This is a genomic window from Agriterribacter sp., from assembly GCF_035445465.1.
Taxonomy (GTDB): Bacteria; Bacteroidota; Bacteroidia; order Chitinophagales; family Chitinophagaceae; genus Agriterribacter.
On the sequence record NZ_DAOMQT010000020.1, the window covers coordinates 1 to 57,671 of the forward strand.

The window sequence follows — 57,671 nt, forward strand, 5'->3', positions numbered from 1 at the left end:
GTTCAACAACGCTTTCATTTTTCGTCCTTCGGACGCAACGAAAGCTTAGTTATTACCAGCAGTTATCTATGCAAGACCTTCTTCTTTTAATTTTTCTTCGATTTGATCCAGCGTAGTCCCTAAAAGAATTTGGCTTATAATTAATCCACGACGAACTCTATTCAATCTATCATTAGTTGCCTGTAAAGCCGCCTTATAATAAACATTTTGTGCAAATTTCAAATCTCCTGCTTGCGAATTAATTCCATCGAAAAAACCTTCTAAATTAGCAAGAACGTCTCCTGGCTGTAATTTGATGGCTTGTATATTCAAAGCTGAATCTAGTTCTATAAAAACTGAATATAAATCAGCTTTTCTCCAGATTCTTGATTTTGAATCAAAACCACATTCTTCAATAAAATCCATTACTCTCTGCAATCTTGCACTAATTTCATCTTTTAATGGAAAATCATCATTATATCTATCCAGCAATTCTTCAAATACTTCATCTCTATTAAAGTAACCTACCAAATAGGTTGCAATTATTGTTAAGCAATACCGTAAATCTCCCATGCGTTTGTAGTCTGCGGCATTAAATACATTATGCTTTTCAAAAAAATAATTTGAAGCAAAAGTTTCACTGGCTTTTTTTAATTCTCCGGCATAAACTGCGTTACTAATTTCTATGTCAAGTAATGAATATTTTGTCGCATTAAGTCTCTTAAAAACTTCTATTATTTGCTCTTTAGACACTGTGCCTAAATCTCTGACTGCAACATCATATTGCAAGAATTGCTGTTTTTCGTCTTTTCCCAATTCTTCATAACTAGGTACATTAAGCAACTTAAGCTCCTTATCGCCAGTGAAGTATTGAAACATCGTATTAACTCTTTGTAAACCATCGACAAGAAGCTGAGTTCCTTCACCTGTTTCTAAATTGATGTCTCCATCAGCCAAATAAATCTCAGGGAAAGGAAAACCTCTCAATATTGTGTCAATAAAATGATTTTTATCCTCTCTTGACCAAACTAGTCTTCTTTGAAATTCAGGACGTGGTATAACTTTCCCTTCTTTTACTAAAGTGATTATTTCCCGAATCTTTTTATTATTTGATGCCGTTTTCATTATTTTAGTTTTTCAATATTTATACATTCTAAAAGTGCTTTGCTTTGATAAGTTTTCAATTGCTCTAAGTTGTAAAATAGCCCACCTCTAATTCTTCGTCGACCTAATACCTGGCGAGAAGACAAATATCTGAAAGTATCCCACCAATCGTCGCATTTTCTTAGCCTAACTCTTTGAGGAAAAAAGTCAGGTCTGATCCAACCACAAACCAAATAATTCCCAAACTTATTCGACTGCCATGGATAATATGGTACGCTAAAGGAGTACTTCGACAACTCATTCCAAAGTATTTCGAAAATTGGAGTACAAATAATAGCCAAATCAATATCAGATTGAGGACTGAATTGTCTATATCTCGGAAGAACTGAATTGTCTATTTTATTCTTTTTTTCCGAAATCGAAAATCCAAGTTTCGCCGATCCAACAATAATCAAATTTATTGAATCGATAGGAACGTTGAATTTCTCTGAAAGACTTTTCCTAATTAGGTTTTGTTGATCTATTGTTACATGCTTAGCTTCATCGCTTAATAAAATGTCCGTCAAGATTGTGTCTAAGCTGTCGGTTATGATACGTTGTTTAAATTCTTCAGGCGTCATTCCGTATGGGACTTTAATTATTAGGGTGTTACTTAATTGCTGGTAACTCATCGCTTTACGCAACTTAGTTTATTTATAAATACTTATAAACGCTTGTAAGCACTTATAGTCGCTTTTAAGCGTTTACAAACGCCTAACAGGGATATCCCTTTATTATCCCGCTGAGTCAAAAATTATACAAATGGAATAAAACGGGTTGATTGCCGGGCGTTATAGCGGTGCGGATTGAAACCATTTCAAACCTATTCATTTTTTATCAAAAACTGCTATTTTTTTAGTATATGGTATAGATTGCCTCGCAGATGGCGGTTTTAGTGTGTTCCTGCGCATTACAGACCCCATGGGAGATGCCTGTACTACTTCGAATTCATTGAAGTACAGAACACGGCGGCCGGGACCCCGGAACTTATAACATCCCTATCTGCCGCGAAAGTCTTAAATTGCAGGGCAACTGTAAGAGGTAAAACACAAATTGTACTGCTTCAACGATTGATCACGCCATGCAACCTGCTTCCTGCTTCCGGTTTTACCTCATGCAATGCGCCTGTTAAAAAAAGAAGGAGTTGATATGTTAGGGTTTCATTTTTCACTATACGATCCGCGGCAAAACGGCAAAAGCCGGTTTGAACAATTGCTCGACCTGTTCATGCAATTGCTTACCTATACCAGCGGCGATGCGGGCGAAGCGCTGAACTGGCTTACGCAATTAGACAAACAATACCAGTTAACCGATGACGAATACGGTATGGGCGACTTTATTGACGAATTAAGAGATAAAGGGTATATTGACGAAAACAGGGAGAGCGGATCTATCAGCATTACACCCAAAACCGAAAAAGGGATACGCAAAAGGAGCTTAGAAGAAATTTTTGGTAAGCTTAAAAAAACCAAAAAAGGCAATCATCAGACTTTTAAACCGGGCCAGGGCGATGAGATCAATCCCGAAACCCGGCCTTTCCAGTTTGGTGATACGCTGGAGCAGATAGATTTTGTGAGCTCTATCCGCAACGCACAGATCAACCACGGCATAGACCAGTTGCAAATGGGGGAAGACGACCTGGAGATCAGGGAAACGGATTTTAAATCGCAAACTTCCACGGTGCTGATGATAGATATTTCGCATTCGATGATCCTGTATGGCGAAGACCGGATTACACCTGCCAAAAAAGTGGCGATGGCGCTCAGCGAGCTCATCACTACCAAATACCCGAAAGATACATTGGATATTGTAGTGTTTGGCAATGATGCATGGCCCATTGAAATTAAAGATATTCCTTACCTGCAGGTGGGTCCGTATCATACCAATACGGTAGCAGGACTGGAACTGGCGATGGATATTTTAAGGCGGCGCAAAAATCCCAATAAGCAGATATTCATGATCACCGACGGAAAACCAACCTGTCTTAAATTGGGCAAACGATACTATAAAAACAGCTTCGGGTTAGACCGTAAGATCATTAACCGCTGTATTAACCTTGCGGCCCAGTGCAAAAAAATAAAGATCCCCATCACTACTTTTATGATCGCCACGGATCCCTACCTGCAGCGCTTTGTAACGGAATTTACAGAAACCAATAATGGCAAAGCATTTTTTGCAGCATTGGATAACCTGGGTGCATTTGTATTCAGGGATTTTGAAAACGGGAAACAAAAAACGGTATATTAAAAAAGGAATGAACAAATGAGCAAAAACATATTACCCGCAACATTAGGCGAATTAAAAAAATCGGGATATAAAAGTAAGGGCATTAAAGATGAAGTAAGAAATAACCTCATCCGGAAGCTCCGGGAAGGTGATCCTACTTTTCCGGGTATTATAGGATACGATGAAAGCGTTATTCCCGATACGGAAAGAGCGCTCTTGTCGCGGCACAATATTTTATTCCTCGGCTTGCGCGGGCAGGCAAAAACGCGTATGGCCCGCCAGATGACGGAACTGCTGGACGAATATATACCGGTTGTTGCCGGCAGTGAAACCAACGACGATCCCCTCCAACCTCTTTCACGCTATGCGCAGGAGCTGATAGCCGAAAAAGGAGACGCGGCGCCGGTAGCCTGGCTGCACCGCAGCGAACGCTACGGGGAGAAATTAGCAACACCCGATGTAAGCGTTGCCGATCTTATAGGAGATGTGGATCCCATAAAGGCTGCCAACCTTAAGCTCACTTTTGCCGATGAAAGAGTTATTCATTATGGCATCATCCCCCGAAGCAACAGGGGTATTTTTGTAATCAATGAGCTGCCCGACCTGCAGGCGAGGATACAGGTAGCTTTGTTTAATATTTTACAGGAAGGCGATATACAGATCCGCGGGTTTAAGCTGCGGCTTCCCCTTGATATATTATTTGTATTTACAGCTAACCCCGAAGACTACACGAACCGGGGATCTATTGTAACGCCACTGAAAGACCGTATAGAAAGCCAGATATTAACGCATTACCCTAAAAATATTGAAGACTCCCTTACCATTACCGAACAGGAAGCGGATATACCGGAAGCCCAAACGGAAAAAGTAAAGATCAGCGACCTGGTAAAACGCCTCATTGAACAGGTGGCTTTTGAAGCCAGGGCAAGTGAAATGGTAGACCAGAAAAGCGGTGTTTCGGCCCGTTTACCCATTGCGGCATACGAAAACGCGGTAAGCGCCGCCGAAAGAAGAGCGATCATCAACAAAGAAAAGGAAACGCAGGTATGGATATCCGACCTTAGCGGCATCATTCCCTCGGTTACGGGCAAAGTAGAGCTGGTGTATGAAGGGGAGCAGGAAGGCCCTTACCAGGTAGCGTTTAATTTGCTGGGCAAAGCCATCCGCACGCAGTTTGTGCAGTATTTTCCCAACCCCGATACCCTGAAGAAAAGAAAGACACAGCAAAAAGAACCTGATAACCTTTACCGGCCTGTTATTAACTGGTTCGACAAGGGAAATACGTTAGACATCTTATTTAATGTAACCGATAAGGAAAAGATCCAGCTATTGTATAAGGTAGACGGCTTGTACAGCATTGTGAAAAAAACGTTTCCTCATGCCAATGAAAAAGAAGCTGCCCTGCTGATGGAGCTGATCCTGCACGGCCTGTCGTCGTACTCGCTGATCAGCAAAAAAGTATTAGACGGTAAAATTGAATTCAAAGACCTGATGGGCTCCATGCTCAATATGGGTAAGGAAGCTTCATCTTTTGAAGATGAAGACGGGTTTGAGCAGGAAGGATATTAAGACCGCTCACTTATGCAGTTTCACTTCCTCAATGGTATGATTCAGCCTGCTTCTTTCGGCGGCAAAGGCCATCAGGTGGCTTACAACCGAAACATCAATGGTTGAAGAAAGTATTTGTGCATCCTGGTGTCCCACGGCCTGCACCCAGTCCTGCACCAGCCGGTGATCGCCGCCGCCATGAAAATCCGTTTTTAAGCTCCAGGTGGTTTTTTGTCCTGTCCGGAAATCTGTGATGGTATAGGCTTCCATATCGCCAACAATATCGCCTTTTGTACCCATTATGCGGGTAGCCCTCCCTTCATAGGAAGTGAGCCCTTCCATAGAAAAGGCCGCGGTAATATTTTTACCAAAACGCATATTAACGGTGAGATGATCAGGCTGGTCGTTATCCATACGGTATACGCAGCGGCCATAATCGGTGGTCTTTAATTTTTTTAAGATAATATAATCCCAGTTACGGCGCTGTTCGGGCAAATCAAAAACATATAATCTTTTCCTGTCGCGGTAATAGATCTGCAGGGCAGAAAAAGGACAGGTTTCTTCCACTGGGCAATGATCTGTACACCTTTCTGTGCTTCCTGCCGGCGCGTTCTCTTCCTTAAATAAACGTAAACCTCCAAAGCATTGCACATCTTCCACAGGCTCATTAATTAGCCACCGTAAAATATCGGTATCATGACAGGACTTTGCCAGTATAATGGGTGAAGACTTGGTGCTGTTATGCCAGTTACCGCGCACATAAGAATGCGCCATATGATCGAACCCTATCGGTTCCATATGCTGCACGCTTACAATGTCGCCGATGGTGCCGGAAGTAATGATCTCTTTGAGTTGTTTGAAATATGGAGAATACCGTAATACATGACATACGCCAACGATGCGGCCTGTAGCTTTAGCCTTTTCGTGGATGAGCCTGCATTCGCTTTCCGTAAGCGCTATAGGCTTTTCCAGCAACACATCGTAACCCGCATCCAAGGCGCGCAGGCAGGGAGCCGTATGCAAAGCATCGGGTGTGGCGATAATTACGGCATCGGCAAATTTATCCCTTGCAAAAACATCTTCCCAATTATAAAAACGGTTCATGGCAGGAATATGGTGCTTTCGTGCAAACCTCCCGTTACGCACAGCATTCTGATCGGCAACACCAACCATTTTTAATTCATCGGGATGGATAAGCGCGTAATCGGCATAAATATTGCCCCGGTTACCTGCCCCGATTAATATAGCGCTTACGGGTTTGCCGAGCGGGCGGTGCAGCGGGTTTTTATAAATATCCTGCTTTAAGCCTAAGATCGCTGCAATTTCTTTCCAGGTAAAAATAATGGATTCTGTTGCCTGATTAAATGTTTCTACTGCAATGTTCCTGAATGAAAAATTTCTTAAAGGCATGGATATAGTTTTATATTCATCAACGGTGCTAACCCTCCTGTAAATGTAAAGATCATAAGGCAAACGGCAAACCCTGCCGCTGCATCTTCTGCATTGCACGGAAAAAACGGATACGGTAAGCAGCAATGCATTTTCACGATACGGGTGATAAGCAAAAATTGCTTACCTTAAATTTCAATTTATAAAAGTATACCGTATGTCGTCAAGAAGAAAATTCATCCAAACCTCTGCTATTGCTTTATCAGCCTCTTCCCTGTTGCCGTTTTCGGGCGCCGCAAATGTTGTTCGAAACAAAACAATGATAAAACAAGCGTTTTTACAAACAGGAATGGCAGGTTATTCTTTTGTTAATTACACTATAGATCAAACCATTGCCATCATGAACCGCGTGGGCATAAGTAACCTCTCTGTTAAAGACTTTCATCTCCCATTAAACAGCTCACAACAAACCATTGATGAAGTGCTGGCCCAATTTAAAGCCGGGGGCATACAGGTATATACCGTGGGCGTTATATATATGAAAACGGAAGCGGAGGTTGACCGCGCTTTTGATTATGCAAAACGGGTAGGTGTGAACCTGATCATTGGCGTTCCGGGTTACGACCTGCTGGCGTATACAGAAAAAAAAGTAAAAGAATATAATATCAGGATGGCCATTCATAATCACGGGCCGGAAGATAAATTGTACCCGGCTCCTAAGGACGTGTATGACCGCATCAGCAAAATGGACAAACGCATGGGGCTCTGTTTGGATATAGGACATGCTTTCCGTGCGGGGGCAAAGCCGGAAAATGCGGTTACAGATTATGCTTCAAGGATCTTTGATCTGCATATTAAAGATGTTACCGCTGCAAAAGCAGAAGGTAAAGCGATAGAGGCAGGACGTGGAGCCATTGATTTCCCCGCCCTGATAGCGGCATTACGCAACATAAAATATAGCGGGGTATGCAGTATAGAATTTGAAAAAGATATGAAAGACGCCCTGCCGGGAATTGCTGAATCGGCAGGGTATTTAAGGGGAGTGATGAGCTGACAAAAACAGGGAATCAGTTTTCTTTTAGCTTGTTTACAAGACTGATATATTCCTGCATAGCCGCATCTTTTGTTTTTCCTTTTATGCCCAGCCAGGCCTCGTATTTGGCCTTAGCAACAAAATCGAAAGGGTTAGACGGCGGTTCGGTATTATTATCGCCTTCTGTTGATTGCTTATACAACGAATACAATTGAAGCAGGGTTTCATTACTTGGCTTTTCAGACAGCGATTTGCTTTCTCCTGCAGCCTGTTCAAACAGCTTTTGTAATTCCATATATCCGTAATTTTGTGTGAAAATAACAAGTCTGTACCTAACAAAAGCATTTGGCCTGAATATTTATTAACCCTGCGCTTTTTTACATATGAATTTTTTTGAAACACTATACCATGAAGTGATTGGATTTTTGGGCATGGGTGAGCTCGTAAACATGTTCAGATCGGGCGATTACAGCCGGTTACTTACCCTGCAGGGTATCCTGGGCGCTATTTCGCCCTTTATCCCGCTGTTGCTGATTATTGAAATTATACGAAGCGCCGCTTATAAAAAATTTAAAGTTGAAGACTACAAAGTACCGTTCCTGATTTATGTTTTCAACCGTTTTGTATCGCGGTTCATATCTATAGCCGCCGTTGCGTTTTGTATAGGCCTGTTTGAAAAATATGCCCCTATCAAAACTTCGTTTACCTGGTACTGGCTGATTTACGGGTATATCATCTGGGAATTTTCACATTTCATTTATCATTTCCTGGCGCATAAGGTAAGAATATTATGGTGCCTGCATTCCACCCATCACGCACCGCAAACCATGAACCTGTCGGTTACATACACCCATTTTTTCTTAGAAGCTCCTTATGCCGATGTAATACGAACTTCGATCTGCATTCTGGCAGGCGTAAATCCGCCGCTGCTTTTCTTTATCATGTTTATTGATGGCACCTGGGGCGCTTTTATTCATGTGGGAGAAAATATTATGAAAGACGGCCGTATGGGATTTTTAAACAGGATCATTCTCACCCCGTCGCATCACCGGGTGCATCATGCCAGGAACCCGTTGTACATGGATACCAATTTCTGCAACCTGCTGAATATATGGGATAAAGCTTTTGGAACTTTTGAAAATGAACACAAGGAAATGCCTGTTGAATATGGCATTACCCGGCCCATGAATGCCAATAGTTTCATAGATGTAAATTTTGGAGAATTTGGCGCATTATGGCATGATATCCGCAAAGCGCCCGGCTTCAAAAATAAATTACTGTACCTTATCATGCCGCCGGGATGGAGCCACACCGGTGATCATAAAACAGCAAAGGTGGTGCGGCAGCAATACCTGCAAACGCATAACAAACCGCTCTAAACGGGCGTATTTCAATTTTTCGCTCCATGTACAACTTTCCGGTCGGTGAGACACCGACCGGTAGCGGGTTCGCCGCCCCGGTTGGTGTCCGCACCATAGCCGTCAACTTAAATAAAAAGAAGCCCTGGTGGTGGTACGTGAGACACGTACCACGGCGATTGCCCCGGCACGTGTCTCCACGTGCCGGAAGGTGAGATGCAGTTTCCTCCTCTAAAAAAACTTAAGTTGACGGACATAATGTCCGCACCAACTGGCGACAATTTGAAATGCGCCCCTCTAAACTCCCGCTTTAAATTGATAGTCAAAACACTTACCTTTGCCCGTTCAAAAAAATAAAAGGAGTTCCGCTTTAAAGGAACAGCGTACATGAAGCATATCCGGAATTTTTGTATAATAGCCCATATTGACCACGGTAAAAGCACGCTGGCCGACCGCTTATTACAGGTTACCAATACCATCAGTGACCGTGATATGATGGACCAGGTATTAGACGATATGGATCTTGAAAGAGAAAAAGGCATTACGATTAAAAGTCATGCCATTCAAATTGATTACACGCATTCCGATGGCGAAAAATATACGCTGAACCTGATTGATACACCCGGACATGTGGATTTCAGCTATGAAGTAAGCCGTGCGCTGGCCGCCTGCGAAGGCGCTTTACTACTGGTAGATGCCACACAGGGCATACAGGCGCAAACGATCAGCAACCTCTATCTGGCTATTGACAACGACCTGGAGATCATTCCGGTGATCAATAAAATAGATATGGATGGCGCCATGATCGAAGAAGTGAAGGATCAGATCATTGAGCTGATTGGCTGCAAGCCGGAAGAAATCCTGTTGGCCAGCGGCCGCACAGGTATAGGCATAGATGGCATCCTTGATGCCATTGTAAACAGGATACCTCCTCCCAAAGGAAATCCTACTGCCCCTTTACAGGCGCTGATCTTCGATAGTGTATTCAACAGCTTCAGGGGTATTATCGTGTATTACCGTATATTAAACGGTTCTATTAAAAAAGGTGATAAGGTAAAGTTCGTTTCCACCAACCAGGAGTACGAAGCAGATGAGATAGGCATCCTGAAGCTGAAGATGACCGAAAAGCAGGAAGTGAAATGCGGCGATGTGGGCTATATTATTACAGGTATCAAAAACGCGAAAGAAGTAAAAGTGGGTGATACGATCACCACCACGGTTAATCCCACGCAGGAAATCATTAAAGGATTCCAGGAAGTAAAGCCCATGGTATTTGCCGGTATTTTTCCGGTAAACACGGATGAGTTTGAGGAGCTGCGCGACTGTATGGATAAGCTGCAGTTGAATGACGCGTCTCTTACGTTTGAGCTGGAAACCTCGCAGGCCTTAGGGTTTGGTTTCCGCTGCGGCTTTTTAGGACTCCTGCATATGGAGATCATACAGGAACGCTTAGAAAGAGAATTTAACCAAACGGTTATTACCACGGTACCCAACGTAAGCTTTATAGCCTATACCACCAAAGGGGAAAAAGTGATTGTAAATAATCCTACCGAGTTTCCCGACCCGGTAAAAACGGAAAGGATTGAAGAACCTTATATTAAAGCGCAGATCATTACCAAACCGGAATATATCGGCAATATAATGACGTTATGCCTTGGTAAAAGAGGTATGCTCATTAACCAGAGCTACCTTACCACTACCCGTGTGGAGCTGGTATTTGAAATGCCGCTTACCGAAATTGTATTCGACTTTTACGATAAATTAAAAAGCCAGACGCGTGGCTATGCCTCATTTGATTATCATCCTATAGGTTACCGCGAAGCCGATATTGTGAAGATGGATATTTTATTAAATGGTGACAAAGTAGACGCGTTAAGCGCATTGATCCATCGCAGCAAAGGGCAGGATTTTGGCAGAAAGCTTTGCGAAAAATTAAAAGAGCTGGTGCCCCGCCAGCAATTTCAAATAGCCATACAGGCGGCTATTGGCGCAAAAATACTGGCCCGGGAAACGATCTCGGCTATGCGTAAAGATGTTACGGCAAAATGTTATGGCGGCGATATCAGCCGTAAACGCAAGCTATTGGAAAAGCAAAAAGAAGGAAAGAAACGCATGCGCCAGATCGGCAACGTAGAAATTCCGCAGGAAGCTTTCCTTGCCGTGCTGAAGCTGGAAGACTGACGGATTTGATGGAAATACAAAGCACCAAAATACAAATCACAAGAACCAAATAATATACAGATGCTTCGTTCCTTAGTATGACAGGCAATATTCAAATCCGAAGCAGAAAGTTTGAAATCCGAAGCGAAATGCAACCGTAAACGACAAACGACAAACTGTAAATTAAAAAATCCGAAGCCGTGAAATCCGAAATTCGATGGAAATACAAAGCACCAAAACACAAATCACAAGAACCAAATAATATACAGATGCTTCGTTCCTTAGCATGACAGGCAATATTCAAATCCGAAGCAGAAAGTTTGAAATCCGAAGCCAAATGCAACCGTAAACTATAAACAATAAACTGTAAATTAAAAAATCCGAAGCCGGAACTTCGAAATTCGAAGCAAAATGCAACCGTAAACTATAAACAATAAACTGTAAATTAAAAAAAACCGAAGCAGAAGAACCCAGCCTGTCATTAGCAGTAACTCCCCTGAAACCTGCAACCTGCAACCTGCAACCCGAATCCATTTCAAATCTTAAATATCAAATTTAAAATCTCATAGCGCCGACACCGCCGCAATGCCCGGCAATGTTTTTCCTTCAAAATATTCGAGCATGGCGCCGCCGCCCGTAGACACATAGCTCACCTTATCTGTAAATCCAAACTGGTTAACGGCTGCTACTGAATCTCCGCCGCCTACTAAAGAGTAAGCGCCATCTTCGGTAGCTTCAGCTACTGCTTCCGCAATGGCTTTGGTTCCTAACTGAAACTTTTCCATTTCAAAAACGCCCATCGGGCCGTTCCACAAAATGGTTTTTGATCTTTTGATCACGTTGGCAAATTCACTTCTCGCCAGCTCGCCGATATCCAATCCTAACCAGCCGTTGGGAATAGCATTACTGGGAGCAGAAGAAACATTTGCGCTGGCGTTAAACTGGTCTGCAATAATAGAATCGGAAGGCAAATGAATATTAACTCCCATGCCGGCTGCTTTCTTTAATAATTCATCGGCCATGTCTAAGCGGTCTTCTTCACATAGGGACTTGCCTATTTTACCACCCTGCGCCTTAATAAAGGTATAGGCCATTCCACCGCCGATAATGATATCGTTGGCTTTCTTTAATAAATTTTCTATGATCAGTATTTTATCGGATACTTTGGCGCCACCGATAATAGCAGTAAAGGGTTTTTCAGACTGGTGCAATACTTTTTCAGCACTCTTCACCTCTCCTTCCATCAGCAAACCGAACATCCTTTTTTCTACGGGAAAGAATTTAGCAATCACCGCGGTTGAAGCATGTGCCCGGTGGGCGGTACCAAAAGCGTCATTTACATAGATATCAGCAAGCCCCGCCAGCTTTTTCGCAAATGCTTCATCACCCTGTTCTTCCTCTTTATAAAAACGAAGATTTTCAAGAAGCAATACCTCTCCCGGCTTCATCATGCCAGCCGTTGTGTAAGCCTGCTCTCCTATACAGTCATTGGCAAATAAAACCGTTATGCCGTCCAAAAGACCGCTTAAATGTTTGATAAGCGGTTTTAAAGAGTATTTTTCTTCGGGACCGCCTTTTGGCCGGCCCAGGTGACTCATTAATATAACCATGCCGCCATCATCCAGTATTTTTTTTATGGTAGGCACTGCGGCACGCATACGGGTATCGTCTGTAATTTCAAGCTTGTCATTGAGCGGAACATTAAAATCAACCCGAACCAATGCTTTCTGATTTTTGAAATTACAGGAAGAGAATTTAGACATATTACAAACAATTTAAAGATACCAACCGGAAAGAGACGTTACCTGCTGCATATACCCGAACCTGACAGCATGATATCCGTATGCAGTTTATATAGCAGCATACGGATATAACAGGAGTCTATACTATTTCCATGGTATATAGTTTAAGGGTGCATTACAGAGATCCCGCCCTAAGAACGGGGTGCAATAAAACCGCTATTGATACCGGTAGCGGTAAATGAAATACTATTTGATCAGTTTGGCAAAATAATGAACGGTACGCACCAACTGGCTCACATAGCTCATTTCATTATCGTACCAGCTTACTGTTTTTACTAATTGGGTATCGCCAACCGATAATACTTTGGTTTGCGTAGCATCGAAAAGAGAACCATACGTTATTCCGATGATGTCACTGCTTACAATTTCATCTTCATTATAGCCATACGATTCGTTGGAAGCTGCTTTCATGGCGGCATTTACTTCCTCTGCCGTTACTTTTTTAGCAAGTATGCTGGTTAATTCGGTTAGTGAGCCGGTAAGAACGGGAACACGCTGCGCGGTGCCATCTAATTTCCCTTTCAGTTGAGGCAAAACCAAACCGATTGCTTTTGCAGCTCCGGTACTGTTGGGAACAATATTTTGTGCAGCGGCTCTTGCACGGCGAAGATCGCCTTTGGGATGAGGTGCATCCTGCGTGTTCTGATCGTTCGTGTAGGCGTGAATGGTAGTCATTAAGGCAGAAACGATGCCGAATTTTTTGTCTAAGGTATCGGCCATAGGCGCCAGGCAGTTGGTGGTGCAGGAAGCGCAGCTGATCACCGTTTCGCTGCCATCTAATATATTATGGTTAACATTAAATACCACGGTTTTAATATCGCCGGTAGCCGGTGCGGATATCACCACTTTTTTAGCACCTGCGGTAAGGTGTGCCGAAGCCTTGTCTTTATCGGCGAAGAAGCCGGTACATTCCAGCACCACATCTACCTGGTGCGTTCCCCAGGGAATCTGCGCCGGGTCTTTCTGAGCATATATTTTAATTTCATCGCCATTAACTGTGATCGAATTGTCGGTTGCCTTAACATCGGCGTTAAAGCGGCCCTGTGCGGTATCGTATTTTAATAAATGCGCCAGCACTGTAGGGCTGGTTAAATCATTGACAGCTACTACGTCAATGCCTTCCATATTATATATCTGGCGGTATACTAACCGTCCTATTCTTCCGAAACCATTAATTGCAACTTTTACTGTGCTCATTGTACAATTGTTTAGCTTTTTAAAATGAGATGCAAATTTACGACATCCAATCTATAAACAGGGAAGAAATGATTGAACAACCTTATATTATGCATGTAAAAAAGCCGTTTAGCCATGCCGGAAGCGGAATTGAAACTATTTATGAAAAAGTTTTGGAGGGATATGGCGGTAACTATATCTTTGCACTCCCAAAATTGATAATGGCCCGTTGGTCAAGGGGTTAAGACGCATCCCTTTCACGGATGAATCACGAGTTCGATTCTCGTACGGGCTACATTCCGGAGATTTTCAATAAAAAATTGAGAATCTCCGTTTTCATTTAAACCAGGCTATTGCGTATAGCGTGCCCGGCGAATCTTTCAGCGCCGGAGTGCCCCCCAACACACACTTCACTTAACAATAGTTTCCCTTATACATTTTACCTGCTTAATATTGTACAAAAAACTGCATGCCTGCTAAAATAAATATACCCGGATATATAACAGGGCTGAATGCAGCCCAGGTGGAAGCGGCACGAAAACAGTATGGCGCCAATCACCAGGTAATGCCCAACGCCAGGGCGTGGTGGCGGATATTATTAGAAATGCTGAAAGAGCCCATGCTTTTGCTGTTAATAGCGGTAACCATCATTTATCTTATCCTCGGAGAGTATGGCGAGGCCTATTTTATGCTGGCCGCCATTATCATTGTTTCAGGCATTTCATTTTACCAGGACAACCGCAGCCGCCGGGCGCTGGAAGCATTGGAAAAGATCAATCAGCCCCGGAGCAAAGTGATCAGGGACAGCCGAATGATCAGCATTCCCACCCGCGATATCGTAATGGGTGATATGCTGCTGGTGGCAGAAGGCGATACCATTAATGCAGATGGAAAAATTGTACACAGCAACGACTTTTCCGTTAATGAATCTATGCTCACGGGCGAGGCTTACTCCGTATTTAAATCTGCCGGCGCAAAAGATGACATGGTATACAGCGGCACATTGGTGGTATCAGGACTTGCCATATGCGAGGTACTGCACACAGGCAAGCAAACTAAAATCGGGCAAATCGGGGAATCTATATCGGGTATTCGTGAAGAAGCCACACCCCTGCAACGGCAAATTGAAAAATTTGTAAAGGGCATGGCAATAGCCGGCATCCTTGTTTTTTTATTGGTATGGCTTGTAAACTATTGGGAAAGCCGCAGCTTAACCGACAGCCTCCTAAAAGGGCTTACCCTTGCCATGAGCGTTTTACCCGAAGAGATACCTGTTGCTTTTACCACTTTTATGGCTTTGGGCTCCTGGCGGCTGATGCAGTTGGGCATCATCGTAAAAAAAATACGGATAGTGGAAACCCTGGGCAGCGCTACGGTTATATGTCTCGATAAAACGGGCACCATCACCCAAAACCAAATGAGCCTCCGGGCAGTATACGCCTGTGCCAGCCACAGCTTGTATGAAAACGATAAAGGATACGACAAAACCGCGGGGTTAGTTATACAATATGCCATGTGGGCAAGCGAACCCGTGCCTTTTGACCCGATGGAAAAAGCGTTGCACAAAGCCTACGAAAATAATACAGGCCATGATGAGCGCAGTGAATATACCATGCTACACGAATACCCGCTGGAGGGTACACCCCCCATGATGACACACCTGTTTGAAAACCGGGCAGGCAAACGTATAGTGGCGGCCAAGGGAGCGCCCGAAGCCATTATAGCTGTGAGCAAACTCACCGAAGCGGAAAGCACAGCCATGCTGCAGCAGGTAAACGCACTGGCGGAAAAGGGATACCGTGTGCTCGGTGTGGCATCTTCTTCTTTTGAGGATAACAACTTCCCGGCAAGGCAGCAGCAACTACCCTTTCAATTGCTGGGATTTGTGGCCTTTTACGATCCGCCAAAGCCCAATATCAGATCCGTATTTGAACAATTTTACCAGGCAGGTATCGCCGTTAAAATTATTACAGGCGATAATGAAGTTACCACAAGGGCCATAGCACAGCAGGCGGGCTTAAAAAATGCCGGATCATCCATGAACGGAGCGCAATTACTACAACTCACCGAAGCCGGAATGCAGGAAAAGCTGATGAACATCAACATATTTACCCGCATGTTTCCCGAAGCCAAGCTGGCTGCCGTAAATGCTTTAAAAAACAACCGGCAAATTGTAGCCATGACAGGCGATGGCGTAAATGACGCGCCCGCTTTAAAAGCCGCTCATATAGGTATCGCCATGGGTAATAAAGGAACGGAAATAGCCAAACAGGCGGCCGCGCTTATCCTTTCCAATGACGATTTGCTGGGAATGGTGGATGCCATAGCCATCGGCCGCAGAATTTATACCAATATTAAAAAGGCCGTGCAATACATCATATCTATTCACATACCTATTATACTCACGGTATCATTACCCCTTTTCCTGGGATGGGTATACCCGGCCATATTTACACCCGTTCATGTTATTTTCCTGGAGCTGATTATGGGACCTACCTGTTCGGTGGTATATGAAAATGAGCCCATGGAGCAAAACGCGATGCATGTTCCTCCCCGCCCGTTTACCGCTACTTTTTTATCGCTGAACGAAATGGCCATCAGCATTATCCAGGGGCTGGTTATTACAGCCGGCGTACTATTCATGTACCGGCATGGCGTACAAAACGGCTATGATGAATCCGGTGTAAGAAGCCTGGTTTTCACTACGCTGGTACTTGCCAATATTTTTCTTACCCTGTGCAACCGCTCTTTTTACTATTCGCTGCTATCTGAAATGCGTAACCACAATCCACTCATGGTATATATCATTTCAGCCACTATCCTGTTGCTAATGGTTATGCTCTACCTTCCTCCGGTAGCCACCTTCTTTACACTTATACCGCTTTCTCCGGTAGAATTACTGATTTGCAGCGCTGCCGCCGCCGTTTCTGTATTATGGTTTGAAATATGGAAATGGGCGAAGCGAAAAGGCATGATCGGCCGGAAATAGAACAGTATAGGCCATCTTTACCAACTGGTGAAACGTGAAATGAACTTGAAATAATTCCAGCAACTCTTGACTGGAAGCGGTTTCTAACAAAAAATTTCTTCCGCCTACTCCTGCATTATTTATCAATAAATTAATCGGAGTTTTATCAATAACATTTTGAATAATATTGATGCAGTAGTAGCACTAAGATGAGGATTTATTCGTCGCCCCCTGCTGACGCAAAACTGAATGTTGTACGAATACTCTTCTTCTCTGTCGTGTTGTGTCAACTTAATGGGGTATGTCCATTTAAACAAACACACTTTTAAATATGCGATTAAAAAAGGTAGTTAAGTAGGGGCGTATTTTGGTTTGGAGAGTAGTCAAAAATTATGATGTTTTGTGAACAAACGGCATAGGGGGAAATGATACAACGTAAAATTCTTTATACACAAAAAAGCCCCGACACATGCAGGGCCTTTATTTGATAAGTAAAATTTTATTGCTTTGCCGTTTCCGGACTAATCATTGTTACTACTTCACTAACCTTGTTGGCAGGAAACCCCGCTTTCTTAGCATGATCGAGGATTAGTTTTTCATTCTCTGCCTTGTAAACACAATAAATCTTGTTGCCGGTAACATAACTATGCATCCACTGGATTTTTGGCCCTATTTCAGTCAGAACCGTGCAGGAAGTCTGTGAAGCTCCTTTTAATTGTTCCGGCGTTAGCATTCCCGCTCCCGGCATTTCTCTTTCGATTACGTAGGTTTTCATTGTTTTAGATTCTGATTTTGTATTTTCGGTTTGAGCCTTGACAGCAGTAGAAGTCATAAATAGTATTGCAAATACCAGTGCGGTTATTTTGATTGTTGTTTTCATAAAAAAAAATTTAATGATTATTTGTTGTATAAAGATACTCCCACCGGGAAGTGCAAGCCTATAACAATTCGTTCAAAAAATAGTAATTCTAATGCGCCGGTAAATGAGCATAGGGCTTAATGAACTAAATCAATATATGCTTTTGGCAGGAGACCAAATTTCCTTTTAAAGCATTTGGTAAAATAAGATGGGCTTGTGAATCCGGAATCAAACGTAATTTGTGAAATGGAGTAACATTGTTTTTTCATCCGTTCTTTGGCTTGCTGAAGCCGGTATTCCATTAAGAATGTATTAAACGATAAGCCGGTTAACTTAATGATTTTTCTGTAAACCTGAGATTGACTCATAGCAAAAAAATGGCAATAATCTTTTATACCAAATTCCGATAGCTGCGATTGCTTCTCCAAAATTGAAAAAAGCGATTTAAGAAATTTTTCCTCAGGAGGAGCTAAATTCATCAGATTGTGCCTGTTCTTTTGATAGTGCTCATAGGATACTAATAGTTCTTTCACATTAGAAGATAATGCTATGTGGTGGTGATCAGTAATGGCACAGAGATGACTGGCAAATTGAATGGAGTCTCCAAAAAGTTTACTGTTGCTTTCAACAGGCTCCCCTCCACTAATGCTTATTCTGAACTCAAGTGCGTCTGTTTCCTGTGCTTGCACATCTTTTTGCATAGTTAAAGCACAATTAAGTGCCTGATAGGCTGAAGTAAACGATGCAATTAATCCATACCCACTATGTTCTGCTTCGCTACCTCCATGGACAGCTATATTTTTTCTCACTATTGCATTGTGAAGGCTAATCAGTTCATTAGTTTTTTCAACTCCTAATTGATGCTGTAAAAGAATTGGATCATTGATTTGTGTAATCATTAAGACACGAAAAGACGGATCAGAAAAAACCTTCAATCCGTTACTAAAAACGGCTGCATCATCAGGATCATGTATTCTGCCTAAAAAAGATTCTACTGCAGAACTGCTTACTTCAATAATTTTATTAGGTATAAGTCCATGCGATTTTTCATGTAACTTCGTTACCGCATCCATATCCGGCGCTTCAATTAAACAGAATGCAGAATTTCTACTTGGATCAAACCAGTAAGTCAGGCACTTGCAATCAAACTCAGGCTGATGCAGAAGATCGCTTTGATGTGCTTCGGCCACATCTTTTGCAGTTACGCTGGGAAGTGAGTGAGCATCCAGGTAAATCGGCATATACTAAATTTACTGACTGAAAGTTAATAATATTTTCCAGTTGGTTACTTTTTGCCTGTCGTAATCTGATATTTCTTCAGGTTTCGGATTTGTCGGCTTTAATAAGATACCGGTCGGTGATTTCGCATTGAAAGTCTTTTTCAAAAGGAACGAAAATTCGTTTTAGGGTTTCGTACAAAGCTTTGCTTTACGCAACAAAATTCATTTTCAAGTATTTATAAACGCTTAAAACGCTTCTAAGCGTTTACAAACGGCTTTGCTTCAACGGCACAGTCTTCATAGCAATATAAATGGATATTACGGTTCAGTTCTTATCCGTTAAATCATATACATGGAATTGGATGAGTTGGATATTGGTATTACATAGGGTGAAAACTGCAATGGTTATCAAACCTATTCATTTATTTCTTAAAAATTAAAAAAAATCCTGGGTCTGTAATGCAACTTCACTGCCATCTTCTTCCTAACGGGGGGCTTCACAGGCCGGCAATCGTGCAGAGGGTGACCCCGGCGCGAATTTAAATTTACCGTCTGCTTTCACCAGCAGGAATCCTGCACCTGGGTTTGTTTGCCAACCCAAATGGAGGAAATTTTCCTTGGTAAGACATACAAGGCGCATACATCGTTTTCAGGAAAGATATCCGGAAGTACATATAAGTCTGTTCCCAACGGGGTCTTCAAAGCCTGGCTATTGTGTGGGGCGCGAGACTCCGGCGAATGATTGCGCCAGGGTCTCATGGCCAGCACGCAGTGGCTTTTCATGAAGACCCCGGCGCGAACATACAGATATCATTTGATCGGCTTAACACCATGTTGCCTGTCAAAACTTTTGTTCGCAAGGGGGGCTTCACAGTCAGGCTAACGTGCATGCATACCCGGTGCCACATAAATACCTCTATGGATTTGCTACCGAACTATCCTTATCAACTCACTCTTTTATCGTTCAGCAGCTTATCTATCGCCTCATTAAAGGACCCCGCACGGGTCACTTCGCCTGCATTTACAAAAAATATTTCATCGGCATTGCGAATGGTGTTTAAACGATGCGCAATGATAATGCGGGTAGTATGGGGTGGCAGCTTGTTTAATATTTCCTCCAGCATTTGTTCCGTAACGGTATCAATATTGGCGGTGGCCTCGTCTAAAATAAGGATATCCGGGTTACGCAGCACGGCACGCATAAAAGCAATCAGTTGCTTCTGCCCGAGGCTGATGCTGTCGCCACCGGAAGATACAGTGGTGAGCAGCCCGTTCTCAAAGATGGTAAGCAAACTTTGCAGCCCGGCTTCTTTGATCACGTGTTCCAGTTGTTCATTATTGTAATGATGATATTGTTCATTGCCATATAAAATATTCTCCCTTACCGTTCCTGTAAATAAAAAAGGCTCCTGCAGTATAAATCCAACCTTTTTAGAAAGCGCTTCCGGCTGGTATGCACGCAGGTCCTTACCATTCAGCAGCACCGTACCCGAAACAGGATCGTATAATCTTGCGATCAATGATGCAGTAGTGGTTTTGCCTCCGCCTGTGGGACCCACAAAAGCATAGGTTTTACCTTTTTGGAGCTGCAGGCTGATATTGTGCAGTATTTCTTTCCCTTCCGCATAACCGAAATGTACGTTCCTGAATTCCACAACTGCTGCGGAGCCCGTTTCCGCGGGTATATCCTCAACTACTGCAAGGTTGGTATCTAAGGAAAGTATTTGCGCTATCCTGTCCCACCCGGCCATGGCTACCTGGAAGCTGGCCCATAACGTAGCAAGTTGTCGCAGCGGATTATAAAACTGCGTGGCATAGGCTAAATAGCTCACCAGCAGCCCGATGGAAAAACTACCGGCGGCAATCAGGTATATGCCATACAGCAATACAATCAGTTGCGCCAGTCCCGACAATAAACTATAAACCGGTAATAAAGTGTTACTGGCAAGCCCTGCGCCTATAGCGGTTGTATAGTTATGCCGGTTGGCTTCATCAAAGCGTTTCCGGAAATAATCGCGACGGTTAAAAGCAACGATCACCTTAAAATTATTAAGGCTTTCCTGTACCTGCGCGCTCATGCCCCCAACGGCCGACATATTAACGGCATTCTTTTTTTTGATCCACGGCGATACCAGCTTTGTAAATATTAAAATAAGCAATGCCGGTATAAGCGTGGCTGCGCCGAGCTGCACATTAATGACCAGTAAAAAAATACCTGCGCCCGTCATAATCACAATGCTCCCGATAAACTGCACTAATGATTGTGAGAAAAAGGTATTCAATTTATCTGTGTCATTATTAACGCGCGAAATCAGGTCGCCCGCTTTATTGGCCTGGAAAAAAGCAACGGGCAAAACCTGCAGCTTATTAAATATGGCATTGCGCAAAGTGAACAGCAGGCGTTGCCCTATGCTTCCCATCAGTTGCGTTTGAAAATAGCTGGTAAACAACGCCAGCAAATAAATGACCAGCAATATGCCTGAAAAGACGAGCAGACCATGATATTGCTTTTGCGCTATATAATGATCAATGGCATATCCTATCAAAAAAGGGCCCAGCAGGTTGAGACCGGAATTAAGCACTATAGCTATGAAGGCAAGTACCATGTTGCGCTTTTCATGCGCGATGAGCCTTAGCAAACCTTTAAGGGCAGCATAGGCAGATGTTTTTTGCTGCTGTTCCGAAAGCGCATTAAGATTGTAGTTCATAATTACTGGTGCTTTGTTGAGCATTCAATAGCTGCACATATTCGGGACTGGTACGCACCAGTTCTTCATGCCTGCCACTGGCGATAAGCTCGCCCTGCATGAGCAGTATGATCTGGTCATATGCTTCCACGGTGGCAATTTTTTGTGTAACGGAGATAAGCGTAAGTCCGGGATAATTTCGCTGCAGGTTTTCCAATATCCGCTTCTCGGTGTTATTATCAACCCGCGCGGTAAAGTCATCTAACAATAATATCTTAGGTTCAATAGCCAGCGCGCGGGCCAGCATAATACGTTGTTTTTGTCCGCCCGAAAGACTGGAACCGCGTTCAGCAACAACGGTACCCAACTGATCAGGCAAGAGGTCAATGAACTCCTTTAGCTCTGCTGTTTCCACGGCTTTGGCAAGCGATGCGTCTGTTACGGTATCACTGAAAGCTATATTTTCGCGGATGCTCATATTAAAAATAATGCTGTCCTGGAAAACAAATCCAACCTGGCTGTAAAAAGACGTGCTGTTATAGCGCTCCATATTTTCACCATCGAATGTTACGGAGCCGGAGTCGGGCTTTACCAGTCCTGTAAGTAAATAGAGCAATTGTGTTTTACCGGCGGCGGTAGGCCCAATGATCGCCGTTCTTGAACCCCGGCTTATGGTAAATGATATATCTTTTAAAACAGGGGTTTGCCCATATGCCAGGCTCACATCCTTCAGTTCAATCTCACCCTGCAACGTGGCCGTAACGGTTCCTGCTTCAGCCGGGGCGGGCGTTTCAAGCACCATTCTTATGCGATCATAGGAAGCCGTGGCCTGCGCAATCACATTGCTCATGAAGCCAATGATGAGTATAGGAAAGATGAGCATGGATAAATAGCTGTTGAAAGCCGCGAAATCACCGAGGCTCATGCTACCGCTAATTACAAAATGACCACCCAGCGCCAGGATGGTTAATGCCGCCATATTAGCCGTAAAAGTAATTACAGGAATAAGCCCCGCAAAAAGCCGCAGGATAGCCAGCCCGAAATCTTTAGCTTTAGTGTTGGCATCAAAAAATTTATTGTACTCTATTTGCTGTGCATTTACTACGCGTATGAGCGCCGCGCCCAGGATGCTTTCATTAATGATCTTGTTCAACCGGTCAATCACCGCCCTGCTTTGAATAAACAACGCTCTTACCTTACGCAGCACCCAAAAAAAAGTGATGCCAATGATGGGTATGATGGCTATAATGCATAAAGCCAGCTTCCAGTTGATGCTGATGAGTAAAATACTGGCGCCGGTGATAATAAACACAGAAGATATAACCGACACAATAGCCTGCGAAATGAACATCTTAATAGAATCAACATCGGCGGTAAGATTGGTAAGCAATTTGGAAGGATTGGCCTTTTCAATAAAAGCCGCTGTTTGCACAGAGAGTTTATGGGATAGCTTTGTCCTGAGATCCCTTGCCACCCTTTCCGAGGCATAGGTTTGTATGATGTTCTGCAGGTAAGTAAACAGGAATATGCACAATATGGCCACCGAAAACTTAACGAGCACGGGATACAATACAAAACTGCCTGCCGTAAATGCATCTATACCGTTTGCTATGATTTTGGGAAGCCACAGGTTGATGCCATTGCTCAGCAGGGTAAACAACAATAACAGCAGTACCAGCCCGCTGTATGGCTTCAGTAAACCAAGTACTCCCGGTTTGCGCTTCATTGACCTTTTTTAATGAATAGTATACCCGCTTTATCCTATCCTGCAAATTAAAAGATGCAAATGTAAGCAGATTAATAAGGATCATTTATTTGTTAACATCCGGTTAAGAGAAGAGAGGGGGTGTAGGGTGTAGATACAACTATAAACCACAAACTATAAACTGTAAACTAAAAAAAATCGAAGCCATAAAAGGCCCGTCTTTGCGAGGCGTCAAAAAAATGCCGGATATCAGAAGAACTATGCACGCCGAAGCAATCCCATTGAAGCGAAGCGGAGCAATAAACTCATTTATAGAATATAACCCGTATCCCAATTGGGAGATTGCTTCTACCCTTTAAAAATATTACACATCATTAAGATCAGTTTAGGGTTTCGCAATGACGGGTAAATCCGAAGCAAAAAGTTCAAAATCCGAAGCGAAATCCTGCAACGGTAAACCACAAACTGTAAATTAAAAACCCCATCTCCCCCTTGGGAGTTTACTTCAACTCTTAAAAATGAATATGTACCCGTTTATTTTTCCAACGGATGTTCCGCAAGCAATTGATCGGGTGAATAAAAATCTTTTTTGCTTTCTATGGCTGCCCTTACCTTTTTAACATTATCGGGTTGTACAGCAGGCGCCTGGTTGCCAAATGAATTCCTTACATAGGTTAATACTGCCGCTACCTCCTCATCATTAAGCAAACCTTCAAAAGGCGTCATAGGCACCTGGCCGGGATATTGCTTCCCGTTCACCTCTATGGGGCCTAACAACCCTTTTAAAACTGATTTGATCAAACGTTCTTCATTTCCGGTTACCCATTTGGTATTGGCCAACGGCGGAAATCCTGAAGCGGAAAGCCCTTTACCATCGGGCTGATGACAGGTATTACAATATCCGTCCCGGGCATATATTTCCTTCCCCTTTTTGAAAAGCGCAAGGTCATCGCCCTTTAATGATGAAATGATCTGCTCTTCTTTATGCTCTTTTACCAGCTTCCCGTTAAGGTGCGCCACGGCTGCCTCATGCGCATGCACCATCCACTCGTCTAATGGCATTTTTGCGGCTTCTTCCAGTATCGGCATTCCTTTTTCCTTTCCGATCCACGATGCCGCAACAATGGCTTCCAGTCGCACTCTTCCATGCTCATCACGAGCAGCCTGCATCAGCAGGTCAGCCTGGTTGGCCACCTGGTGGCCGGTATAACGTACTACATTAACCGCAGCGGCCCTTGCACGGTAATCTTTTGCCTGGAGCATTTCCTTTAGCAGATCCTGGTCAACCTTATCGAGTCCCCAGCTTACCCACAATGCTTCCAGCTTATGGTGCTCGTAGCGCGGATCATTTTTATCGAGCGCACTAACCCATTTTTTCAGCTTGGGCAGCACTTCACTGGCATCCCTGCCTCTCAGCTCACGGCGTGTTCTGTAGCGTGTACGGTATTCCGGTAGTTTGAGATTATCGAGCAGCACTTCAACAGAAGCGCCGTCTATTTTAGCAGGCGTTACCAAAGGCCTGGAAGGATACGTGATCCGGTAAACCCTTCCGTGCATATGATCGCGCAGCGGGTCCCTCGCGTTGTGCTGCATATGCCCGATCAGTATATTATGCCAGTCAATCAGGTAAAGCGATCCATCAGGAGCGAACTCCATATCTACCGGGCGGAAGTTGCGGTCTTCACTAACAACCAAGTCTACCCGGTGATGACTTTTATAGCCGGTACCACTGTCTTCTATCACATGCTCCTTTGTTCCCAAAAAGCCAATGGTATTATTGATCAGCATGTCGCCCTGCACTTCATCGGGAAAATGGCGGCTGGAAATAAACTCCAGCCCGGAAGTTGGCCGCACTTTATGCGCGTCCTCTATTATGTTGAAAGATTTGTGTGTAGCTTCTCCGTATCTTGGCAAAACAGTACCGGGCATCATCCACCTTACATCGGGGCCGGAAGTTTCCGCAAAGAAGGGCTGTCCCCATTCATCGAAGGCTATGCCCCACGGATTAGGAATGGAAAGCTGGGCCGTACGCTCCAGCTTACGAAGCTGCGGCGCGTAGCGGTAGAACCCGCCATTGGTGGCGCGTACAGGGCCGTAAGACGTTTCCACATTGGTATGCAGGAAAACCCCTTCCCCGCTATAAATAGCGCCCGACGGGTCTACTGTAAAAGCATGGCTATTGTGGTGGGTATCATGATCATCAAATCCACTCAGCAAAATCTCCACCTTATCGGCTTTGTCATCTCCATCGGTATCTGTAAATAATTTAAGGTTGGTACCCTGTGAAACATACACACCTTCGGGAGCAATTTCAAAACCAACAGGCAGGTGCAATTTATCTGCAAATACCGTGAGCTTATCCGCTTTTCCATCTGCATTGGTATCTTCCAGGATGATGATCTTATCATCCGGTTTGGGATCACCCGGTTTATAATGCGGGTAACTGGGCATGGTAGCTACCCACAAACGTCCTTTATTGTCGAACGACATTTGCATGGGTTTTGCCAGCTCAGGAAATTCTTCCTCAGAAGCAAAAAGCTCAATCTTATATCCATCGGGCACTTTAAGCTTGCTCACCGCTTCCTCACCATACAAATATTTCAGGCTGCCATTTTGCTGGGGATTATAATTGGTTTTAACCGGCGGCAACTGCCTGGTGTTTTTATCAGCGGCGGCAATGTCCATTTGCTCTCCTTTACTTGCTGCCAGCCATACGGCGGTATCGCGGATAGCTGTCATTTGCCGGATCTTTTCTATTTCGGCAGGATAATTATCGGGGCCGAAAGGATTATAACGGCGACCATATACGTGCACGCCATTGGGGATCTTATAATCATCATGCCACATCCAGTTCTTTTCTTTTACTGCGGCCAGTACCAGTTCCCTGTTGGCTTCTGCCTTAGGTGAAACCTTGCCAAAAATTTCATCTGCCAGTAAAACAGATAATTTCTTATACCCTTCGTCATTCAACTGCGATCCGTCAATCGTTAAAGCTTCTTTAGCAGAACCAAACCATTTTTTGGAAGGCGCAAAAGCATCTATAAAAAGCACTTTGTTCGAATCAGCAACCGCTTTCATGCCCCGGGTATACAGCGAAAGGTTCTCATTTTCTTTTTTCCCATTGGGAAGATCATACTTAGCAGACAGGTCTTCAAAAGCAATAGGCGACACAATCGCCACCTGCGGAGCGGAACCGCCGTTGTAATGCTGACTTAAGGTATGTTTGATAAAGGCATCCAGTTCTGCTTTATAATTGTCTAATCCTTCCTTTCCCTGGAAAGATTCATTATACCCGAAAAAAGCGATGATCACATCTGCCTTATGACGGGTAAGCCACTCATCGGGAGATTCAAAATGCCCTTCACTTCCCGAATTAGTGGCAAGCTCTGTTTGAAATTTTTCGGCTCCCGGAAACGCCCACGGATCGTTCCTCGCCGCGTGGGGCCTAAAGCCGGGTGTATTGCCACCATCACAAAAATTACGGATATAGAGCATACTATCGGGATAGCGTACCTGCATTTCTGTTTCAAAATAGCCGTAGTTCATCATTCTCGATCCCAGGTTATTGCCCACAAGCGCAATGCTGGTATGCTTTTCAATTTTGAGCGGTTCATGCTGGTCAGAGCGGCAGGCAGTAAATGCAGCGATCATTAATACGAATAATAATACAAGGGTTCCGGTACTTTTTGTGCAAGGGTTTGTCATTTCAATTTTGCTGTTTTGAATCCTAAAAATAGGCGTTCATAACCTAAATGCCCAATATTTTTAAGATTAACGCAATGCAATGAGGCTGTCTCAAAAGGGCCGGTATAGAAATATGCCACTAAGACACGAGGGCACAAAGTCCTGATCTTCCCGTTTTATTTTCTTCGTGTTTTCGTGACTGCCGGATTACAAAGCCATAACGGTATGCAATAACCGCTCTGCTCAAATAAAATTTATGATAATGAAAACACCGGGGAGGAAAAGCAGCGCTTCCTGCTATTCCATTTTTTACCGCTGTGCATTCCGTTGCAGCCTCCTACTATTTGTTATAATTCTTATACTATTTTTCAAAAAAGTGGAAGAATACACTATAATTCAATATATTAGGGGGATGCTTTTTTAACTTTAAACGAAGTGAACGATGAAATCTATTGAACTGCGGCTACCGAAGGATTTTGACAAATCATTTACTGTATTTAAAGAAGTGGGGAAATCATTTCCCTGCCCCTGGCACTACCATCCCGAATATGAAATTGTATTGGTTCTAAAAAGTAACGGACGCCGCATGGTGGGTGATCATATCGGAAAATTCGATGAAGGCGACCTGGTATGTATGGGCCCCTTCCTGCCCCATGTGTGGGTAAATGATCCAAAATTCATTAACGGCCAGATGGATTACCCGGCAGAAGCGATAGTGATCCATTTTAAAGATGATTTCCTGGGCGAAAATTTTCTTAATATCCCGGAGATGGAAGCCTTTAAACGTTTTTTGGAATCGTCTAACCGGGGCATGGTAATTAACGGCAAAGCCAAAGCTGAAATTACTGCACTAATGGAAAAGATGCCCGATATGAATGGGCTTCAGCGCCTGTCTTCCCTCCTGCTCATCTTTGATACATTATCCCGTACGGCTGAATATGAATTACTGGCAAGTCCTGGTTTTGCAAAAACAGTGAATGTAAAAAGCTCCGACCGGCTGAACAAAATAACCGAATACCTGATTCAAAACTTCGATCAGGACATTACCTTATCGAAAGTGGCCTCTATCGCTAATATGGCGGTTACCACCTTCAGTAATTTTTTTAAAGAAAACTACAGGGTAACTTTTGTAGAATATTTAAATACATTGAGAATCGGCTATGCCTGCAAAAAACTTTCGGAAAAAGATCAGAATATTGTTGATGTGGCATATGAATGCGGCTACAACAGCTTAGCCAATTTTAACAGGCAGTTTAAAAAATACAAGCAAATGACCCCCACCGAATACAGGAGGATTATTTACGCGTAGCGGGGGGGATTTGAGATTTGAGATTTTGAATTTGAGATTGCATTTCGCTTCGGATTTAACCGTCATTGCGACACCTTAAACTGATCTTAATGATGTGTAATATTTTTAAAGGATCGAAGCCTGCCTACCTGCCGGTAGGCAATCCCACAATTGGGATACGGATTATATTCTATAAATGGGTTTATTGCTCCGCTTCGCTTCAATGAGCTTGCTTCGGCTTGCATAGTTTCTCAAAGTTGCTGCATCTGCTTACGCCTTATAATGACGGGCCTTTTATCGCTTCGGATTTTGTATTTGCATTTTTATTTGGTTCTTGTTTTTTGTGATTTGGTTCTTTCACCTTTCACCTTTCACTATTCACTACCCCTGAATGCTGACAGCCTCTGATACGAATAATTCGTCATGCAAAAAAAGTATCTGCTTTAGAAAAAAAACGAGTTGTTCCTTTTTCGGGTGGCTTATACATTTACTTCCTGTATTAATTAGCTTTACGTCATCTTTATACAGTTCATTTTTTTGAGCTGTGAAGAAAGGATATCTTGTTTTTCTAAAATGCTATATAATGAAGTGTATTAAATTGGTGCTGATCTGCCTGGTATTTGTTTTTTCTGCGGGTCATGCCCAGCAGGGATCATTTATCAGTTCCGAAAACCTTTCCTTCCTGGAAGGGATGACTAAAGATGTTCTGGAGGCTTCACGCATTTATCCGGGGCAATTTATTTCGAAGGATTTTGGTTCCAATAATACCGGGGGAATGCTGATCAGACCCGGTGGAAGAGATGCCTATCCTTCTTTCTGGATCCGCGATTATGCTATGTCTCTTGAAACAGGATTCATTTCAAAGAAAGAACAGTTGCACATGCTGTTATTAACAGCTTCTACCCAGTGCGATCAAACCTGGATAACAAAAGGCGGCAGCCTGATTCCTTCAGGTTCTATTGCGGATCATATAAGAATTGACGATAGCAAGCCCATTTACTTTCCGGGTACATACAGTTATGAAAACCAGGGAACGCCGGAGTGGGGAACGCTGCCACCCTATTGTGACCAGTTTTATTTTATTCACATGGCTTATTATTATGTGAAGCAAACCGGCGATCATAAAATACTATTGAAGGAGGTGAATGGTACAAGACTAATTGATCGTTTAAGGGCAGCTTTTCATGCTCCTCCGGCCAATGTAAACAATCATATTGTGTATGCTACCGATGCGATCAGGGGCGTTGATTTTGGTTTCAGAGATGCCCAGGTTATTACAGGAAATCTTTGCTTTCCTTCTATTTTGAAATACCGTGCCGCCAGTGAACTGGCAGAATTACTGCAATTGATCAAAAGTAAGGATTCAAAAACATACCTTGAAATAGCCGGTACTATCAGGCAATCTTTACCCGGTATGTTTATGGACGAAAGAGGTATGCTGCTCGCTTCCACGGGAAAAAGCAAACAGGCTGATGTTTGGTCAACCGCCCTGTCCGTTTATTATGGCATACTTGAAGGTGAAGATCTGCAAAAAGCATCCCGTATGCTTGCAAAGGCCTATAAAGATGGCACTTTAAGTTATAAGGGCAACATCAGGCATATCCTTACCACCGATGACTATAATGAAACAACTGCCTGGGAGATTTCCCTGTCTGGTAAAAATCTTTATCAGAATGGCGCCTATTGGGGAACGCCCACCGGATGGGTTTGCTATGCGATAAACCAGGTTGACCCACAGTTGGCAAAAGCATTGGCGAATGAATTTATTGAAGACCTGAAAGCGAATGATTACCGGAAGGGTGGCGATTTTGGAGCGCCGTACGAATGTTTTAACAAATCTACTTACAAACAAAATCCAATATACCTTACTACGGTTGCATGTCCTTTAACTGCGTTCCGGAAGATCAACTGAAACAATACTTTCCATTCCCCGTTAATACCATTTTTCGCAGTATAATATATAGTCTTAAGTTAAGCGTAAATTATCAAAAATATAGCCACGAATACACAAATAAACATTCGTGGATCCTGCTTCGGCAGACAGGTTCGTGGCAGGAAATGCACCTGCACTAATGCCGAAGGAGTATTATTGCACGGTATACCCGCCATCAATTACAACCGCCTGTCCTGTTATTCCCTTTGCGTTATCACCCGCCAGGAAATATACATAATGCGCTACCTCCTCTGCGCTAAGTAACCGTTTTTGAGGAACAAGGGGATAAATTACTTCTTCCAACACTTTTTCAAACGGGATGTTTCGCATTTGAGCTATATCATTTAGCTGGTTTCTGACCAGCGCGGTGTCAACATAGCCGGGGCACACTGCATTAACGGTAATGCCATAGCCGGCGCTTTCCAATGCGGCAACTTTTGTTAACCCGATCAAGCCGTGCTTCGCGCTATTATAGGCCGCTTTTCCCGCAAAGCCAACCAGCCCGTTAATGGAAGCCATGTTAATGATCCTTCCAAAACCACTTTTTTTCATATACGGCAGCACATGCCTGATGGCAATAAAAGGAGCGATGAGCATTACATTAATCATGCAGCGAAATTTCTCTGTTGGAAATGCTTCGATGGGCGCCACGTGTTGCAACCCGGCATTGTTTACCAGCACATCAATGCTTCCATACTGATCATAAACAGCGCCTACTATTTTTTGTATATTTTCTTCATGGGTAACGTCACAGGCATAACCGGTAACCCGGCTGCCGCCTAATGCTGCTATAGCAGCGTCAACACCATCCTGTTCAAGATCCAAAATAACTACTGTGTAACCGGCAGACAAAAAGGTCTTTGCTATAGCCAGGCCTATACCGCCCGCCGCCCCTGTTATTATTACTACGCCGGAATGCATGAAAAAAACTGGTTTAATTTATGTAAATACTATCAAATATTATTGTTCACAGTCGCCGGAGGCGACAATAATTATGCATGAGGCGATGACGCCTCATACAGCAGCCTTTCATACAGCAGCCTTTCCCACAACAGATTTATACCGCAGATTTCACATATCAGCCTCTGCAACCATCGCTATTCTAAAGTTTCGCTGATGGCTCGCTAAAAGCTGAAAGCTGACCGCTCACAGCACACAACTCACCAGCTTGTCCATCCGCCATCAACACGTAAATTATGGCCTGTGATATAAGAAGCAGAAGCAGACAATAAAAAAGCCACTGAACCTGCAATTTCTTCCGGCTTTCCTATACGTCCCATGGGTGATCGCTTCGCCAGTCTTTCCACGAAGGCCGGGTTGTCATTTTGTACAGACGGGCTTGGGAATGGTCCGGGTGAAATGCAATTGCATCGTACATTCCTTTTCCCCCAGTGAACCGCCAGGTAGCGGGTCATTTGAATAATACCGGCTTTACCAACGCCATATTCAATGGGGTTTTTGTTCATAGGCGCCTCATATACTTCCGGGTAGGGCGACACCGATCCATACATGCTGGAGAATAACACGATGCTTCCGCTGCCACGCCCAGCCATTTGCATACCTGCTTCCCTTGCTAATAAAAATGTAGCCGTTAAACCCGTATGATTTACTTCATCAAACTCTTTTTCACTCAGCTCTTCCAGTTTTTTTGAAGTAGAGCCAAAGGTAAGGTTTACCAGCCCGTCGGGCACGCCGTGCTGCTTAACCTGCTCCGCCACAAACTGCTGTATGGCGGCTCCATCCCTGACATCTAAAGTGGCAGGAATAACTTCCGGCCCTAATGCAGCAGATTGCACAAACGCGGCGGCACGATCCTCCAGGTCAATACAAATTACTTTAGCACCAGCATGCTTTAGTACAACCACAGTTACCTGTCCAAGATAGCCCGCACCTCCAACCACCCAGATTAATTTATTATGCAGATGAAAAAAAGGAATGATTGCTTTACTCATGAATTACATTTTTATACTGTATTGAGATAATCATTATTTCCACGCAGTTAGGCAAAGGAGACGATCTGTCTTAGCACATCGCCCTTGGCCAACCGTTCAAATCCCTCATTTATTTGTTCCAGGGCGATTGCATGAGACAGGAGCTTATTTACGGGTAAACGTCCTGTTTGATATAACGAAATAAAAGCCGGGATATCGCGGGAGGGAATGCAACTCCCAAGATAGGACCCTTTCAAAGTGCGTTCCTCTGCTACCAATACAGCAGGTGACAAAGAAAATGTTTTGGAAGGATGCGGCAAACCTGCCGTTACAGTTAAACCTCCACGTTTTGTAGCGGCATAAGCAAACTCAAGTGCTTTAATCACTCCTGCAAATTCAAGGGCAATATCCACGCCACCACCGGTAAGGTTTTTTACTTGTTGTACAGCATTTGAATCTGCAGGATCTATTACATGATGCGCACCCAACTGCAAGGCCATTGCTCTTTTTTGCGGATTGATATCTGCAGCAATAACCGTTGCGGCTCCACCGGATAAAGCGCCTAACACCGCGGCCAGCCCTACCCCTCCCAGCCCGGTAATTAAAACAGTTTGTCCTGCGGTAAGCCTTGCCGTATTTATTACAGCGCCCACACCGGTTAAAACAGCACAACCAAACAGCGCTGATATTTCATAAGGAAGTGCAGCATCAACTTTTACCAGGGAGCGCCTTGATGCAATAACATATTCGGCAAAAGCGGAAACGCCCAAATGATGATGGAGATGATGAAGATTTTTATTTGTTAAACGAGTTCCTCCACTTAATAAAGCACCCTTTATATTGGCTGCAGCGCCAGGTTCACACAATGCAGGACGACCAGTTATGCAGGGCATACAGTGCCCACATGTGGGAACAAAGGAAAAAACAACATGATCTCCCTGTTTTAGATCGCTTACTCCCGCGCCGCATTCCATAACTTCCCCGGATGCTTCATGTCCCAATACCATGGGCAATGGTCTTGCACGGCTGCCGTCAATCACAGACAAATCGGAATGACACAAACCTGCCGCATGAATTTTTACCAGCACTTCGTTGTACCCGGGAGCACTTAAATCAACCGCTTCTATTTGCAGGGGATGGCTTTCATCATACGGACGTGGTTTTCCCGTCTCATATAATACCGCAGCTTTTATTTTCATATACTCTGCTTTGAACATAAGTTGCCAGACAAAAAGGTGATCAGCTTTCAGCTATGAGCTATCGGCTAAAGTTGTCTTGACGACGAACTTATTCCTTCTCTCCTTTCACATCTCACGTCTCACTTATGCATTCAATCCGCCGTCAATTAAAATGTTCTCACCATTGATATATGCCCCGGCTTCTGATGACAATAATACAATCAATCCTTTTATATCATCATTATTGGCCATCCTGCCCACCGGCACCTTTTTGCAATAATTCTCAACAAATTTTCCGGGTTGATTATTGAACAATCCACCCGGGCTGATACAATTAAAGCGAATGTTTTTGCCCGCATGTGTTTTGGCCATAAAACGCGTAAGCATAATCAGTCCCGCATTGTGAAAACAATAATCCGGTGCAATATCACCCATGCCAGGAATGCCATCATAATTTGAATACATGGGCGCATACATCCCCATCATGGAACTGATATTGATTACACTACCGCCACCAGAGTTTATAATAAGGTTGGTCATCTCCCTTAATATAAACATCATGCCTGTTGCATTCACCCGCATCGATTCATCAAACTGTTCGATGGGTGCATTATAACCCTTCATCGGGCGGCTCACCGCATTATTGATAAATACATCCAGCTTTCCGAACTTGTTTAGTATGGAGGTTTTTAATGCCAGCACCGATGCCGTATCGGCCTGGTCTACCTGCATACCCTGCACATCAAGTCCACCTGATCTGAAACCGGCGGCTACTTTTTCAATCGCTTCAAGGTTTCGCGAGGCAATAATTACAGTGGCACCCGCCTCTCCCAAACCTTCCGTTATAGAACGTCCGTAATTACCGGCACCACCCGTTACCAATACAATTTTATTCTTAAGATTAAATAAATCCAATACGTTCATGATTCAGTTATTTTAGATAGATGATCTCTCCACCGGCTTCACGGCTTTTTTCCGCGGCGATAATTACGTTGATAATATTTACGGTTTTGGCAAAATCCAATCGTGATCTCCCATCTTTCACACCCCGGATAAATTCAATGATATTATCCCTGAACATCGAATACGAGTTTTTGATATCTGCCATCCGCCAGGCCTGCTGCCCAAAGAATGTAAGCTGGAATGTGCCGGAGATGTCCATAAACAAATGAATGGTTGCGGGCAACCCGTTTTCAAAAACGATATGCACTACATCTTTACCCTTTTCACCTGTATGCTGCACTGTCGCCACTTTCGGATCATCTAATGTGGCAAACATCGCTTCAATCATGTGAACTCCGTATTTCAGCCAGTCTTTTTTCCCAACGGCAGTTACGAGCTCCAGCTTTCCCAATGATGTCAGTTCCTGTTTCACTACCCGGCATTCGTTGGCATAGCGCATGGAGGAACAGGACATGATAAATTTTCCGGCCGCTTCCTGCTGCGCAAACCAATCGAGATCCGGCTGCGACACAGCCAAAGGCTTATCAATAAATATGGGCACTCCGGCTTCGATAAACGGACGTGCCATTTCCACATGAAACTCCGCATCATCACGGGCAAGGATAACCGCATCAACATTGCCGATGATGTCTTCCATTTTTTCCACTACATGTTCAATACCTGATGACGCGGCTATACTTTTTGAAATGCCGGCGTCCTGCGTCCATACATGCGTTACCCGCGCATCCGGCAAACCCAGGGTGTCCTGGTTAGCATTAAGATAGGCTGCAACCGCGGGGTATCCCAGCCTGCTTATTGCTTCGCCATCATATTTTCCATTTATGATAGAAGACCAGGAATAAGGGTGCGCATTACCGGCACTCATTCCTATTATTCCGATTTTAATCATTTGAGATTTGATATTTGAGCCACCAAGGCACGAAGGTGCACAGGGTGGTTTATAGTTTATTATTTGTAGTTTATAGTTTTGAGTTTTGCCTTGTTTCACATTTTCACATTCCTTACCTCAGCCACCCCATCTTATCCCAGTGAGGCAGATTCAGAAATGCAGGGTCAGGATACGACAATGCCTGTGCATGCGCCAATTGATCTTTGCTGAGATAACGGCCATCTGCCGCTGTAAGCGATTGCTTTAAATAGTCGAGTTTATCCATACCAACTAATACCGATGATACCTGCGGAAAAGACAACGCAAATTTTACCGCCAGCTCAGGCAGGCTGGTCAAATTGCCATTTAACAGGCCCTGGTACTGTTGAATATGCTTTTCCACCGGCGCCAGCATGGGATGCAAACCCGTGCCCCTGTTGCTCAGCAAGCCTTTCAATAAAACCGACCGTACTACTATACCCACCCCTTTCTCTTCTGCAAGGCCAAACAGGGATTGCTGCCGCTGATCCATGAGGTTAAAAGGCAACTGCACTACGTTCCATACACCATGTGTTATTACCCTTTTTGATTCATCGGCTGAATAGGTAGATACGCCAATAGACCGTACTATACCTTTTGCTTTCAGCTTTTCCATTTCCCCGGCAATCACGTCCCGGTCTAATATCTCCATATCACCCTGGTGCAGCATGTACAGATCAATATAATCCGTCTGCAGTGCTTTCAAACTTTCTTTCAGAGATTGACGGATGATCTTTCTTAGCTCCCCGTCGCCCGGCAGATTTCCTTCCTTATCTCTGAAATGCCGGCACTTGGTACACAGTACAATTTCATCCCTCCGCCCTGCAAATGCCCTTCCCATAATATTTTCGCTCACACCATACAACCTTGCGGTATCAAAAAAATTAAGTCCGCTATCCAAAGCCGTTAGTAAGAGCTGCACCGCATCTTTTTCCGGCAGCATATCTTCTTCCCATTTCACGCCAATGCCATAAGGCAACCCAATTTCTACCCCGCCAAAAGCAATCTCAGAAACTGCTATGCCGGTATTTCCTAAAAATCTCCGCTGCATCGTTTATTGTTTTTCTAAATAGGAACTACTGCTTGTTTGGTTTGACCCGTTAAAAGCCCCGATCAACGAGCTGTAATAATTTTTTAACCCTACCACATCTGCTCCAATACTTACAAACTGGTATCCCATTTCATGCAACTCCGTTAAATTACCCGGGCCGCCTACGGTTCCCGCAAACTTCCCATATTTTTTTGCAAGGACTGCAATCCGGTTTCTCGTTTCAACTAACCTGGGGTGATCCCATACACCGGGTGCTCCAATGCCCTGGCTGAAATCGCCCGGGCCAAAAAATAACATGTCGTATCCCGGCAATGCGGCAATAGCTTCCAACGCTTCCAATGGTTCGGGATCTTCAATTTGCAGAATGGTAAACCTTTGCTCGTTGGCTTCTTTTAAATAAAAATTAAAATCAACTCCTGTATAACCGCCATCAGCATTACCACCATCAATGGCCCTTCTGCCAACCGGATGAAAACGGGTGTGATGCACAATTTCTTTAGCATCCGCCAGGCTCATAACGTGCGGCACCATAATACCCGTAGCATCTAACTCAAGCGGTTTGATATAGTTGTTATATGCCCCGCGCGGCACACGAACAAGGATATCTGTATCATGTGCTTTGGTAGCCCAAATTGAAGCCGCCAGCACCGACCAGTCCTGCCCAATATGTTCCTGGTCTACCCACACGCAATCAAAACCTGCTATAGCAGCCATCTCACATACTTTAGGATCGGTAAGATTGATTTTAATACAACTCACGTTTTCGCCGTTTCTTAATTTTTGCAACACTTTGCTTTTTCGCATCTGCATATAGTAAAAATAAATTGTGTTCAGTTAATGAGATAAAATTAACCTATAACTCAGTCTCCTGACAGATGACCTTCCATTTTTACCTGTTTTTTTACAGAACGGTTTAACAGATACAAAGTCAACGCCCCAATTGCCAGCAGAAATGCGGCCACCTTAAAAAGCAATTCCAGGTTGATATTCATGTCTCTCAGGTATCCGCCTGCATATAATCCAATACCACCAATAACAGTAGCAAAAAGATTTAATACGCCATACGCTGTTGCCCTGTATTTGCTGTCTACAATCATGCAAAGAATCGGCATCATGTTACCATCTGAAAAAATCCTGGTAAATGCATACAACATAAAACCAACCACTGCAATAGCCAGTACAGATGTAGAACCTGCAATGAAAATAGCAGGGGCTGCAATACATAATCCGATCATAGGCAGCAGTATCCTGGCATTCCTATTCTTACGGCTCCATCTGTCTGCTAAAAAGCCGCCAACCAGTACACCAACTATAGCCGCCGTATGGAAATAGCCCGTAGCATAAATTCCGGCGCTGGTTTGCGATAGATTAAAATTTTCTTTGTAAAACGTAGGTAACCAGCCGCCAATAACCCAACCTACAATACCAATCAAACTCCAAAGAACCAGTGTTTTCAGATAATTTTTATTCCGCAGCAAATATTTCAACACACTTACAAAATCCGCCTTATCTACCTGAGTATTTACAACGGATACCTCCCCGGGCGCTTTATTATCCTTTAACCCAAATATCAGCACAACGGCATATGCTATACCTATTCCACCTAATATATTAAAAGCAAAGTTCCATGAATGATCTTCAGCCAACCAACCTCCTATAAAACCTAGGCTTTGCCCTACCATTATACCCATCATGTGTACGCTATTGGCAAAAGACCTGGTGCTACCCCTATGATAATCCATTATCAATGCTAAAGCAGCGGGTATATAAAAAGCTTCACTGATGCCCATCAATGCTCTTGTTACCAACAGATACTCAAAGCTGGTAGCATATGCGGTAAGGTAAGTTACCAATGACCATACCAGCAAGCTGATAATTATAATTCTGCTTTTATTGAATTTATCTGCCAAAAAACCGGCAACAGGACTTAAAAAACCATATACCCACAAAAAAACTGAGGTCAACAAACCAAACTGCGCGTCGGTCATGGGTATTTCTTCGATAATGGAACTTCGCATGGTAGTAATCATCATCCGGTCGAGATAATTTAATAATCCTACAATGCACAGTTGCGCTACTATGAACCAGGGATAAAAGGAGGAACTTTTGGATGGCAAACCAGAGCGGCTTTGAAGCATGTTATTACTTTAATGTGATATCTCTTACGCTGAAAAAATATTCCAATTGTTCAAATTTAACTGCATAGCACCAAAAGGATTGTTACTTTAATGCCGAATACTAATACTATTTTTTAGTCTTTTTTAGAGAGAAATTCGTACAAATTCAATATTGGTCCTGTCTGCATGTATACCTGCATAGTAATACGCCAATATTTCATTATTCCCAAGATATAAAAGATTCGGATGCCCCACGGAAAATTTTACCATCTCATCCCAGGCGTCATTCATGTTGATTTCCCGGCTGTCCTGTTTGCCCAGTGACGCTTCATACACTACTAACGATTCATTATACCCGCTCTTCCCGATGTCATTATTTACTCTAACAGTAATAATTGGCTTTACAGATCTGTCGATATCAATGGTTACCAACCTTCCATCCTCCAATGTTACAGGCTGACCGGGCTGGCCATACACACCTGTATCCCAAAGCGCTCCCCATGTTCTCCCTCCGTCTTCACTCAACCGGGCATGAATATTCTTATACTGATCTATCCTGCCATCCAGGGTCCAGAAAAAATCTATTACCGAAATTCCGTCTGCCAGCACTTGTGGGCGCTGATCCCAGTAGTACATATTTTTCTCTTCTGTTACCATTACCGGATTTTTCCATGTATTTCCCCCGTCGTAAGAAAACACCAACGCAGAGCGATGCACCCATTCACCCATATCACCTATCGCTTTATTTATTTCAAATTGACAAACAATTGTGCCATCCTTTAACATGAATGGCGGCCCGGTGAGTGGTACAGGCGCTTCAATACCCTCAATCGTCATTAATTGCGGGGCAGACCAGGAGGCTCCGTTATTACTCGAAAAACAATAGAATATTCTGGTATCTTTTAGTGTTTCCTCCTGTGGATTGTAGTATGGATTCGTAAGATCTGAACTATCTACCCAATTCAGGACCATCAATACCTGAGCATTGCTTATGGGCAAAAAATAAGCAATGCGGCTTTGTCCTGAAACCCCGTTTATATCCGGAAGCTTAACCGGTTCGAAAGGAATAGTCCAGGAAACACCTTCGTCATCCGACCAGCAAATAACAGCATGCATAAAGTTGCAATCCCCTTTTTTTTCGGAAGCTTTAAACGCAGCCAGCCACCTGCCCGATGGCAACTTCTGTATGCAAGGAAATGTGGCGCTGTTAAAACGACTATACCCAGGAGTGGGGATTATTCCCGTATTCTTAATTTTCATGTAACAGGTTTAATTCTTTGCTTTGACACAAACTGCAGGTAACTCAATATAACCGCGCTTCCGATTCCGCTTACCAGCGCTGTTGGCATAATCCACAATACGGTAATGCCGAAAACACCCCAAAAAGCAATGGCAACCGCTACAGCAACTGCAATAATCCCGCCCCAAAAAGTACCCCGCTCTGTGGCAAAAGGAACAAATAAAGCCATAAAAAATAAAACAAATAGTGGGGCTACAAACAGGTTTACCACTTTCATAATTACATCAAGCAAATTACCAGGTACCCTGGCTATAATGAAACTCAGCAACAGGATAATAAATCCCATTACAAAAGAAAGTCGCTTGATCTGTTGCAAATCATTTTTGCCGGAGTTGCTTTTACGGAAACGATTAATCAGATCTTCTGATACTACAGAAGAAACGCTGTTCAATCCGGAAGAAAGACTTGACATTGCTGCCGCTAACAACCCTGCAATCACCAACCCGGATATTCCAGCCGGCAATCCAATTAAAATAAACCGGGGAAACAAGGTATCTGCCTGTTCCACTATTGGTTTTCCGTTAAGCAATGAAGAATTGCCGGTAAAATATGCCAACATAGATAATCCAACCAAAGCAAGCAGCGTGGAAGCAAGAATATCCGACATCAAAGCAACCTTGAAGGAGCGTCTGGCAGTTTTTACATCGGGTGTTGCCAGGTATCGTTGCACGGCAATCTGATCAGAACCATTTGTACAAACATACCAAACCAACACCGACAGCATTGCATTAGCCAATGTTGCTCTTTCTAACGGATCAAATCCAATCTTAAATGTATTCCAGTGTGCGGGCCATTCCTTTGGAAAGATAGCGCTGATAGAACCAAAATGCCAGCAGACAACCAGCACACTCAAAAGCGCGCCGCCTAAAAAAATGCCGGACTGGATAATATCAGTAACCACTACCGCTTTGAGCCCTCCCATGGTTGTGTAAACAATTGTAACAACGGTAAGAAGCGCGGCTATCAGGGGCACATAGGCTTTATTGAACTGCACTACAGCATATAACGCCACATCCACCGTTACATAGATAATAGTAGCCATCCATAGTAACCGCAACAACAAAAACATCATTGTTCCCAACAATCGCACTGACAAACCGAGTTTCCGTTCCAGTATTTCATATGCACTTGTTACCCCAGTCTTCATAATGGCAGGTATCACCCACCATCCAACAATACCATACACCAGCGGAAAAGCGAGCGCTCCTGCAAATATGATTGGTCCGTGTTGAATCATTTCCCCGGGATAAGTTAAATAACTCAATGTGCTCAACAATGTAGCAAACAATGAAATGCCGATAGAAGTAGATTTCATTTTTCTGCCACCCAACAAATACTCTTCTTTTGTTTTGTTCCTGCGTTGGTAATACCAGCCAATCCCCAGCATACCTAATCCATATATGCACAAAATGGTCCAATCTAAAAAAGACAGTCTGAAAGAAGATAATTGAAGAAGTGAAAACATCGTTATAATTAGTATTTGTATTTCTCATGCTAAGGATTTATGCCAAACGGGTAAACCCGTGCTGAAAGCCTGTTGCGGCGCTCTCTTTTATACTTCCATTTTCTATTGACCTTTCGATATACTGAAGCACTTCTTCAAAACAAGCTGTAAACAACGAAAGATGCTGTTGTTGATGGGCCTGCATTAAGTAAAATATTCCTGATACAAGAAATCCCCGCTCCAGCATTTTGGCAATAAAGAGTTGCTTTGCCGCAGTAGCATAAGTGGACGTAAATGTAAATGTGGGTGATGCGGGCATTCCCCCCACAACCAGTGCACATAAAGGATATTGCTCTGATATACCACGTAACGTATTTTGCAGTGTTTCGCCTTTTTTCCAAACGGATTCAAATACCTTCCCTGTCTCCATTTCAGACAATACAGCCAGTGCTGCTGCAGTACCAATACCATCTGTCCAATAGCTGGAAGAAATAAAACTATCATCCGCTGCGGTCATTACTTCATCTTTACCTACTACAGCAGCGAAGGGAATACCATTACCCATAGCTTTTGCATATACTGCAATGTCAGGTATAATGCCGTAACGGGATAGTGCACCCGGATAACCATAGCGTAAGCCACTGGTAATTTCATCCACTACCAGCACCGCATTTCTTTGATCGCAAATACTTCTTATTTTCTGCAGAAAATTATCTGCCGGAAATTGTGAACGCATGGGCTCCATCACCACTACCCCAAAATTATCCGCGAGTTTCTCTATAGCATGTTCAAAAGATTGCCAATCGTTATACCTGAAAGGCACTGCAGTACCCGCCAGCTCTTTGGGTACACCTTTGGGTTGTAACCCTGGCAACAGGTGCCCATCCAGGGCGTTATGCTCCCCAAGATTAGCGGCCAGATACCAATCATGCCACCCATGATAACCACAAAAAGCAACTCCACTCCTGCCTGAAGCAGCCCTGGCTATCCGAACCGCAACGGCCATGGCCTCACCGCCCGTTCTTGCATAACGTACCTTACCTGCCCAGGGATGCAAGTGCAACAATTTTTCCGCCAGTTCCATTTCCTGCGGATTCACCAGGGACGAATAGGTCCCCAATGTTAATCTTCGGGTAACCGATGTTGTTACTTCTTTATCAGCATAACCCAATAGCACGGCACCAATACCTCCGGCACAGTCTATATATTTTTTTCCACTTAAATCCCACACTTCGCAACCAGCGCTTTTTGAGAAAAAGGTAGGCCACTCATTATTGAACTGTTCCGCCCGTTTCGACAATAACCCTGTTCCGCCCGATATTACCTGTTTGGCAGACAGCCATAATTTTTGATTCTCCACCACAGGTACGGCACTTCCTTTTGGCAAATGCGGTTGAAGCAACCGCAATGCATTGTTCAGAAAAATATCTTCTATATCAGAACGATTCAGTCCTACATCTTCACAACTTTCCTTTAGTGTCATCAAGGATTCAATACCTACCAGGGTCATCCCATTTTCGGTAGGAGGCTGATACCTTTGATCTATCAATTCGGGATGCAACCAAAAGAAACGGTTACCGGTAGTTATACAACGTCCACGCATTTCGCTCACCCCGAAATCAGATCCCCAAAGCACTCTGCGTGGTCCCAGGATTTGCAATGCGGCTTTAAAAGATTCCGTTTCGGCAATTGCGGATGTATCCACCACTACATTCTCCAGGTCGGCAACACTATATAATCCACTGCGTGCATTTCGATAGTTGAAGCTACGGGCTACATGTGCCAGTATCAGCTTCACATTGGGATATGCCTTGCATAATCTTCGTATTTGCCGTTGATTTTCCTTGTCTTCAATCGCATCATTTTTTACTATGTGCAACATCATCACACCATTCATTTCATTCAGCAACTCCCACATCCAGTCCGGTGCGTATTCTGTCAAACCGGCATTCATCGTATCTTTTCTGCCTGCATAGCAATGATACACTTTAATACCACAACAATTTTCCGACTTCAGTTGCACTGCAATTTGCTGTGGATTATCCTGGGGAGATACCACCAGCAAGTAACGACTCAGATCAGTACCATTATGCGTTACTTCTTCTCCTACCCATTGATTCATTGCCGGTCTGTCTGCCGACAAACGAGGCATTCCAAAATACAAGCCATGCATTTTTTTAACAGGCATATATGCCTGCAAATGGTGGTGATGATCATTGCATCCCAGTTGATCAATGCCATTTAAAAATGCCCATTCACCTTTCGGAAAATGAGCAGCATTATAGGGATGCACATGAGTATCGAAAATCTCAGCGGGAACAAAGTCTTTCAAGGTTCCCGCAAGTTCTATATCGGTATTGTTAAGTGACTGCTGAAAAATCATATAAAATTTTCATTAGTTAGTAGTAGCTAATCGCTCTGATATTTTTAAAATGGCGTATGCTGCTGAAGCCTGTACATCTGCATCATCAGAAGCGATGCCTGTGGGTGTTTGATTTCTCATCCATTCCACCAACATCGCTATATCCTTCCCGGTGCCTTTTACTGACAGGGCATTAGCCAATTCAATTCTTACTCCCTTGTTTTTTTCTGTTCGGTATTCCAGGAGTGCATTATAAACGGATTGATATAGATCTGTCTTTTCAGATGCTTCGTCAGCCAGCATTACAACAGTTGTTAAAAAACCGATGCGACCTTCGGCCTCATTGGGCATAGACATTACATAGGAAGCACATTCATTCCATTGTGCCGGAGAAACGCCCTGTATATATCTCAAAACATAAGCAGCAATTCTTCGGAGCGTTATATCTGCAGCAGGGTTCATCAATTGTTTATAAAAATATTTCTGCGCATCAGGCATTGCATTATGGTCGGTGTAAGCCATTGCCCAGTTGCTGTATCCACAGAGGGCTGCGTTGTCACTTTCCAATGCAGCTTTTGTAACGTCAGGCGCTGCATGATAGGGAGATAACTTTAATTTTCCAAGCGTCTCAACTGCATGTACCCTGTCTTTTCCACTTGTATCTAAAAAAGCATGGAGTACTTTTTGCTCATAGTCCTTTCGTTCTATGCCATCTGACAATTGTGCCAATACCCGCCAAATTCCTATACGGTATGGAGATTTGTCGTTAAATTTTTGCAGTTCCTCCTCATAAATCTCCTTTACTCCCCCGGGGTTGCCTGACCATATTAAAAACTCTGCAGCGTGTACTTTTACCCATTCCTGCTGCGTTTGCATCACTTTACGCAACGCTTGCACCGACTCGTTTTTAAGGGAATCGGAAACCGGGTTAGCAGCAGAAGATATGTAAAAAGTAGACATAAAACAATATAATGCTGATACAAGAAACAATTGATGATTTTAATGTTGTTCATCAGTTTTATCAAAATGCCTTACGATAAATCTCCTTAATTTCCAATGCACTTAACACCTTTCGTTTCAGGAGTATGTCATCTACGCAGCCCGACAAATTAGCGCTGGCTGCAGCGACAGGTTTACTCTTATAGTTGAAAAAATCACCAGTTATATCTCCACCCACCAGCAAGTTATTCCCCAAATGCACTCCTACTTCCGTCATTGCGTCTGGCAATTCAAAATGCCGAATAACACTACCATTACTTGCGAGACGAGCCGAGCCCGACTGAATTTTTCCACGTCCAACTTCTATACCATCAAGATAAAGAGTTACTTTTCCAGCATCATAGGTTACAGCAAAATGATGATATTGACCGTCGTCCAATTTTAACGGACCTGATTGAATAGACTGCCCATTTACGTTAAAGCGCACACCTGGTATTTCTTTTCCTGACGGGTCGAAATCAAAGACTAATTCACCGGTAACAAATGCTCCGCTGCCCCTGTAATTACTAAAAATCCTCGTTAGCTTATTGCTATCCGTTTTTACTGCTGCAGCCAAAGTAAACTGAGGACCAAGGTGAGTGGTACCCAAAAGTTCGATGCTGCTGGAAGGCAGCAATTTTGCAACACGGGAAATTTTATCATTCGTAATTGAATCCTTAACCATTGATGCACTTCCATGAAAGCGATAAATAGCAGAATCAACCGTATTTTTTGCATAATCAGCATTATTCTTTTTAAAATTAATGTAAAGCTGCGGGGAAACAGCAGGCGCTGCAAGTTCAACCTGCTCACCAGCTTCAAAGGAATACAGGGATGCGTTCTTAAGAATGAACCTGACATAAACGTTGCCTGTTGAAGCGGGAATCACTTTGTGTTTCTTCCATGTGACTTGTATATCCGTACCATCAACTTTAACTGGGTTACAATCGTTGCGACTGAACCCCGGCAACAACTTTCCATTTGCTCCCAGGAGTTCCACCTTTAACCATCCGTTTCCCGCATTGGCATTTACCCGAAATGAACCATGAACGTTTTTTATTTTTTTTGTGGTTACGGTTCCTTCTGCTGCTCCTGCATCAAGAGAGGCAAAGCCGTCTTTACGTAATGTTGCCATACCAATGCCCGACCGGGAAGAGTCTTCCCGTGCACTGTGGGTTGCCGTAGACCCTCCGTACCACATCTTAATTTTATTGCCTTCCACCAGCGGATGATTCGTGGTAAAAACCATTCCCTCATCCCAACTACCCTTCGACCCTGTAGGCAGTATTGGAAGACGCTTGCCATTTGATGTTTCCTGTCGAATCCATTTAATGCCGTCCCGGCTACTCACTAACTCGCAAAATATTGGCCCATCATTTTTCCCATCTGTGATGTGGAATATCCAGAGAAAGCCGATATACCCCGACTGATAGGGAAATGCGCTTAAACCGTAAAACTCGGTTCGTTGGTTGCCACCTGATGGCCAGTAATCATCGGCTTCATCCGGCACGAGAATAAGTTGGGCGGAAGGCCAGTTCTCAAAGTCAGTTGTGGCGGTGATTCCCACACATCTTCTGTTAAAACCACGTACTGGTGCAAACACTTTCGGATAACCGATGTATCGTTTAGCATGACTATCCCATACAAAATTGCCTACATCACCTGCGTCTTTTAATACCGGATTCTTTTTTACATCCCTCCAATGAATACCGTCCGCGGAATATGCCCCCCAAAAACCACTCACTAAATTATCGGGTTTTGAGCGCCCATAATCATAGTTAATTAATTTATATCGTTGGCTGGCATCTTTCTCCCATGGGGTATAAATTACCTGTGGTATATGATCCTCTTTGGTACGTCGAAAAAACATATTGTTGGATGTAGATCCCTCAAATTCCACTGTTCCCAATGCTGGCTTTTGCCAGGTTAATCCATCACTACTGGTTGCAAATAAATTGGTGTACTCTACGCCCGTCCAGGCATGATACCACATATTGTAGCCCGCTCCGTCTTCCTTTGGTAAAACTGTGCCATACACATAACTTGTTCGTCCTTCCCACGGCTTATCTGCCACAAGTAAAGGATTTCCGGAGTGTTTTGTAAATGGGTGGTATGTCCTTTCTATATTTATTTTTGTATCCAACAGGTAGTCATCTACGAGCAATTGCCAGGAACCCGTGAGATCAACAGATTGCTTTTTTCTGGCAGTGTCGGATATTACTGACGTTTGGGTATGCTGTGTTACACAATCATTGGTTGCAAATAATATACCTGCACTACCTGAAAAAATCAACAATAGTAAATGCCTCATTTTACTCATTGGGATTAATTAAATGTCTGATCACAGGCCTATAAACGAAAACCCGACCGATAATTCAGACAATCGAGATAGTACCACCCCAAGCATATTATATCCAGACAGCAATCTGTATTATTCTCACACTGCTTGTAGTATTGTTTATACAGTTCCTTTCTCGCGTTCCTTAGTCAACTGCTGCACATATTTTTCTTTCGCTTCCTTATCTTCCTTTGCCGATTCTCCCCAATAAATTAACCCCATTGCCTTTCTTGTTCGGTCGGTAGTTGTGTTGGCGCCCGCCCTGTGAATGGTAAGGGAATGATGCACCAGCAGATCACCCGGGTTAGCAGGAAATGCTATTTCATTTTTTATGTCTTCTTCCGTTCCAAAATCAACAATGCCCTGCGAGAAACCAAGTGTCGTGGTACGACCGTGTGGACGAATTCCTTTCCTATGTGAACCCTTTATATATTTCACACAGCCGTTTTCTTCATCTACTTTTTCCAGCGCTAACCACATGGTTAATGCCTGTTGGGGTTCAAGCATAAAATAATGACCATCCTGATGTGGTGGAGTTGGTTTACCTATTTTAGGGGGTTTATTAAAGTACTCAACTGTTTTGCACTCCACGGCTTCTCCCAACAATGTTTTTGCTAATTCTTCATATTTGCTGGCCATAGCAAGCGTTTTGAACCATGCATCATATTTCTCCAAATCCTGCATCTGCTTCAGGGTTGATAGATCATTTTTGTCCTCATAGAAATAATGATTGGCTGACATAGCTGGTATTCCTTCTGAAATAAAACGCTTTACGTTTTCATTCAAAATCTGAACCTCATCCTTTGAAAGAAAACCCTGAACAAATACATAGCCATCTTTATCAAAAGATTCTTTCAGAACCTGGGGATTAAATATTGACATATTGATTTAGTTAATTAAACTTAAATGAATATAAATCTGCATCCTTCAGATAAATTTTCATCTTCACCGTTTTACCTTGCAGGGCAGATACATCTTGTTTGCCATTCCAGGACACAATGCGTTTGATTTCATTTCCGATAATTTCCTGAGAATCCTTGAAAGTATAGCCTGGAACAGGCTTACCTTTCTCATCAAGAAATTCAACTCTCACATATCCGGCAGCAGAAGTTGAATAATTTATTTCCAGTTCTTTACCAGTAAACAGAAATGGTTTTGTTACAACATCGCCACCTTTGAAGTCTGCTTTTAAAGAAGCAAATCCATCCAGGCGCATGGAGTACCTTTTAATGTGCGCTGTTGGCTGTGCATAACTTTCATTTACATAAACAGACAATTCTGTAGGACTTGTTTGCACAACATTCAACACAGGATAATTAGAGCGCGACACCCAATTTTCCAATCCGATACCAGGGCGAATAAAAGACTGCATAAATGTTCTGTCATATACTGAACCTCCTCTTGAAGTCATAAATACAGCATCAGAACAATCTTTAAAATATTTAGGATTAACATCCAGCACTTTTGCCTGTTCATCCGTTAATACCTGCCTGTTGGGCATAAAACGTGCACAAATAGCGAGATAAATATGAGGTGCTCTGAAATAAGGGGTGGTTTGGTTCGTGTATAAATGATCCAGTGGCGTATCTCCAAAAGTCATATGGACAGGCTCAGTCCAGTTGATAAAATCCTTCGATGTAGTTCTGCTCACTGAACGAAAACCTTTATACTGTGTAAAACCGCCTTCACTCCATGTACGGAAGTAGCAAACATATTGTTGTTCACTTTCTGACCAGAAAGCAACATTCTGCGAATCAAAAACACCCTTTTTAAAAACGGCTGTTTCCTGTACTTTTTTCCAATGGATGCCATCTGGCGAAACAAATGCTATTAACCCCGTTTTATCTACACCACCTAAAGCTTTATATCTTTCTGAAGCTTTTGCATTGGGATTGGTATCGAGGAAGGGGCTGAAATTATGCGTAGCCGGTGCAGCCTTCGAAAGCACTACATTGTTGTTTTTTGTTCCATTAATCGTATAAATACCAAGATTAGGTTTTGTCCAGTTAATGCCGTCAGAAGATTCTGCATAGCAGGTCACCTCATTTTCATTGCCATCTCCCTTTGCATCACGCACTCCGCGATAGTACAATTTGAATTGTGTGCCATCTTTGATTATCGTACTATATCCACTGAAATTTCCTTCCCAGGGCTTATCAAACTTCAAAACAGGGCCTTCATTTCTTGGGGTATGCAGTTCCTGGGTAACGTTATTCATTTTATCTACTACATACTGATCCAAAAAAAGCTCCCTGTTACTGCCTATTTGCAGCGGTTTATTTTTTTGAGCTTGCAAATTGGTTTGAACACAACCCAAAGCCAGCATGCACAATAATACACTCTTCCTGATACGCATCATGATAATTATGTTTTATAAGATTAAAGTTTATGGTTGAATCTCTACTATAGTGCCTGCGATATGACGCACACCATTATCCTTATTGAAATAATAAACTACAAGTACTTTATTATTTGAAAGTACTACCGACCACGGGTACCCTATATCAGTAGAACCACCATCGTCGCGCAGAATAAATTCCTTTGTTGTTTTCCAATCCGTACATTCCGCATTCAGAATGCGGGCCCTTATTCCATAAGGTTTATGCCTGTAACCGTATACAAGCAACACACGGTCATCGGGTAGCCGCGTAGCCGTTAAAGGATGTCCCTGGAAACCCATTGATTCCCAGGAAAACGTTTTGCCCCCATCTTTAGAACGTGCTATTACAGCATAATCATCATAATTTGCAGTTCTTAAAAAGCCTATGATATCGCCTTTGGGTGTTTCATACACAGAAGCTTCGTTGAAAGATGCTTTTGCATCTTTAGCTACCACACCTGAATATTCCCACGTAAAGCCTTTATCTTTTGAGATCAGTAGGTAATTGGATGTTTTTTTGACACTATCTGTAGCAGCTACTATCCACAATATTCTTCCATCCTTCGCTTCATACAATGCTCCGCGATTATAAGCCGGCACTTTTTGTCCATACGCGTTAAAGTGACGTTCGGACTCAATATGCGGCGGATAGTACGGACCTTGCCATGATTTTCCGCCATCACCTGACCTTACCAGGTAGCCCCCTAAGAAAACATACCCGCCGGATTCAAAATAAGGTTGTTTCAAATTAGGTATACCTTCCTGGCGAACAGCCTGCCATCCGTAACTTGTGCAAATTAAGGTTCCATCCTTCAAATGCAGGAGACAGGGATCTTGTGATCCTCCGAATGGGTGCGCATAAATCAGGTCAACATTATCTGTCCAGTTTTCTCCATTTTTTGATTTTACGGCGACCAGGTAGCTGTTGTGGTCCACATGGTTGTTCCCCTTTTCCCCAAATATCTTACGATTAGGTGCTCTTCTGAATGCCACCATTAATTCGCCGTTCTTAAGTTTAACAACAGACGGGAAAGTAGAATAGAACGCCGTGTCACTATATACAACAACGTCCTTTATCTTTTTTATCTGCGAAAAACACGGAATGGCTAAACCAACGGCACAACCAATCGTCCAGAACAATCGAACATAGTATAGATTAAATGAAAGTAGTACCATCGTCGAATTGTATTTAATTGACTTTAATATAATGAAAAGTCATAAATGATTCTTCTTGTCATACTAATTGAATTTAAAAGAAAACAAATCCGCATCTTTTAAATAAAACTTTAGTTTCACAGGCTTACCAGATATAGCACTTAAAGATTGATTGCTCTTCCAGGTAACTACCCTCTTAATTTCATTTCCTATTATTTCTGTTACATCATCTTTTGAAAATCCCGGAAGGGATTTACCATTAACATCCAGCAATTCAACCTTAACATACCCTGCGGCAGAAGTTGAATAGTTTATTTCAAGTTCTTTTCCTTCAAACTTAAAAGGCTTAGTTATAACGCTCCCCTCTTTCATTCCAGCTTGCAGAGACACCAATCCATCAATCCGCATCGAATACCTTTTTAAATGCGCTCCTTCCTGCGCATAGCTTTCACCAACATATACCGACATTTCCTGTTCTCCGGTTTGCACTATATTCAATGCCGGATAATTTGAACGCGAAACCCAGTTCTCTAGCCCAATGCCTGGTCTGATAAAAGATTCCAGAAATGTTCTGTCATAATGATTGCCGCCTCTTGTTGTCATAAAAATGGCATCAGAACAGTCCTTATAATATTGTGGGTTCACATTTAAAACAGCTGCCTGCTCATCCGAAACAACCTGCCTACCAGGCATAAACCGCGCTCCTATCGCAACATATATGTGAGGAGCCCGATAATATGGACTGGTCTGTTGAGTATACAAGTGATCGTAAGGAACGTTGCCAAACTTCATGGGTTCTGGTTTGTCCCAATTTACAAAATCCGTTGACGTTGCCCTGCTTACAGAACGGTAAGATTTATTTCCCTCTTTAGCACCAGTTCTTATATAACTGACATACTTACTTTCCGATTCCGACCAAAAAGCTACATTTTGTGAATCGAAATGACCTTCGGTGATAACGCTTTTGTCTTGCAGAAGATTCCAATGGATACCGTCTGCAGAAACATATGCTTTCAATCCTCCAGGAGACGTGCCTCCAAGTGCTTTAAATCTTTGAGAAGCTTTCGCATTCGGATTCTTATCAAGAAATGGACTTAAATTATGGGTTACAGGAGCAGCATGAGCAAGTATTACATTATTCTTTTTAGTTCCGCCGATTGTATAAATGTCCAAATCTGGTTTTATCCAGTTAATTCCATCCCGGGACTCTGCGTAACATGTCACTTCCGAGTCATTGCCATCACTTCCCGCCTCCCGTATTCCTCTATAGTACAACCTGTATAAATCTCCATCTTTAATAATGGTATTATACGCACTGAAATTCCCTTCCCATGGCTTATCGAAATAAAGTACAGGCCCTTCATTTCTTGGATGATGCATTTTTTGTTGCACATCAGAAAGGTTTTCTATCAGGTATTGGTCCACGAAAAGCTCCCGGTTGTTTCCCAGGTTAATAACCTGTTTGCTTTGCGCATCAGCACCAACAAAAACCAATAGGAAAATCGCTTTTAAAAACAGCTTTCTCATCGCAAATGGGGGTTTGGTTATGATTTCTCAGGATTAATTATATCCGGGATTTTGAACAGCTTTTGGTTCCGTACTCAAGATACTCAGAGAAAGCGGCCACAGGTATTTGTATGTATGTGTTGGATTGTCTATAAAGTAGGGTATCGATTCTGAAGCTTTGTTAAAACGTAAGATATCCCACCAATACTTTCCTTCATATAAAAACTCTAATAAGCGCTCTTCAAGAATTGCCTCGTCATTATCCTCCTGTGAACCTGCCACAAATTCGTTGCCGCTAAAATTACTGCCAAAAGCTCTTTCTCTTACAGCGTTAACAGCATCAGAAGGATCCTGCCCTAACGCGTTTTGGGCCTCTGCTTTCATCAATAAAACATCGGCGTAGCGGTATAGCACAACATCGTCTATAAACAGTCTTGAACCGGCATTCACAAAACCATTAAACTTTCTCTGAATACATCCATAAAATTTTGTGTAGTCGCCTGTACTTTCTTCAAAGCTATACAGCTCAGTATAAGTAGCTACCCTTCTGGAATCTTCAGCTTTGAATTTGTTCCTGGTTTCGTCTGTTAACGTCCAGTAGTTGCCTCCGCCACCGCCAAGCGCACCAATGATGGCCACAGCATCAGGATCGCTGTTAGGCGGGAAAGCATCAAGATACATATTTGCCATGAAAGTAGCTCCCGACTCAAACTGCTGAAAATTATTAGCCATCAAAATCTCTTTGTTACCCTTATTGTCGTAATCAAATATTCGTTCAAAGTTATCCAGCAATTGTACGTCAGCAGTTTCTACATCACTCAGTGCAGTAAGAGCCGTGGTAAAATCTTCATTACCCCCGTTCATCTTTTTAGCTGTCCACAGATACACATCCCCTTTCAATACATTAAGAGCAGGTTTAGACCACCTGTTCCTGCCCGGCAAAAAACTATTATCCGGAAAAAGAGAGAGGCCCTGAGTAATGTCAGCTTTTATCTGGGTAAAAATGGCAGAGGCCGAAGTTCTTTCTTTGTATATTACAGACGGATCATATCCTTCTGTGGGATCTGTAACCAATGGTATATCACCCCAGGTTTTCGCCATAATGAAATAACAATAGGCGCGCATAGTGTAAGCTTCAGCCAATGCCCTGTTTCTTGCTGCTTCTGTTTTGAAAGAAATGTTTGGTAAATACTTCAAAATTAAATTTACATCATTAATAACCCTGTATACACTGCTCCAATCAGGACCTGCTGCTGTAGGATCAAGCGTGTTGTTAAAAGTTCTTAAATTAGTAAAATCATTTCCTACGGATTGTTTTAAATTCTGGCTCCGTGCCTCTCCCCACAAATAGAGATTAGCGGCGGTAACACTTCTCAGCCGGATATACATTCCTCTCAATGCTCCATTAGCATCATCTTCAGTTTTCCAGAAGGAGGCTGTTGAAATTGTACTGATCGGTTCAAGTTCCAAAGTTTTTGTACAGCCTGCACCTAATACAGAAATCAGAACTGTTATTATTATATAATTTTTCATTTCTTAATCGTTTTAAAATTAGAAAGTAACAGAAGCTCCAAAAATGAATGCTCTGGGATTGGGATAGGCAGTTTCCGTTGTGGTTTGCTCCGGGCTCAACCCTTCATAATTAGTAAAATAAATCAGATTACTTCCTGTAAGATTTAATCTTATATCTGCTACCCCTACACGTTTCAAAAGCGATGTTGGCAAGCTATATGATAGTGTAACTTCCCGCAAACATAAAAAGTCTGTACTTTGATAAAACCTTGAGCTCCCCCTATTATTCCATACATTCCATTGCGCATTCTGATCCGCCCAATAATAACGGGGAATATCGGTAACATCGCCCTCTTTCTGCCATGATCTCAGCATATTTGCGCTGATGGCATTGGCACCAGAGAAATTTCCCTCCAGGCGGGCAGCGGTTTCATTGTAAATTGTAGCGCCTAATGTATAATCCATTCTTACCGTAAAACTCAGGCTTTTGTAACTCAGCGTGCTGGTAAAACCACCTGTAGCTCTTGGTATTGAATTCCCCATGTATACACGATCCCTTGTGTCTATCGTATCGTTTTTGTCAACATCCTGCCAGTTTACGTCACCACCATATTTCATTTTACTTGCACTTGGCAACAGCATATCAATGGGTCCCTTTGCAGCATCCGCATCTGTAGAATAAACACTGACCTGCTGGTAAGCATACTGATCCCCTATGCGCTGACCTTCCTGCAATCCGCCTAACCATGCATAGTCTCCTCTGTTAGGATCATATACATATACCCCGCCTACCCTGTTATTCTCAATCCCATTCTCCGGAAGCTGCAAAATCTTGCTATTCACTTTAGCGGCATTCAATGCAATATTCCACTGAACAGACGATGAAGGAGATAAAACCCTTGCGGAAAGTTCTACTTCGTATCCTTTATTTTCCAACGATCCATAATTCGTTAAAATACTGGGAAATCCTGTTGAAGGAGGCAGCGTTAATGATGTTAACAGGTTATCGGTAACTCTTCTGTAATAATCAAAAATGATACTCACCCGATTGTTAAACAATCCCATATCCACACCCAAATCAAATGTCTTTGATTGCTCCCATCTTAAATTTTGATTGGGTAAAGTTGAAATCATGATACCTGAAGATCCATAGTACCTGGAGGAGGCGTTGTATTCACCCTGGGCCTGGTATAAACCCAGCCCGCTAATGTTACCGGTAACTCCATAGCTGGCCCTCAGTTTCATTTTAACTAACCCTTCAGGCAGAAAGTTCCAAAACTTTTCCCTGTCAATGTTCCATCCTGCTGATACGCCGGGAAACAGTCCCCATTTATTATCAATGCCTAAGTTAGAAGCACCATCATATCTTAAGCTGGCACTAAAAAGATATTTACCCTGATAATTGTAGGTAGCTCTTGAAAAATAACCTACCAATGCATGTTGCGTCTCCGAGCTGGAAACTGCAGTTGGTGTGGCCGAAGCGTTTAGAGTTGGGATGATATCCGTTGCCGCATTATTACCGGTAGCAGATAATGAAATATTATTTGCCCACAAATAAGACAGCCCTGCTTTGATTTCAAAATCATGATCGTTATTAAATACTTTGGCATAATTTAATACAGCATTCACCTGAGGTCTTACATTCTCGGAATAAGAGCCGGAAGCAGTGCGTGATGTAACGAGTGTAGAAGGTCCATCGAAGTAGCTTTGCAAAAAGTTTCTTGAATACCCCCCCCTGTATTGCATGGAAACCTGGGGACTGAAAGTTAATCCCTCAATTATTTCGGCCTGGCCTCCTACAATAAGAGTAAGGTCATTTGCAAGATTTCTGGGATTATATACCGACATCCGGTAGAAGGGATTAGCGTAACCGAAGGCGCGCCCGGGAGCTAAGGTTGTACCATCTTCAAAATAAAGTTTATTCGTCGTTGGTGCTATCAAAGATGATTTGAATACATCTACAGTTGGAACCTGGGTATTCCCGGTATTAGAATACATTACTCTTGAGAAGAGCTTTATTTTATCATTGACATTGAGCTCTCCATTAAGATTCATCGTAAATCGCTTATAATCTGTCTGGATGGCAATCCCTTTGCTATCAAGGTATCCTAAGCCTAAATAGAACCTTGCCTTTTGAGTCCCTCCGGAAACTGAAATGGTATGGCTTTGAGACAATGTTTTCCTGAAAAGCATACTTTGCCAGTCAACACTATTAAAAATCAATGTTCTGGATGGATCTGCCGGATCCTGAATGCTCTGCCAACCTTCATTTAATTTGTGCTGATTTTCCGGCGTCAAATATTGAAGGGAATTTGAGGTATTGTTAGTAAGGTCGTTGCCCGCTCCGCCTAAATATACGCTTCCATCCAACTGGGCAAGAAAAGAGGAGTTTATTTCTCCTGTTGCCAAAATGCCTAATCTTGAAAAATATGCTTCATCCTTTCCTGTCAATATATCGTAAGTCTTAGCCACTTCTGATCTTACCATATCAAATTTATAAGTTACCTGCGTTTTTCCCGACTGCCCCGATTTTGTTTCCACAATCACAACACCGTTCGATCCCTGTGCACCATATATCGCAGTAGCAGCCGCATCTTTTAAAACCTGTATAGATTTAATATCATGCGCGCTTATATCATTCATATTACCTCTTAACACACCATCAATAATATAAATAGGCGGAGAACTGTTGGGATTGTTTATAGATGTTCCGCCACGGATAATAATATTAGGAGCAGCACCCGGTTGGCCTGAATTGGTTTGCACCCTCACCCCCGCCAATGTTCCCTGCAATGCCGCTGCTGCATTAGAGTATGGAACATTCTCCAGCACCTTGTTATCCAGTTTGGAAACCGCAGTAGTTATTTCACTTCTTCGTTGCTGCGAACCAAATCCAACAACTACCACCTCAGATAATGCATCGGTACTGCCAGACAATGTTACGTTAACCGTTGCATTTCCGTTTAGGAGGACCTCCTTTTCCTGAAAGCCAACCGAACTGACAATAAGTGTTATATTAAGATTAGCAACATTGATAGTAAATACACCCTCTCCGTTTGTGCTGGTGCCACTTCCGGACCCTTTTACTTTTACACTGGCGCCAACTAATGGCTCCCCATTTTCATTCGTCACCTTTCCGGTAACGGTAGCAGTTTGCCCGTGTGCTGGGGCCAGGTTAAAAATGAGAAGAAGGAGCATAACAGGCAGCATCTTGCATGCCATGTTGCTGCACAAATAAAAAGTTCGTACATTTTTACAGAGTTGTCGAATCATAATCGCAGATTTTGGTAGTTCTATTAAAAAGTATTGTCTTAAATAAAATTTTAAGGTATAGTGCAAACAGAATCGTTAACAATAATTTCATTTTCCAAATCTAATTTTAGTAACACTTAAAATCTGCTACTTTTATTTATATTAATAATACTATTTTTCAAAAAACATTTACAGGTTCTCCAGTACAGCAAAATTGCCGGTAGCGTATAAAATCTGAAAGCGTTTCATGGAATTTGAACGAAAAAAAACCTTAAACCCGGGAGTTAACGACCATTATAAAATTTCAGGGATTTAATTAAAATAAATATTTTCAGGGTTGGTCCTTTTAAGGTTATATTATGACAATACTTCGTTATTTGAGAATGTATAGCACCGACTGTATTTAAAAAACATTACAACACGTCCTACATTTTGTCTTCCAATGCAATAAGCAACGCTTTAATATCGCAATTCAAAGCCGTAAGAGCCTGATCTATATGCTGTATTGAGCGACAACCAATCAACACAGACTTTACCTGCGTTTGATTGAGTGCCCATGCTAAAGCTAATTCAGCAACAGGGCGTCCGTTATTCCCGGAAACTTCCAGCAATTTTTCGAATCGTTGCCATGCATATTCATTAAAATAGATATTCTTGTGTTCCGGTATTAGCTCAAAACGTACATCTGGCTGAACAACGCTCTTATATTTACCAGTAAGAAACCCTGCTCCCAATGGGCTATAAGTAATAATCCGGATACTATGCTGTTTGCAAATTTGCCTTAAAGGATCATCAATATCACTTACTGCAATATTTTGATTATTCTGAAGGAATGCAATAGGAATGAGTTTATTATTTATCTGTTTTTCCAGTATCGCGTTTAATTGAGTTGAGTTAAAGTTACTTGCACCCAATGCCCGCACCCTGCCTGAAGTCAATAATGCATTTAATTCCTCTAACACACACAAATCTTCTAATGAAGCGTGCCAGGAATGAAGAAATAGAATGTCGATATATTTTCGCTTAAGTCGCCCGATGCTTTGATCCACCGATACAGAAAGGCTATTTTTATCAAATGGAGGTAATATTTTTGTTGCTATCACTATATGTCCTGCATCATCACCTTTTGATACAAGCCA

General features: G+C 42.9%; 39 protein-coding genes and 1 tRNA gene (1 of these 40 running past the window's edge). 9 read left to right on the plus strand and 31 right to left on the minus strand.

The features are described from left to right. Positions 1 to 66: 66 nt before the first annotated feature. Together PLE34_RS11565 and PLE34_RS11570 are read right to left on the minus strand one after the other, a co-directional pair. A complete protein-coding gene (locus tag PLE34_RS11565; protein ID WP_324557058.1) occupies positions 67 to 1,104 on the minus strand; it encodes a DUF262 domain-containing protein in 1,038 nt (345 codons plus the stop codon). Then, positions 1,104 to 1,766, minus strand: coding sequence for a hypothetical protein (locus PLE34_RS11570; protein WP_324557061.1), 663 nt, complete (start codon positions 1,764 to 1,766; stop codon positions 1,104 to 1,106). Before PLE34_RS11570 ends, PLE34_RS11565 begins: the two co-directional genes overlap by 1 nt. A gap of 475 nt (positions 1,767 to 2,241) precedes the next feature. On the opposite strand from PLE34_RS11570, the gene PLE34_RS11575 reads away from it, so the two are divergent. Continuing rightward, entirely contained in the window at positions 2,242 to 3,369 is a 1,128-nt protein-coding gene (locus PLE34_RS11575) for a vWA domain-containing protein (protein ID WP_324557064.1), read from the plus strand. A 15-nt stretch (positions 3,370 to 3,384) separates the two neighbouring features. Continuing rightward, positions 3,385 to 4,917: a magnesium chelatase gene (locus PLE34_RS11580; protein ID WP_324557066.1), complete on the plus strand. Its 1,533-nt coding sequence runs from the start codon at positions 3,385 to 3,387 to the stop codon at positions 4,915 to 4,917. A 6-nt stretch (positions 4,918 to 4,923) separates the two neighbouring features. On the opposite strand, the gene PLE34_RS11585 is transcribed toward PLE34_RS11580, so the two are convergent. Next, the gene (locus PLE34_RS11585) at positions 4,924 to 6,306 is read right to left on the minus strand and encodes a Gfo/Idh/MocA family protein (protein WP_324557068.1); all 1,383 of its coding nucleotides are present in this window, start codon (positions 6,304 to 6,306) and stop codon (positions 4,924 to 4,926) included. 196 nt (positions 6,307 to 6,502) lie between these two features. Between PLE34_RS11585 and PLE34_RS11590 the strand changes: the two genes are divergently transcribed. Then, positions 6,503 to 7,339 (plus strand): sugar phosphate isomerase/epimerase family protein, encoded by an 837-nt coding sequence (locus PLE34_RS11590; protein ID WP_324557070.1) that lies wholly within the window; start codon positions 6,503 to 6,505, stop codon positions 7,337 to 7,339. A 13-nt stretch (positions 7,340 to 7,352) separates the two neighbouring features. Here the strand turns inward: PLE34_RS11590 and PLE34_RS11595 are convergent, their stop codons facing one another. After that, positions 7,353 to 7,613, minus strand: a complete 261-nt coding sequence (locus PLE34_RS11595; protein ID WP_324557072.1) for an acyl-CoA-binding protein — start codon at positions 7,611 to 7,613, stop codon at positions 7,353 to 7,355. A gap of 88 nt (positions 7,614 to 7,701) precedes the next feature. On the opposite strand from PLE34_RS11595, the gene PLE34_RS11600 reads away from it, so the two are divergent. Together PLE34_RS11600 and lepA are read left to right on the plus strand one after the other, a co-directional pair. Further along, a complete protein-coding gene (locus PLE34_RS11600) occupies positions 7,702 to 8,697 on the plus strand; it encodes a sterol desaturase family protein (protein WP_324557075.1) in 996 nt (331 codons plus the stop codon). Positions 8,698 to 9,063: 366 nt separating this feature from the next. Further along, positions 9,064 to 10,857 (plus strand): translation elongation factor 4, encoded by a 1,794-nt coding sequence (gene lepA / locus PLE34_RS11605; RefSeq protein WP_324557076.1) that lies wholly within the window; start codon positions 9,064 to 9,066, stop codon positions 10,855 to 10,857. A 542-nt stretch (positions 10,858 to 11,399) separates the two neighbouring features. Here the strand turns inward: lepA and PLE34_RS11610 are convergent. Continuing rightward, positions 11,400 to 12,599 carry a phosphoglycerate kinase gene (locus PLE34_RS11610; protein ID WP_324557078.1) on the minus strand — a complete coding sequence of 400 codons (1,200 nt, stop codon included), beginning with the start codon at positions 12,597 to 12,599 and terminating at the stop codon, positions 11,400 to 11,402. Between the two features lie 225 nt (positions 12,600 to 12,824). Continuing rightward, positions 12,825 to 13,835 (minus strand): type I glyceraldehyde-3-phosphate dehydrogenase, encoded by a 1,011-nt coding sequence (gene gap, locus PLE34_RS11615; protein ID WP_324557081.1) that lies wholly within the window; start codon positions 13,833 to 13,835, stop codon positions 12,825 to 12,827. Positions 13,836 to 14,037: 202 nt separating this feature from the next. On the opposite strand from gap, the gene PLE34_RS11620 reads away from it, so the two are divergent. After that, a tRNA-Glu gene (locus PLE34_RS11620) sits at positions 14,038 to 14,109 on the plus strand. Between the two features lie 174 nt (positions 14,110 to 14,283). Next, entirely contained in the window at positions 14,284 to 16,803 is a 2,520-nt protein-coding gene (locus tag PLE34_RS11625) for a cation-translocating P-type ATPase (protein WP_324557083.1), read from the plus strand. A 478-nt stretch (positions 16,804 to 17,281) separates the two neighbouring features. Here the strand turns inward: PLE34_RS11625 and PLE34_RS11630 are convergent, their stop codons facing one another. The 5 genes from PLE34_RS11630 to PLE34_RS11650 form a co-directional block, all read right to left on the minus strand. After that, positions 17,282 to 17,662, minus strand: a complete 381-nt coding sequence (locus PLE34_RS11630; RefSeq protein WP_324557085.1) for a DUF4242 domain-containing protein — start codon at positions 17,660 to 17,662, stop codon at positions 17,282 to 17,284. A gap of 116 nt (positions 17,663 to 17,778) precedes the next feature. Then, the gene (locus PLE34_RS11635) at positions 17,779 to 18,882 is read right to left on the minus strand and encodes a nickel-binding protein (RefSeq protein ID WP_324557087.1); all 1,104 of its coding nucleotides are present in this window, start codon (positions 18,880 to 18,882) and stop codon (positions 17,779 to 17,781) included. Positions 18,883 to 19,805: 923 nt separating this feature from the next. Next, positions 19,806 to 21,569, minus strand: coding sequence for an ABC transporter ATP-binding protein (locus tag PLE34_RS11640; protein WP_324557089.1), 1,764 nt, complete (start codon positions 21,567 to 21,569; stop codon positions 19,806 to 19,808). Next, on the minus strand, positions 21,553 to 23,274 hold the full coding sequence (locus PLE34_RS11645; protein WP_324557092.1) for an ABC transporter ATP-binding protein: 1,722 nt from the start codon (positions 23,272 to 23,274) through the stop codon (positions 21,553 to 21,555). Before PLE34_RS11645 ends, PLE34_RS11640 begins: the two co-directional genes overlap by 17 nt. 513 nt (positions 23,275 to 23,787) lie before the next feature. Further along, positions 23,788 to 26,958, minus strand: coding sequence for a PVC-type heme-binding CxxCH protein (locus PLE34_RS11650; RefSeq protein WP_324557094.1), 3,171 nt, complete (start codon positions 26,956 to 26,958; stop codon positions 23,788 to 23,790). Between the two features lie 421 nt (positions 26,959 to 27,379). Between PLE34_RS11650 and PLE34_RS11655 the strand changes: the two genes are divergently transcribed. Together PLE34_RS11655 and PLE34_RS11660 are read left to right on the plus strand one after the other, a co-directional pair. Then, on the plus strand, positions 27,380 to 28,246 hold the full coding sequence (locus PLE34_RS11655) for an AraC family transcriptional regulator (protein ID WP_324557095.1): 867 nt from the start codon (positions 27,380 to 27,382) through the stop codon (positions 28,244 to 28,246). A 562-nt stretch (positions 28,247 to 28,808) separates the two neighbouring features. Next, positions 28,809 to 30,137: a glucosidase family protein gene (locus tag PLE34_RS11660; RefSeq protein ID WP_324557096.1), complete on the plus strand. Its 1,329-nt coding sequence runs from the start codon at positions 28,809 to 28,811 to the stop codon at positions 30,135 to 30,137. A 174-nt stretch (positions 30,138 to 30,311) separates the two neighbouring features. On the opposite strand, the gene PLE34_RS11665 is transcribed toward PLE34_RS11660, so the two are convergent. From PLE34_RS11665 to PLE34_RS11760, 20 genes are all read right to left on the minus strand, one after another. Continuing rightward, positions 30,312 to 31,079, minus strand: coding sequence for a 3-hydroxybutyrate dehydrogenase (locus tag PLE34_RS11665; protein ID WP_324557097.1), 768 nt, complete (start codon positions 31,077 to 31,079; stop codon positions 30,312 to 30,314). Between the two features lie 239 nt (positions 31,080 to 31,318). Further along, positions 31,319 to 32,110 carry an SDR family oxidoreductase gene (locus tag PLE34_RS11670; protein ID WP_324557099.1) on the minus strand — a complete coding sequence of 264 codons (792 nt, stop codon included), beginning with the start codon at positions 32,108 to 32,110 and terminating at the stop codon, positions 31,319 to 31,321. A 47-nt stretch (positions 32,111 to 32,157) separates the two neighbouring features. Further along, entirely contained in the window at positions 32,158 to 33,288 is a 1,131-nt protein-coding gene (locus PLE34_RS11675; RefSeq protein WP_324557101.1) for a zinc-dependent alcohol dehydrogenase family protein, read from the minus strand. Between the two features lie 123 nt (positions 33,289 to 33,411). After that, entirely contained in the window at positions 33,412 to 34,191 is a 780-nt protein-coding gene (locus PLE34_RS11680) for an SDR family NAD(P)-dependent oxidoreductase (RefSeq protein WP_324557103.1), read from the minus strand. A 7-nt stretch (positions 34,192 to 34,198) separates the two neighbouring features. After that, entirely contained in the window at positions 34,199 to 35,119 is a 921-nt protein-coding gene (locus tag PLE34_RS11685) for a Gfo/Idh/MocA family protein (RefSeq protein ID WP_324557105.1), read from the minus strand. Positions 35,120 to 35,231: 112 nt separating this feature from the next. Then, complete coding sequence (locus PLE34_RS11690) at positions 35,232 to 36,188, minus strand: aldo/keto reductase (protein ID WP_324557106.1); 957 nt, start codon at positions 36,186 to 36,188, stop codon at positions 35,232 to 35,234. A gap of 3 nt (positions 36,189 to 36,191) precedes the next feature. Next, the gene (locus PLE34_RS11695) at positions 36,192 to 36,992 is read right to left on the minus strand and encodes an HpcH/HpaI aldolase family protein (RefSeq protein ID WP_324557107.1); all 801 of its coding nucleotides are present in this window, start codon (positions 36,990 to 36,992) and stop codon (positions 36,192 to 36,194) included. Between the two features lie 56 nt (positions 36,993 to 37,048). Next, positions 37,049 to 38,326, minus strand: coding sequence for an MFS transporter (locus tag PLE34_RS11700; protein WP_324557109.1), 1,278 nt, complete (start codon positions 38,324 to 38,326; stop codon positions 37,049 to 37,051). Between the two features lie 123 nt (positions 38,327 to 38,449). Beyond that, complete coding sequence (locus PLE34_RS11705; protein ID WP_324557110.1) at positions 38,450 to 39,565, minus strand: sialidase family protein; 1,116 nt, start codon at positions 39,563 to 39,565, stop codon at positions 38,450 to 38,452. Further along, a complete protein-coding gene (locus tag PLE34_RS11710) occupies positions 39,562 to 41,070 on the minus strand; it encodes a sodium:solute symporter family transporter (RefSeq protein ID WP_324557111.1) in 1,509 nt (502 codons plus the stop codon). The genes PLE34_RS11705 and PLE34_RS11710 overlap by 4 nt, the downstream gene beginning before the upstream one ends. A gap of 37 nt (positions 41,071 to 41,107) precedes the next feature. Further along, positions 41,108 to 43,432, minus strand: coding sequence for an aminotransferase class III-fold pyridoxal phosphate-dependent enzyme (locus PLE34_RS11715; RefSeq protein ID WP_324557112.1), 2,325 nt, complete (start codon positions 43,430 to 43,432; stop codon positions 41,108 to 41,110). 12 nt (positions 43,433 to 43,444) lie between these two features. Further along, on the minus strand, positions 43,445 to 44,371 hold the full coding sequence (locus tag PLE34_RS11720) for a hypothetical protein (protein WP_324557114.1): 927 nt from the start codon (positions 44,369 to 44,371) through the stop codon (positions 43,445 to 43,447). Positions 44,372 to 44,432: 61 nt separating this feature from the next. Next, entirely contained in the window at positions 44,433 to 46,709 is a 2,277-nt protein-coding gene (locus PLE34_RS11725; protein WP_324557115.1) for a LamG-like jellyroll fold domain-containing protein, read from the minus strand. Positions 46,710 to 46,847: 138 nt separating this feature from the next. Then, positions 46,848 to 47,609, minus strand: a complete 762-nt coding sequence (locus PLE34_RS11730; protein WP_324557116.1) for a phytanoyl-CoA dioxygenase family protein — start codon at positions 47,607 to 47,609, stop codon at positions 46,848 to 46,850. Positions 47,610 to 47,619: 10 nt separating this feature from the next. Next, entirely contained in the window at positions 47,620 to 49,086 is a 1,467-nt protein-coding gene (locus PLE34_RS11735; protein ID WP_324557118.1) for a hypothetical protein, read from the minus strand. 27 nt (positions 49,087 to 49,113) lie between these two features. Next, complete coding sequence (locus tag PLE34_RS11740) at positions 49,114 to 50,283, minus strand: sialidase family protein (protein WP_324557120.1); 1,170 nt, start codon at positions 50,281 to 50,283, stop codon at positions 49,114 to 49,116. A gap of 63 nt (positions 50,284 to 50,346) precedes the next feature. Next, a complete protein-coding gene (locus PLE34_RS11745; protein ID WP_324557123.1) occupies positions 50,347 to 51,789 on the minus strand; it encodes a hypothetical protein in 1,443 nt (480 codons plus the stop codon). A 33-nt stretch (positions 51,790 to 51,822) separates the two neighbouring features. Further along, positions 51,823 to 53,301: a RagB/SusD family nutrient uptake outer membrane protein gene (locus PLE34_RS11750; RefSeq protein ID WP_324557126.1), complete on the minus strand. Its 1,479-nt coding sequence runs from the start codon at positions 53,299 to 53,301 to the stop codon at positions 51,823 to 51,825. 18 nt (positions 53,302 to 53,319) lie between these two features. Continuing rightward, a complete protein-coding gene (locus PLE34_RS11755; protein ID WP_324557128.1) occupies positions 53,320 to 56,553 on the minus strand; it encodes a SusC/RagA family TonB-linked outer membrane protein in 3,234 nt (1,077 codons plus the stop codon). A gap of 404 nt (positions 56,554 to 56,957) precedes the next feature. Then, positions 56,958 to 57,671: the 3' portion of an aldo/keto reductase gene (locus tag PLE34_RS11760; RefSeq protein ID WP_324557131.1), read on the minus strand. It continues 189 nt past the right edge of the window; only the last 714 of its 903 coding nucleotides appear in the window; its start codon lies off the right edge, out of view; the stop codon is at positions 56,958 to 56,960.

Bases quoted from the DNA above. Each gene is read 5' to 3' on its own strand.
- PLE34_RS11730 (WP_324557116.1), bottom strand. From the start codon at position 47,609: ATGTCAATATTTAATCCCCAGGTTCTGAAAGAATCTTTTGATAAAGAT.
- PLE34_RS11720 (WP_324557114.1), bottom strand. From the start codon at position 44,371: ATGTCTACTTTTTACATATCTTCTGCTGCTAACCCGGTTTCCGATTCC.
- PLE34_RS11610 (WP_324557078.1), bottom strand. From the start codon at position 12,599: ATGTCTAAATTCTCTTCCTGTAATTTCAAAAATCAGAAAGCATTGGTT.
- PLE34_RS11600 (WP_324557075.1), top strand. From the start codon at position 7,702: ATGAATTTTTTTGAAACACTATACCATGAAGTGATTGGATTTTTGGGC.
- PLE34_RS11685 (WP_324557105.1), bottom strand. From the start codon at position 35,119: ATGATTAAAATCGGAATAATAGGAATGAGTGCCGGTAATGCGCACCCT.
- PLE34_RS11690 (WP_324557106.1), bottom strand. From the start codon at position 36,188: ATGCAGCGGAGATTTTTAGGAAATACCGGCATAGCAGTTTCTGAGATT.
- PLE34_RS11650 (WP_324557094.1), bottom strand. From the start codon at position 26,958: ATGACAAACCCTTGCACAAAAAGTACCGGAACCCTTGTATTATTATTC.
- PLE34_RS11680 (WP_324557103.1), bottom strand. From the start codon at position 34,191: ATGAACGTATTGGATTTATTTAATCTTAAGAATAAAATTGTATTGGTA.
- PLE34_RS11595 (WP_324557072.1), bottom strand. From the start codon at position 7,613: ATGGAATTACAAAAGCTGTTTGAACAGGCTGCAGGAGAAAGCAAATCG.
- PLE34_RS11645 (WP_324557092.1), bottom strand. From the start codon at position 23,274: ATGAAGCGCAAACCGGGAGTACTTGGTTTACTGAAGCCATACAGCGGG.
- PLE34_RS11565 (WP_324557058.1), bottom strand. From the start codon at position 1,104: ATGAAAACGGCATCAAATAATAAAAAGATTCGGGAAATAATCACTTTA.
- PLE34_RS11590 (WP_324557070.1), top strand. From the start codon at position 6,503: ATGTCGTCAAGAAGAAAATTCATCCAAACCTCTGCTATTGCTTTATCA.
- PLE34_RS11735 (WP_324557118.1), bottom strand. From the start codon at position 49,086: ATGATGCGTATCAGGAAGAGTGTATTATTGTGCATGCTGGCTTTGGGT.
- PLE34_RS11745 (WP_324557123.1), bottom strand. From the start codon at position 51,789: ATGAGAAAGCTGTTTTTAAAAGCGATTTTCCTATTGGTTTTTGTTGGT.
- PLE34_RS11585 (WP_324557068.1), bottom strand. From the start codon at position 6,306: ATGCCTTTAAGAAATTTTTCATTCAGGAACATTGCAGTAGAAACATTT.
- PLE34_RS11580 (WP_324557066.1), top strand. From the start codon at position 3,385: ATGAGCAAAAACATATTACCCGCAACATTAGGCGAATTAAAAAAATCG.
- PLE34_RS11725 (WP_324557115.1), bottom strand. From the start codon at position 46,709: ATGAGTAAAATGAGGCATTTACTATTGTTGATTTTTTCAGGTAGTGCA.
- PLE34_RS11740 (WP_324557120.1), bottom strand. From the start codon at position 50,283: ATGGTACTACTTTCATTTAATCTATACTATGTTCGATTGTTCTGGACG.
- gap (WP_324557081.1), bottom strand. From the start codon at position 13,835: ATGAGCACAGTAAAAGTTGCAATTAATGGTTTCGGAAGAATAGGACGG.
- PLE34_RS11710 (WP_324557111.1), bottom strand. From the start codon at position 41,070: ATGTTTTCACTTCTTCAATTATCTTCTTTCAGACTGTCTTTTTTAGAT.
- PLE34_RS11665 (WP_324557097.1), bottom strand. From the start codon at position 31,079: ATGCATTCCGGCGTAGTAATAATAACAGGGGCGGCGGGCGGTATAGGC.
- PLE34_RS11705 (WP_324557110.1), bottom strand. From the start codon at position 39,565: ATGAAAATTAAGAATACGGGAATAATCCCCACTCCTGGGTATAGTCGT.
- PLE34_RS11675 (WP_324557101.1), bottom strand. From the start codon at position 33,288: ATGAAAATAAAAGCTGCGGTATTATATGAGACGGGAAAACCACGTCCG.
- PLE34_RS11700 (WP_324557109.1), bottom strand. From the start codon at position 38,326: ATGCTTCAAAGCCGCTCTGGTTTGCCATCCAAAAGTTCCTCCTTTTAT.
- PLE34_RS11655 (WP_324557095.1), top strand. From the start codon at position 27,380: ATGAAATCTATTGAACTGCGGCTACCGAAGGATTTTGACAAATCATTT.
- PLE34_RS11575 (WP_324557064.1), top strand. From the start codon at position 2,242: ATGCGCCTGTTAAAAAAAGAAGGAGTTGATATGTTAGGGTTTCATTTT.
- PLE34_RS11695 (WP_324557107.1), bottom strand. From the start codon at position 36,992: ATGCGAAAAAGCAAAGTGTTGCAAAAATTAAGAAACGGCGAAAACGTG.
- PLE34_RS11715 (WP_324557112.1), bottom strand. From the start codon at position 43,432: ATGATTTTTCAGCAGTCACTTAACAATACCGATATAGAACTTGCGGGA.
- PLE34_RS11635 (WP_324557087.1), bottom strand. From the start codon at position 18,882: ATGCCGATTTACCTGGATGCTCACTCACTTCCCAGCGTAACTGCAAAA.
- PLE34_RS11670 (WP_324557099.1), bottom strand. From the start codon at position 32,110: ATGAGTAAAGCAATCATTCCTTTTTTTCATCTGCATAATAAATTAATC.
- PLE34_RS11625 (WP_324557083.1), top strand. From the start codon at position 14,284: ATGCCTGCTAAAATAAATATACCCGGATATATAACAGGGCTGAATGCA.
- PLE34_RS11750 (WP_324557126.1), bottom strand. From the start codon at position 53,301: ATGAAAAATTATATAATAATAACAGTTCTGATTTCTGTATTAGGTGCA.
- PLE34_RS11660 (WP_324557096.1), top strand. From the start codon at position 28,809: ATGAAGTGTATTAAATTGGTGCTGATCTGCCTGGTATTTGTTTTTTCT.
- lepA (WP_324557076.1), top strand. From the start codon at position 9,064: ATGAAGCATATCCGGAATTTTTGTATAATAGCCCATATTGACCACGGT.
- PLE34_RS11755 (WP_324557128.1), bottom strand. From the start codon at position 56,553: ATGATTCGACAACTCTGTAAAAATGTACGAACTTTTTATTTGTGCAGC.
- PLE34_RS11630 (WP_324557085.1), bottom strand. From the start codon at position 17,662: ATGAAAACAACAATCAAAATAACCGCACTGGTATTTGCAATACTATTT.
- PLE34_RS11640 (WP_324557089.1), bottom strand. From the start codon at position 21,569: ATGAACTACAATCTTAATGCGCTTTCGGAACAGCAGCAAAAAACATCT.